Origin of the sequence: Rhizobium sp. GR12 (assembly GCF_036596185.1) — a bacterium.
Taxonomy (GTDB): Bacteria; Pseudomonadota; Alphaproteobacteria; order Rhizobiales; family Rhizobiaceae; genus Agrobacterium; species Agrobacterium nepotum.
This window is the reverse complement of record NZ_JASXTH010000001.1, coordinates 171418-227717: the sequence shown is the minus strand read 5'-3', so window position 1 is coordinate 227717 and position 56300 is coordinate 171418. Positions and strand designations below refer to the sequence as shown.

Annotated in this window: 52 protein-coding genes, 2 tRNA genes and 1 riboswitch (2 of these 55 only partly in view); of the genes, 34 read left to right on the top strand and 20 right to left on the bottom strand. The window is 60.0% G+C overall.

What is annotated here, in order from left to right; translation table 11 throughout:
* From QSK43_RS01090 to QSK43_RS01080, 3 genes are all read left to right on the top strand, one after another.
* Window positions 1-530: the 3' portion of an aspartate aminotransferase family protein gene (locus QSK43_RS01090; protein WP_332301987.1), read on the top strand. It extends 670 nt beyond the left edge of the window; the window shows 530 of its 1200 coding nt (coding positions 671-1200); its start codon lies off the left edge, out of view; the stop codon is at window positions 528-530.
* A 54-nt stretch (window positions 531-584) separates the two neighbouring features.
* Entirely contained in the window at window positions 585-1502 is a 918-nt protein-coding gene (argF, locus tag QSK43_RS01085; RefSeq protein WP_332301986.1) for an ornithine carbamoyltransferase, read from the top strand.
* A gap of 243 nt (window positions 1503-1745) precedes the next feature.
* Window positions 1746-2735 (top strand): Hsp33 family molecular chaperone, encoded by a 990-nt coding sequence (locus QSK43_RS01080; RefSeq protein ID WP_332301985.1) that lies wholly within the window; start codon window positions 1746-1748, stop codon window positions 2733-2735.
* Between the two features lie 61 nt (window positions 2736-2796).
* Here QSK43_RS01080 and apaG read toward each other — a convergent pair whose 3' ends face one another.
* Both apaG and QSK43_RS01070 read right to left on the bottom strand, forming a co-directional pair.
* The gene (apaG, locus tag QSK43_RS01075; protein ID WP_003514932.1) at window positions 2797-3189 is read right to left on the bottom strand and encodes a Co2+/Mg2+ efflux protein ApaG; all 393 of its coding nucleotides are present in this window, start codon (window positions 3187-3189) and stop codon (window positions 2797-2799) included.
* A gap of 220 nt (window positions 3190-3409) precedes the next feature.
* Entirely contained in the window at window positions 3410-4594 is a 1185-nt protein-coding gene (locus tag QSK43_RS01070; RefSeq protein WP_332301984.1) for an O-succinylhomoserine sulfhydrylase, read from the bottom strand.
* A 43-nt stretch (window positions 4595-4637) separates the two neighbouring features.
* A riboswitch (SAM riboswitch) is annotated at window positions 4638-4716 on the bottom strand.
* A gap of 73 nt (window positions 4717-4789) precedes the next feature.
* Here QSK43_RS01070 and QSK43_RS01065 point away from each other — a divergent pair.
* From QSK43_RS01065 to QSK43_RS01050, 4 genes are all read left to right on the top strand, one after another.
* A complete protein-coding gene (locus QSK43_RS01065) occupies window positions 4790-5887 on the top strand; it encodes a 2'-deoxycytidine 5'-triphosphate deaminase (RefSeq protein WP_045022331.1) in 1098 nt (365 codons plus the stop codon).
* Window positions 5888-5944: 57 nt separating this feature from the next.
* A tRNA-Gly gene (locus QSK43_RS01060) sits at window positions 5945-6018 on the top strand.
* A 152-nt stretch (window positions 6019-6170) separates the two neighbouring features.
* On the top strand, window positions 6171-6896 hold the full coding sequence (gene aqpZ, locus QSK43_RS01055) for an aquaporin Z (protein WP_045022229.1): 726 nt from the start codon (window positions 6171-6173) through the stop codon (window positions 6894-6896).
* Between the two features lie 52 nt (window positions 6897-6948).
* The gene (locus QSK43_RS01050) at window positions 6949-7242 is read left to right on the top strand and encodes a hypothetical protein (protein WP_045022333.1); all 294 of its coding nucleotides are present in this window, start codon (window positions 6949-6951) and stop codon (window positions 7240-7242) included.
* A gap of 216 nt (window positions 7243-7458) precedes the next feature.
* Here the strand turns inward: QSK43_RS01050 and QSK43_RS01045 are convergent, their stop codons facing one another.
* Entirely contained in the window at window positions 7459-9396 is a 1938-nt protein-coding gene (locus QSK43_RS01045) for a glycosyltransferase family 2 protein (protein WP_332301983.1), read from the bottom strand.
* Window positions 9397-9566: 170 nt separating this feature from the next.
* On the opposite strand from QSK43_RS01045, the gene QSK43_RS01040 reads away from it, so the two are divergent.
* Window positions 9567-10328, top strand: a complete 762-nt coding sequence (locus tag QSK43_RS01040; protein ID WP_045022234.1) for a transporter substrate-binding domain-containing protein — start codon at window positions 9567-9569, stop codon at window positions 10326-10328.
* Between the two features lie 38 nt (window positions 10329-10366).
* On the opposite strand, the gene uppX is transcribed toward QSK43_RS01040, so the two are convergent.
* Window positions 10367-11659 carry a Wzx-type polysaccharide biosynthesis protein UppX gene (uppX, locus tag QSK43_RS01035; RefSeq protein ID WP_332302231.1) on the bottom strand — a complete coding sequence of 431 codons (1293 nt, stop codon included), beginning with the start codon at window positions 11657-11659 and terminating at the stop codon, window positions 10367-10369.
* 287 nt (window positions 11660-11946) lie between these two features.
* Between uppX and uppY the strand changes: the two genes are divergently transcribed.
* Entirely contained in the window at window positions 11947-13242 is a 1296-nt protein-coding gene (gene uppY, locus QSK43_RS01030; RefSeq protein WP_332301982.1) for a Wzy-type polysaccharide biosynthesis protein UppY, read from the top strand.
* Between the two features lie 26 nt (window positions 13243-13268).
* Window positions 13269-14018, top strand: coding sequence for a polysaccharide deacetylase family protein (locus QSK43_RS01025; RefSeq protein WP_332301981.1), 750 nt, complete (start codon window positions 13269-13271; stop codon window positions 14016-14018).
* Window positions 14019-14091: 73 nt separating this feature from the next.
* Here QSK43_RS01025 and QSK43_RS01020 read toward each other — a convergent pair whose 3' ends face one another.
* Window positions 14092-14745 carry a S24 family peptidase gene (locus QSK43_RS01020; protein ID WP_045022241.1) on the bottom strand — a complete coding sequence of 218 codons (654 nt, stop codon included), beginning with the start codon at window positions 14743-14745 and terminating at the stop codon, window positions 14092-14094.
* Window positions 14746-14856: 111 nt separating this feature from the next.
* Entirely contained in the window at window positions 14857-15507 is a 651-nt protein-coding gene (locus QSK43_RS01015; RefSeq protein WP_332301980.1) for a response regulator transcription factor, read from the bottom strand.
* A gap of 242 nt (window positions 15508-15749) precedes the next feature.
* On the opposite strand from QSK43_RS01015, the gene QSK43_RS01010 reads away from it, so the two are divergent.
* Together QSK43_RS01010 and QSK43_RS01005 are read left to right on the top strand one after the other, a co-directional pair.
* Complete coding sequence (locus QSK43_RS01010; RefSeq protein ID WP_332301979.1) at window positions 15750-16103, top strand: DUF952 domain-containing protein; 354 nt, start codon at window positions 15750-15752, stop codon at window positions 16101-16103.
* Complete coding sequence (locus QSK43_RS01005) at window positions 16103-17194, top strand: quinone-dependent dihydroorotate dehydrogenase (protein ID WP_332301978.1); 1092 nt, start codon at window positions 16103-16105, stop codon at window positions 17192-17194. Before QSK43_RS01010 ends, QSK43_RS01005 begins: the two co-directional genes overlap by 1 nt.
* Before the next feature lie 5 nt (window positions 17195-17199).
* On the opposite strand, the gene QSK43_RS01000 is transcribed toward QSK43_RS01005, so the two are convergent.
* Entirely contained in the window at window positions 17200-17697 is a 498-nt protein-coding gene (locus tag QSK43_RS01000) for a CAP domain-containing protein (protein ID WP_332301977.1), read from the bottom strand.
* 1 nt (window position 17698) lies between these two features.
* Complete coding sequence (locus QSK43_RS00995) at window positions 17699-17965, bottom strand: DUF6460 domain-containing protein (protein WP_045022252.1); 267 nt, start codon at window positions 17963-17965, stop codon at window positions 17699-17701.
* Window positions 17966-18134: 169 nt separating this feature from the next.
* Here QSK43_RS00995 and QSK43_RS00990 point away from each other — a divergent pair, with 169 nt between their 5' ends.
* The 3 genes from QSK43_RS00990 (at window position 18135) to QSK43_RS00980 (ending at window position 20537) form a co-directional block, all read left to right on the top strand.
* Complete coding sequence (locus QSK43_RS00990; protein ID WP_332301976.1) at window positions 18135-19076, top strand: class I SAM-dependent DNA methyltransferase; 942 nt, start codon at window positions 18135-18137, stop codon at window positions 19074-19076.
* A 134-nt stretch (window positions 19077-19210) separates the two neighbouring features.
* Window positions 19211-19822 carry a YitT family protein gene (locus tag QSK43_RS00985; RefSeq protein WP_332302230.1) on the top strand — a complete coding sequence of 204 codons (612 nt, stop codon included), beginning with the start codon at window positions 19211-19213 and terminating at the stop codon, window positions 19820-19822.
* Between the two features lie 73 nt (window positions 19823-19895).
* Window positions 19896-20537 carry a YitT family protein gene (locus QSK43_RS00980; RefSeq protein WP_332301975.1) on the top strand — a complete coding sequence of 214 codons (642 nt, stop codon included), beginning with the start codon at window positions 19896-19898 and terminating at the stop codon, window positions 20535-20537.
* A 26-nt stretch (window positions 20538-20563) separates the two neighbouring features.
* On the opposite strand, the gene QSK43_RS00975 is transcribed toward QSK43_RS00980, so the two are convergent.
* Both QSK43_RS00975 and QSK43_RS00970 read right to left on the bottom strand, forming a co-directional pair.
* The gene (locus tag QSK43_RS00975) at window positions 20564-21025 is read right to left on the bottom strand and encodes a carboxymuconolactone decarboxylase family protein (protein ID WP_332301974.1); all 462 of its coding nucleotides are present in this window, start codon (window positions 21023-21025) and stop codon (window positions 20564-20566) included.
* Window positions 21026-21122: 97 nt separating this feature from the next.
* Window positions 21123-21626 carry an RrF2 family transcriptional regulator gene (locus tag QSK43_RS00970; protein WP_332301973.1) on the bottom strand — a complete coding sequence of 168 codons (504 nt, stop codon included), beginning with the start codon at window positions 21624-21626 and terminating at the stop codon, window positions 21123-21125.
* A gap of 50 nt (window positions 21627-21676) precedes the next feature.
* Between QSK43_RS00970 and QSK43_RS00965 the strand changes: the two genes are divergently transcribed.
* Complete coding sequence (locus QSK43_RS00965) at window positions 21677-24268, top strand: ligase-associated DNA damage response DEXH box helicase (RefSeq protein ID WP_332301972.1); 2592 nt, start codon at window positions 21677-21679, stop codon at window positions 24266-24268.
* Window positions 24269-24302: 34 nt separating this feature from the next.
* Window positions 24303-25031, top strand: coding sequence for a ligase-associated DNA damage response endonuclease PdeM (gene pdeM / locus QSK43_RS00960; RefSeq protein ID WP_332301971.1), 729 nt, complete (start codon window positions 24303-24305; stop codon window positions 25029-25031).
* 55 nt (window positions 25032-25086) lie between these two features.
* Here the strand turns inward: pdeM and QSK43_RS00955 are convergent, their stop codons facing one another.
* The 3 genes from QSK43_RS00955 to podJ form a co-directional block, all read right to left on the bottom strand.
* Complete coding sequence (locus QSK43_RS00955; RefSeq protein ID WP_332301970.1) at window positions 25087-25914, bottom strand: TIGR02186 family protein; 828 nt, start codon at window positions 25912-25914, stop codon at window positions 25087-25089.
* Window positions 25911-26837 (bottom strand): sulfite exporter TauE/SafE family protein, encoded by a 927-nt coding sequence (locus QSK43_RS00950; RefSeq protein ID WP_045022339.1) that lies wholly within the window; start codon window positions 26835-26837, stop codon window positions 25911-25913. Before QSK43_RS00950 ends, QSK43_RS00955 begins: the two co-directional genes overlap by 4 nt.
* A gap of 263 nt (window positions 26838-27100) precedes the next feature.
* Window positions 27101-30892: a cell division protein PodJ gene (gene podJ / locus QSK43_RS00945; RefSeq protein ID WP_332301969.1), complete on the bottom strand. Its 3792-nt coding sequence runs from the start codon at window positions 30890-30892 to the stop codon at window positions 27101-27103.
* Window positions 30893-31270: 378 nt separating this feature from the next.
* Here podJ and QSK43_RS00940 point away from each other — a divergent pair, with 378 nt between their 5' ends.
* The 5 genes from QSK43_RS00940 (at window position 31271) to QSK43_RS00920 (ending at window position 37620) form a co-directional block, all read left to right on the top strand.
* Window positions 31271-33067 (top strand): acyl-CoA dehydrogenase C-terminal domain-containing protein, encoded by a 1797-nt coding sequence (locus tag QSK43_RS00940; RefSeq protein ID WP_332301968.1) that lies wholly within the window; start codon window positions 31271-31273, stop codon window positions 33065-33067.
* Between the two features lie 32 nt (window positions 33068-33099).
* The gene (locus QSK43_RS00935; RefSeq protein WP_045022266.1) at window positions 33100-34308 is read left to right on the top strand and encodes an acetyl-CoA C-acetyltransferase; all 1209 of its coding nucleotides are present in this window, start codon (window positions 33100-33102) and stop codon (window positions 34306-34308) included.
* A 148-nt stretch (window positions 34309-34456) separates the two neighbouring features.
* On the top strand, window positions 34457-36673 hold the full coding sequence (locus QSK43_RS00930) for a 3-hydroxyacyl-CoA dehydrogenase NAD-binding domain-containing protein (RefSeq protein WP_332301967.1): 2217 nt from the start codon (window positions 34457-34459) through the stop codon (window positions 36671-36673).
* Window positions 36674-36823: 150 nt separating this feature from the next.
* Complete coding sequence (locus tag QSK43_RS00925; RefSeq protein ID WP_045022270.1) at window positions 36824-37246, top strand: hypothetical protein; 423 nt, start codon at window positions 36824-36826, stop codon at window positions 37244-37246.
* A gap of 298 nt (window positions 37247-37544) precedes the next feature.
* A tRNA-Phe gene (locus QSK43_RS00920) sits at window positions 37545-37620 on the top strand.
* Window positions 37621-37927: 307 nt separating this feature from the next.
* Here the strand turns inward: QSK43_RS00920 and mnhG are convergent.
* The 7 genes from mnhG to QSK43_RS00885 form a co-directional block, all read right to left on the bottom strand.
* The gene (gene mnhG, locus QSK43_RS00915; RefSeq protein WP_045022272.1) at window positions 37928-38272 is read right to left on the bottom strand and encodes a monovalent cation/H(+) antiporter subunit G; all 345 of its coding nucleotides are present in this window, start codon (window positions 38270-38272) and stop codon (window positions 37928-37930) included.
* Window positions 38269-38550, bottom strand: coding sequence for a K+/H+ antiporter subunit F (locus QSK43_RS00910; protein ID WP_003514989.1), 282 nt, complete (start codon window positions 38548-38550; stop codon window positions 38269-38271). The genes mnhG and QSK43_RS00910 overlap by 4 nt, the downstream gene beginning before the upstream one ends.
* On the bottom strand, window positions 38547-39035 hold the full coding sequence (locus tag QSK43_RS00905) for a Na+/H+ antiporter subunit E (protein WP_045022274.1): 489 nt from the start codon (window positions 39033-39035) through the stop codon (window positions 38547-38549). Before QSK43_RS00905 ends, QSK43_RS00910 begins: the two co-directional genes overlap by 4 nt.
* On the bottom strand, window positions 39032-40678 hold the full coding sequence (locus QSK43_RS00900; protein WP_332301966.1) for a monovalent cation/H+ antiporter subunit D: 1647 nt from the start codon (window positions 40676-40678) through the stop codon (window positions 39032-39034). Before QSK43_RS00900 ends, QSK43_RS00905 begins: the two co-directional genes overlap by 4 nt.
* A complete protein-coding gene (locus QSK43_RS00895) occupies window positions 40675-41010 on the bottom strand; it encodes a Na+/H+ antiporter subunit C (protein WP_332301965.1) in 336 nt (111 codons plus the stop codon). Before QSK43_RS00895 ends, QSK43_RS00900 begins: the two co-directional genes overlap by 4 nt.
* Complete coding sequence (locus QSK43_RS00890) at window positions 41010-43928, bottom strand: monovalent cation/H+ antiporter subunit A (RefSeq protein WP_332301964.1); 2919 nt, start codon at window positions 43926-43928, stop codon at window positions 41010-41012. Before QSK43_RS00890 ends, QSK43_RS00895 begins: the two co-directional genes overlap by 1 nt.
* 106 nt (window positions 43929-44034) lie before the next feature.
* Window positions 44035-44412 carry a hypothetical protein gene (locus QSK43_RS00885; RefSeq protein ID WP_332302229.1) on the bottom strand — a complete coding sequence of 126 codons (378 nt, stop codon included), beginning with the start codon at window positions 44410-44412 and terminating at the stop codon, window positions 44035-44037.
* Between the two features lie 503 nt (window positions 44413-44915).
* On the opposite strand from QSK43_RS00885, the gene QSK43_RS00880 reads away from it, so the two are divergent.
* The 12 genes from QSK43_RS00880 to visR all read left to right on the top strand — a co-directional run.
* Window positions 44916-46511, top strand: a complete 1596-nt coding sequence (locus QSK43_RS00880; RefSeq protein WP_442967762.1) for a globin-coupled sensor protein — start codon at window positions 44916-44918, stop codon at window positions 46509-46511.
* Window positions 46511-46810, top strand: a complete 300-nt coding sequence (locus tag QSK43_RS00875) for an STAS domain-containing protein (RefSeq protein ID WP_045022284.1) — start codon at window positions 46511-46513, stop codon at window positions 46808-46810. The genes QSK43_RS00880 and QSK43_RS00875 overlap by 1 nt, the downstream gene beginning before the upstream one ends.
* Window positions 46807-47172: a chemotaxis response regulator CheY1 gene (gene cheY1, locus QSK43_RS00870; protein ID WP_003493773.1), complete on the top strand. Its 366-nt coding sequence runs from the start codon at window positions 46807-46809 to the stop codon at window positions 47170-47172. The genes QSK43_RS00875 and cheY1 overlap by 4 nt, the downstream gene beginning before the upstream one ends.
* 16 nt (window positions 47173-47188) lie before the next feature.
* Complete coding sequence (locus QSK43_RS00865; protein ID WP_332301962.1) at window positions 47189-49444, top strand: chemotaxis protein CheA; 2256 nt, start codon at window positions 47189-47191, stop codon at window positions 49442-49444.
* Between the two features lie 12 nt (window positions 49445-49456).
* The gene (gene cheR, locus QSK43_RS00860) at window positions 49457-50365 is read left to right on the top strand and encodes a protein-glutamate O-methyltransferase CheR (protein ID WP_332301961.1); all 909 of its coding nucleotides are present in this window, start codon (window positions 49457-49459) and stop codon (window positions 50363-50365) included.
* Entirely contained in the window at window positions 50362-51417 is a 1056-nt protein-coding gene (gene cheB / locus QSK43_RS00855; RefSeq protein ID WP_045022290.1) for a protein-glutamate O-methylesterase CheB, read from the top strand. The genes cheR and cheB overlap by 4 nt, the downstream gene beginning before the upstream one ends.
* Window positions 51417-51806, top strand: coding sequence for a chemotaxis response regulator CheY2 (gene cheY2 / locus QSK43_RS00850; protein ID WP_003493781.1), 390 nt, complete (start codon window positions 51417-51419; stop codon window positions 51804-51806). Before cheB ends, cheY2 begins: the two co-directional genes overlap by 1 nt.
* Window positions 51803-52348, top strand: a complete 546-nt coding sequence (gene cheD / locus QSK43_RS00845) for a chemoreceptor glutamine deamidase CheD (RefSeq protein WP_045022292.1) — start codon at window positions 51803-51805, stop codon at window positions 52346-52348. The genes cheY2 and cheD overlap by 4 nt, the downstream gene beginning before the upstream one ends.
* A 14-nt stretch (window positions 52349-52362) precedes the next feature.
* Entirely contained in the window at window positions 52363-52746 is a 384-nt protein-coding gene (gene cheT, locus QSK43_RS00840) for a chemotaxis protein CheT (RefSeq protein ID WP_045022295.1), read from the top strand.
* A 143-nt stretch (window positions 52747-52889) separates the two neighbouring features.
* Complete coding sequence (fliF, locus tag QSK43_RS00835) at window positions 52890-54572, top strand: flagellar basal-body MS-ring/collar protein FliF (RefSeq protein WP_045022297.1); 1683 nt, start codon at window positions 52890-52892, stop codon at window positions 54570-54572.
* A gap of 369 nt (window positions 54573-54941) precedes the next feature.
* Complete coding sequence (gene visN, locus QSK43_RS00830; protein WP_052679704.1) at window positions 54942-55673, top strand: transcriptional regulator VisN; 732 nt, start codon at window positions 54942-54944, stop codon at window positions 55671-55673.
* A gap of 58 nt (window positions 55674-55731) precedes the next feature.
* A protein-coding gene (gene visR, locus QSK43_RS00825; protein ID WP_045022300.1) for a transcriptional regulator VisR crosses the window boundary here: on the top strand, window positions 55732-56300 show its 5' portion. Its footprint extends 133 nt past the window's final position; the window shows 569 of its 702 coding nt (coding positions 1-569); its start codon is at window positions 55732-55734; its stop codon lies beyond the right edge, outside the window.

Below are 56300 nucleotides of genomic sequence, written 5' to 3'. Positions count from 1 at the left end.
GCCGCACGGGCAAGCTGTTTGCCTATGAACATACCGGCGTTGCGCCCGATATCATGGCGGTCGCCAAGGGGATCGGCGGTGGTTTCCCGCTCGGCGCATGCCTTGCGACCGCAGATGCCGCTTCCGGCATGACAGCGGGTGTGCACGGCACCACCTATGGCGGCAATCCGCTGGCCATGGCCGTGGGCAATGCCGTGCTGGATGTCGTTCTGGCCGACGGTTTTCTGGAAAAGGTTCGTGATGTCGCGCTGGTCTTCCGCCAGGGACTTGCCTCGCTTAAGGATCGTTATCCTGATGTGATCGAGGAAATCCGCGGCGAAGGTCTGCTGATGGGCATCAAGGCGAGGGTTCCTTCGGGTGAGTTGCTACAGGCCATGCGCGCGGAGCATCTGCTTGGCGTGCCTGCGGGCGACAACGTCATCCGTCTTCTGCCGCCGCTCATCACCACGGCGGAAGAGGCCCGCGAGGGCCTGGCGCGTGTCGACGCGGCTGCCGCCTCCCTGACAGCGAAACAGGCGAAAATCGCCTGAAAAAATCAAGGGCGGGCCTCTCTTCAGGGGTTCGCAAGCATGGGACAGATTAGAATGGTTTCACCAAAACATTTTCTGGACCTCTCGGCCGTCGGGTCGGAGGATCTGCGGACAATTCTTGATGATGCGCGCACACGCAAGATTGCCACCAAAACCGGCACGGCGGAAAAGCCGCTGGCCGGCAAGATGCTGGCGATGATCTTCGAAAAGCCGTCCACCCGCACCCGCGTCTCCTTCGATGTCGGCATGCGCCAGCTCGGCGGCGAGACCCTTTTCCTGTCGGGCACGGAAATGCAGCTCGGCCGCGCCGAAACGATTGGCGATACGGCCAAGGTTCTGTCGCGTTATGTTGACGCCATCATGATCCGTACGACGGATCATTCGCGCTTGCTCGAGCTTGCCGAACACGCGACGGTGCCTGTTATCAACGGCCTGACGGACGACACGCATCCCTGCCAGATCATGGCGGATATATTGACATTCGAGGAACATCGCGGCCCGGTCAAAGGCAAGACCATCGCCTGGACGGGCGACGGCAACAACGTGCTGCATTCCTTCGTGGAAGGCTCCGCCCGTTTTGGCTACCAGATGGCGATGGCGGTGCCGATGGGTTCGGAACCGCACGACAAGTTCCTGAACTGGGCGCGCAACAATGGCGGCGACGTCAGGCTGTATCATGATGCCGACAAGGCGGTGGCGGGAGCGGATTGCGTCGTTACCGATACCTGGGTGTCCATGAACCAGGAACACAAGGCGCGCGGCCACAATATCTTCCAGCCCTATCAGGTCAATGAAGCGCTGATGGCGAAGGCCAACAAGGAGGCGCTGTTCATGCATTGCCTGCCGGCGCATCGCGGTGAGGAAGTGACGGACGCTGTGATCGACGGGCCGCAATCGGTGGTCTTCGACGAGGCGGAAAACCGGCTCCATGCGCAGAAGTCCATCATCGCATGGTGCCTGGGCGTCATCTGACGGCTCTCAACCCTTCCTTGCCAGTGGTCAGGAAGGTGCTTGAACTTGGCCGGACACATTACCATCTGTGGGACTTCGAAAAGGCTCGTTGGGTTTTGCTGGCGGGCCACAATCACGATTGCACGATTTTCCCCGGAGGCTGTTTCGCTTCCCGGATCTCTGTGCGACAAGCGGAAAAAGTACATTTTAAAAGCCGGACTTTTGGACGGTTGCGGCGCGACGGCTGCGCCAAGGAGTTATGATATGGCAGATGTAACGGTTGAACTGGACAATCTCGATTTAGCTGGTGACGACAAGGTTGTGCCCTTTCAGGTCGAAGGTCTGGACGTGCGCGGCCGCGCGGTACAGGTCGGACCGTTGTTGAATGCCATCCTCGATCGGCATGATTATCCCGATGTAGTCGCCCGGCTGCTGGCGGAAGCGACGGTTCTGACGGCGCTGATCGGTACGTCCCTGAAGTTTTCCGGCAAGCTGACCGTTCAGACCAAGGGCGACGGCCCGGTCGATCTTCTGGTGGCGGATTTTACTGCGCCGGAAAGCATGCGCGCCTATGCCCGTTTCGATGAGGAGCGGCTGGCGGAGGCGGTTAAGGCGGGGGAGACCTCGCCCGAACAATTGCTCGGCACCGGCATTCTGGCCTTCACGATCGATCAGGGTATCGGCATGCAGCCCTATCAGGGCATCGTGCCGCTGGACGGCTCATCGCTGGAAGAAATCGCCGGGGTTTATTTCCGCCAGTCGGAACAGCTTCCCACCCGCGTGCGCCTCGGCGTCGCCCAGTTCTTCGACCGTGATGACGAAGGCAAGCCGCGCCATGGCTGGCGTGCGGGCGGAGTGATCGCGCAATTTCTGCCGCAGGCGCCCGAGCGTCTGCGCATGCGCGACCTTCACGGTGGTGATGGTGATGAGGGCGATTATGAAGTCGGGGAAGACGATGCCTGGACCGAAGCGGTAACGCTGCTGAACACGGTGGATACCGACGAACTGACCGATCCGCAGGTGCCGGTGGAGCGTCTCCTCTACAGGCTTTTCCATGAGAGCGGCGTGCGCATCTACGATCCGCAGATCATTTTCGACCGCTGCAGCTGCTCGCGGGAGAAAATCAAGGATGTTCTCTCCGGTTTCACCGCCGAAGAGATCAAGGCAAGCGAGGAAGACGGTGCGATTGCCGTGACCTGTGAGTTTTGCTCGACGACCTATCGTTACGATATCAGCGAGTTTGACAACGTCTGAAACGCTGTGACTGGCGAGGCCGCGCTTTTGAACAGCGCGGCTCCGCATCGGTGCGTCTGCATCAATTCAGGACCCGCAACAGGCCGGGCGAATCCAGAGAGAAGGCGGGTATGGTGACGTTGAACACCTCGCCTTTGTCCGTTTCCATTTCATAATGGCCGAACATCAGGCCCGACGGTGTATCCAGCGGGCAGCCGGATGAATATTCGTAACTGTCACCGGGGTTCAGGTGCGGTTTCTCGCCGACGACGCCCGGTCCGTAGACCTCGTCCACCTGTCCGTTCTGGTCGGTAATATGCCAATAGCGATTGACGAGCGTTATCGGAACATCGGAATTGTTCGAGATCACGACTTTATAGCCCCAGACGTAACGGTCGTCATCCGGGTCGGATTGTTCTTCGAGATAATACGGATCGACCGTTACCTCGATATCCCTTGTCAGAGCACGATACATACGCGCCACACCTCGATATTATGCCTGCCGCCATTATCCTACACTACAGGTTCTGGCTATCGTCAAGAAAATGAACGACTTAACGGGCAGGAGGCATCTTCTGTTGCGCCGTTTTCCACCGTTAGGGATAACGGTAAAGGTAAATATTGGTTGCCTGACACCAGGGGCTTTGCCACGGCCCGACGTGAAGAGGGGCCGTAGCGATGTGTCGATTGAATTCTCAGGCGGAAACGGCCGCCAGAGCCTTCGCCATATCCTCCAGCAGATCGTCCGTATCCTCGATGCCGCAGGAAAGGCGCAAGGTGCCGCCGGAAATGCCGAGTTCGGCGCGTGCCTCGTCGGTCAGGTTCTTGTGCGTCGTGGTGCCGGGGTGGGTAATGAGGCTCTTTGCGTCACCCAGATTGTTGGAGATCTTCACGATGTCCAGCGCGTTCTGCAACGCGAAGGCCGCATCCTTGCCGCCCTTCAATTCGAAAGCGACGAGCGTCGAACCGCCGGTCATCTGCCGCGCGATGATGTCTGCCTGCGGGTGATCGGCGCGGCCGGGATAGATGACCTTGCCGACCTTGCCGCTGTCGGCGAGGAAATCGGCGATCTTTGCGGCATTGGCCGTCTGCTGCTTCACGCGCAGCGGCAGGGTCTCGATGCCTTTCAGAAGCGTCCAGGCGTTGAACGGCGACATGGCCGGGCCGGTGTGGCGGAAATAATCCTGCAACTCTTCCTCGATCCACTTCTTGTCGGAAAGGATCACGCCGCCAAGGCAACGGCCCTGACCGTCAATATGCTTCGTTGCCGAATAAACGACGATATGGGCGCCGAGTTCGAGCGGCTTCTGGAACAGCGGTGTCGCGAAAACATTGTCGACCACCAGCTTCGCGCCGATCTGGTCGGCGAGCTTCGCCACGCCGGCAATGTCCACCACTTCCAGCGTCGGGTTGGTCGGGCTTTCGAGGAAAAACAGCTTAGTGTTCGGCTGGATCGCCTTTTCCCAGTTTTCGAGATCGCGCCCGTCAATCAGCGTGCATTCGATGCCATATTTAGGTGCGAGCGTCTCGACCACCCAGCGGCAGGAGCCGAAGAGGGCGCGTGCAGCGACGATATGGTCGCCCGCGCGCAGTTGGCACATGATGGCGGCGGTGACGGCGGCCATGCCGGAGGCAAGCGCCCGGGCGTCTTCCGCACCTTCCAGCAGGCACATGCGCTTTTCAAACATGTCATTGGTCGGGCTGGCATAGCGTGCATAGATGAAGCCATCCGTTTCGCCCTTGAAGCGCGCTTCGGCGGCTTCGGAGTTTTCGTAGACGAAACCCTGGGTCAGATAGATTGCTTCCGACGTTTCACCATAGGGTGAGCGTAGCGTACCGCCGTGAACGAGCTGGGTTGCCGGGCGCCATTTATTGCTCATGTGATCACCTTCAAAACAAAAAAACCGGCCGCAAAAGCAGACCGGTTCCTAGCACCCGGTCTTTTTAGCCACTTGTTTAACGTGGCTGCAAGCCGACCGGCCAAATCACCACGGGATAAGCTTGCCATACTGCCGTTACCGGCTTGCGTCAATGCTTTCCTTTTGGTTTTGTCGCCGTAAAAAGGAATGATGACCATGACCAGAACCACGGGCATTTTGGCGGACGGCGCTATCAGGGCGCTGTTTGCGGGCGGCAAGCTGAAAAGCGAGGCCGATCTCGATGCTGATCAGGTGCAGCCAGCCAGCCTCGATCTGCGGCTGGGCTCGAAGGCCTATCGCGTTCGCGCCAGCTTCATGCCCGGTCCCGGAACCCGCGTCATCGACAAGCTCAACCGCTTCAGCCTGCACGAGGTGGATCTGAGTGAGGGCGCGGTGCTGGAAACCGGTTGCGTCTACATCGTGCCCCTGATGGAAAGCCTGGAATTGCCGGCCGAAATGTCGGCCTCGGCCAATCCGAAAAGCTCGACGGGGCGGCTTGATATCTTCACCCGCGTCATGACCGACAATGCGCAGGAATTCGACAAGATACCGGCGGGTTATGCTGGCCCGCTCTATCTGGAAATCAGCCCGCGCACCTTCCCCGTCGTCGTGCGTCGCGGCTCGCGCCTGTCGCAGATCCGCTTTCGCATCGGCCATTCGCTGCTCAACGAAAGCGAGCTTCTGAAATTGCACGAGAGGGAAACGCTGGTCGCCAGCGAAACCCCGAATGTGACCGGCGGCGGCATCGCGCTTTCCATCGACCTCAAGGGTTTCGGCGAGAACGGGCTGATCGGCTATCGCGGTAAACACCACACGGCGGTAGTGGATGTCGACAAGAAGGCCCAGCACGACGTTCTCGATTTCTGGGAGCCGCTCCATGCGCGCGGCCGCGCCGAACTGATCCTCGATCCGGATGAGTTCTACATCCTTGTCTCACGCGAGGCCGTACACGTGCCCCCGTCTTATGCGGCGGAAATGACCCCTTTCGACCCGCTGGTGGGCGAGTTCCGTGTGCATTATGCCGGCTTTTTCGATCCCGGTTTTGGCCACGCACAGGCGGGCGGCACCGGCAGCCGCGCCGTGCTTGAAGTGCGCAGCCACGAAGTGCCCTTCATCCTCGAACATGGCCAGATCGTTGGCCGGCTGGTTTACGAACACATGCTGCAAAAGCCGGAAGGCCTCTACGGCAGCGGCCTCGGCTCCAATTATCAGGCGCAGGGGCTGAAGCTGTCCAAGCATTTTCGACCCGCATAATGACCTTGTCGGATGCTTGACACCCGCCGCAAACTGTCGGATGTCTTAGCTTCAGGCGCGGGTGTAGCTCAATGGTAGAGCAGCAGCTTCCCAAGCTGAATACGAGGGTTCGATTCCCTTCACCCGCTCCAGTTTTCAAGACAGCCGAAAGCCTTCCTGATTAGCAAGAAAGCATGGCCGCAGCCGCCTGTATATGGGTGTCCGGGCGCCTACACGATTTATCTTGACTACGATTTAATTGCACGTAATAGTTGATGCAGTCGTAGCATTTGGGGATGGTGTTATGAGTCGCAAGCTTCTTTCGGAATTTCTTGGTACGTTCTGGCTCGTGTTCGGAGGTTGCGGCAGTGCGGTTTTCGCCGCCGCTTTTCCAGAACTCGGCATTGGCTTTCTCGGTGTCGCTTTCGCCTTCGGTCTCACGGTTCTGACCATGGCCTATGCGGTCGGGGGCATTTCGGGCGGTCATTTCAATCCGGCCGTTTCCGTCGGTCTGTCCGTTGCCGGCAAATTCCCGGCATCGAACCTCGTTCCTTATATAGTGGCGCAGGTTCTGGGGGCTGCCGTCGCGGCGGGCGCGCTTTATGTCATCGTCACCGGTAAGGCGGGGGCCGAAATTGGCGGTTTCGCCGCCAATGGTTACGGCGAACATTCGCCGGGCGGATACTCCCTCGTCTCGGCGCTGCTGATCGAGGTCATCTTGACGGCATTTTTCCTGATCATCATTCTGGGGTCGACACATGGCAGGGTTCCAGCCGGCTTTGCGCCGATTGCCATCGGCCTTGCCCTTACCCTTATTCATCTGATCTCCATTCCGGTCACCAACACTTCCGTCAATCCAGCCCGCTCGACGGGACAGGCATTGTTCGTTGGTGGATGGGCGCTGCAACAGCTCTGGCTGTTCTGGCTTGCTCCAATCCTCGGCGGTGCTATCGGCGCCGTGGTCTGGAAAGTTTTTGGCGAGGAAGAGAAAGTCGGCCACGCCGGTTCTGTCCAGCCCGCTCAGACATAAATGGGAAGCTTTGTTTCCCCGAATGGTCGGGGAAACCAGTGAGGAGGATGACATGGATCTTACTTCGATATTGACCCAAATTGTCGGTGGTGCGATTGGCGGTACGGCCGGCGGAAAAATACTGAAGGATTCCGATCTCGGCTCGCTCGGCAACCTGATTGCGGGCGCCGTTGGCGGCATCGGCGGAGGAAGCGTGCTCGGATCGCTGCTGGGGGCAGGTGGAACTGCGGCAGCCGGCGGCATGGATATCGGCGCTCTTGCCGGCCAGCTCGTTGGCGGTGGCATCGGTGGCCTGATCGTCCAGGTCGTCGTCGGCCTGATCAAGAACAAGCTCGTCGCCAAATAAAGTTGTTCAGTCGCTGTTGTGATGAAGCGATAGACCTTGCCGGAGGAGGAACCTCGTTCGGCAGGGTGTTTTGGTTTATGCTGCATCTATAGGCGAGCCCCGCCGTAACCCGAAACCGTTTGCAAAAAGCAACAGCGCAAGCTGAAAACGGTGAGGCGCGTCCTGTGTCGCGAAAAGAAGCGCTGGGAACGCGCCTCTTTAATTGCCTATGTCTTCTCAGGTCGTGTTTCTGACGACCGGCATATGGGGTGTCTTGTTCCAGACGAAGGGCCTGGTTTTCAACTCCGCCACAGCGCGCCACGCCGCGACTGACAACATCAGCCAGTAAAGCGGGATCGCCAACCAGCGCTGTCCGATCTGTTGTTTCTCGTAAGGTATCATCCTGTTTCGGCCCATCAGCACGAAGATGGCGTAGCTTCCGAAAATATTCAGCGTATCGATGAAAAACAGAAGGCCCTGCCAGGAAAGCAGCATACCCGCGCCATTTTCGCTGATCGTCATGACCATGAAGGTGAAGGAAACGAACAGCAAGGGATGGGCCAGCGACGACAGAAGCATGCCGCCGATCAGCAGCTGGAAGACGAGATAGGCGACCCAGCCCATGTGGCGCGCGGTTGTAAAGGGCGCGCGGGTCATCACCAGCCAGCTCTGCAGCCAGCCCTTGTACCAGCGTGCGCGCTGGTTCAGCCAGACAGGAAGCGAGGTTGGCGCGTCCTCCAGTGTCTGTCGCCGGATGACGCCGCAGCGATAACCGAGCCTGTGCAGCCTGAGGCCTATATCGGCGTCTTCCGTGACATTGTAAGGGTCCCAGGCACCGGCCCGGCGCAATACGGCGGTTCGGAAATGATTGGAGGTGCCGCCAAGCGGCAGCGGCAGCCGGTGTGCGGCGAGAACGGGCAGCATGCAGCGGAAGAGGCCGGAATATTCCAGTGCGAAACAGGCGCTGAGCCAGGAGGAGCGAGCATTGCTGATGATAAGCGGAGCCTGCAGGCAGGCCACGTCGTCCGGTTGATCATGGAAGGTGGCGTAGGCTTCGCGTAGTTGTTGTGGATGGGGGCGGTCTTCGGCGTCGTAAACGGCAACGAACGCACCACGCGCGCCGGAGAGCGCGTAGGTCAGGGCCTTCGGTTTGGTGCGGGGCAGGGACGGCGGCACCCTGACGATTTCGATATGCGGACCGGGGTTTGTCCGCAGGATAGCCTCGATCGTCGCTTCGTCATCGGCCTCGCAGACGAGCTTGATGTCGAGCCGAGATTTGGGCCAGTCCAGCCGCTCCAGCGCATTGACAAGTTGCGCGACGATGGCCTCTTCGCGATAAAGCGCCACGAGAACGGTGTAGACAGGCAGCTCCCCGTCCTGCTGGAGCGGAGCGATGGTTTTTACATCGTTTTCTCTGGGCGAGTGGACGAGTGCAAACAACCTGAAAAGCAGGGTTGAGAGATAAAGCATCGTCAGGGTGACATGAATATAAGCCAGAGCCGCCTGCGTATAAAACAGCAGCGACAGAACGAGCAGGGTAACGAGAACGCCGCTCACAAAACCCTGCTCACCGTGCAGCGTGATCCTGGCGGAATGCTGCGGCGTGGTGTTGAAAAGCTGCTGGCGCGTTTCCCGGCAGCGGCGTGTCTCACCCGCCTTCCAGATGGCGTTGCGCATGGCCTGCGGTGTGGTCACGGCAAGTTCGTCGAAAAGATGCGGATGTTGATCGAGCATGCTCTTCAGCAATTCCATCCGCCCCAGTTCCGGCACGATCAGAAGTGCTGGTTTGTTGTTTGATGGTATCAGCCGAAGGATCCGTGGTTCGGCAAGCTGCGTATCCAGATGGTTTATGTCCGCCACCCGTTCCGGATTGATTTCCGGGAGAAACGGCAATCGCAGAAATCTGGCAAAAGCACCGAAATATGCATCCGTCTCGACAAGGCCGCTTGCCAGCAACTCCTCTTCCACCGTCGAGCCGTTTTCGAGGGCCTGTTCTTCGAATGTGCTGATATAGGGCTTGCCGAATCCGAGCGACGAAAGAAAGCGCGCCGCTCCTGTTTCGTCCCCTTCGGGAAAGCTCCAGGGCGGATTGTCGTCCCTCAGCGAAAACGGAATTTTTCGTTTCGCCGGCGTCGTGCGAAACGATTCTCGTGTATAATGGCTAAAATAATCCATGCATCGCCGCCGTCGTCATGGTAACGCCCAACTTCCTGCTGTGGACAGTATAGATGAGAATGACGAATGTAACGCGAAATATAAGTCTTGCATTTACTTTAGCTATCGCTTTACAATTTGTTGGTATTTTTGGAAAACTTCATGCGGAAGGCCTGTCGGACGGAGGCCGCATGCCGGTGCTGTTCGACGCGCAGGAGCGGTTTCCGGGCGGTGATCTTTCTTCCGTCCCCCGGGTCAGGTTTCTGATGTCGGTCGATTTTCCGCCATTCAATTTTACCGATCAGGAAGGCCGGCTTGCGGGTTTCCATGTCGATCTGGTGCGTGAAATCTGCTCCCAGCTGAAGATAGAAAGCAAATGTCAGGTGCAGGCGCTGCCGTTTGACGAGCTGGAGGCGGCCCTGGAAATGGGAGAGGGCGAAGCGGTGATTTCTGGCCTCGCCACCACGGCCGATCTGCGCAAGAGTTTCACCTTCTCGCGTCCCTATTTGTTGTTACCCGCCCGTCTTGCCGTCAACAAGGCGGCGAAATTCACCGGCTCCGGTGCCGACGCCCTGTCGGGAAAGAAGGTGGGCGCGGTCACAGGCTCACGGCACGAACAGATGCTCAAGGCGTTTTTTCCGAAAGCGACGACTGAAGGTTTTAATGGGTATGAACCCATGTATGAAGCGCTGAAGACAGGCAAGGTAGACGCCATTTTCGCCGATGGCCTGCGCCTGCCTTTCTGGGTTTCAGGAAGCACGTCCGAAGGCTGCTGCGCAATTTTCGGCGGCCCTTACATGTCCGACAGATTTCTGGGCGAAGGCCTTTCCATTATGGCTGTGGATCCGGATAACGTGCTTGTGCCGGCCTTCGATCAGGCCTTGGCAGCACTTTCCCGCAACGGCCGGCTGGAGGAAATCTACCGGCGTTATTTCCCCTACGGGCTCTATTAGAGAAACCCAGCTCCTATCCGGATCGTCTCCGGCGTCGGCTATTTGGCTGGCGCAAAGGCCGGGTCGCTGCGCCGCAACCGCAAAAGCGCGATCCATACGGCGGCGGCGATGGCGGATTCCACCAGGAAGTAGCTGCCGATCGTTCCCGAAATGCTGAAGGACCAGGTGAAGAAGGCGACAACGACGGAGCCGATGAGGTTGCCGCTGTTCCATATCTTGGCGCGAATATCCTGTCGCCCGGATGCGCCAAGCGCCTCAAGTGCGGTCGCCGCAACCGCCATTGGCAGCACGACCCAGCAAAGGACGCGGGTAATCATGGGCAGCGAGACGTATTCGTCGCCGAACAACAGCGGCAGGAAGGGTGCGATGATGAAGATCACCAAAGCGCTACCGGCTGCGATGACAAGCGCCGCCTTCAGCACATTATAGGCGCGTTCTATGGTTTTGCTGATGCCCTGAAGGGCGGCTGAGGCCGAACCCGGATAGATCAGCCGGTTGAGAGCCTCCACCGAGAGATAGGAGCTGTCGAGAATTCGCCGGGCGATGGAATAGCTGCCCAGAACCTCGGCGCTGGCAACTGTACCGAGAACGAGAATATCGGCATTGCCGCGCACGGCCTTGAACAGGAACTGCGTCGAAAACAGGACGCCAATGCGGATTTCCTCGCGAACGATCCGGAAGACGGGCCTGCCGAGCCTGCCGATCGCCTTGACCGAAATTACCGCTGCGGCGGTGTGGGCGGCCAGATTCCACAGGGCCCAGGCCTCCACAGTTTCCACCTTGAAGACCAGGCAGGCGACCACGGCGGCAATCGTGCGGGCGACGGCGAACATCACTTCCAGCTTGTTGGCGGAGGCGAAGTTGGAATGGGCGATGAAGCTTTGCGTGGAAAGCGAAATAACCTTCAGAAAAACGAGGTTCGTCACCAGGATCAGGAAGGTGGTGATGAGTGTATGCAGCAATGTTTCCGATGTCGGGAAAAACACGGGGATCGTTACCATGCCGATGATGGTCAGCACCACGCCGGTCGCGGCGCTCAACAGGTAACTGTGGCCGAGCATGACGGGAAACATGCTGCGATCCTGCGCCACGCGGCGGATGAGCGATTCCTGCGAACCGATACCGCAGATCTGGACACCGAGATTGGTGACGGCCGTGATCGAGGCGTAAAGCGCGAATTGTTCGACGCCGAGATGGCGGGCAAGCAGGGCGAAGGTCAAAAGCTGGGCGGCGCTGGACATCAGAAGCGCCCCGCCGGATGCCATATAGGTCAATCCCAGTCTGACAAGATGGCCGAACCGCGGCGTATTCAACGACACCTCATTCTCCATGTTTTCCGGCATTGCCGGGCGAATTCAAAAGATAACTGCCCTATTTTTAAATTTGGTGAACTGAAAAAGCCGGAAACCGGGCGACAATCCAAAGGGCGGTAACCTGAATGAATGGCAGTTTCTCCTGTCTTAGCCTCCTTGAGGTAAGAGAGGGTTAAAGCAATTGCACAATAATGATGATAATGACTGTTTCTGGTTATTTGGACATGGCCCGGTTTCAAATGGGTTTCGTTGTTCGTCACAAGGCAGGCCAATGATCCGATTATCCGTTCCCGATGCAGGCGACCATGCCGCGTTTCGCTGACACGCAGTCCATGTCTGCGCAAAGCGATGCCGTGTCCCTTTCGGGCAGTCGTCGCGACGCGATTTTTTTCGTCGTCACGATGCTCTATATCTGGATATCCGTCGCGCCTTTTGAAAATCTCGCGGCTCCGCCCGTGCCGCACGCCGCCGCGAACCAGCTGACCGGGCTTGTGATTGCGCTGATTTTGGGCGTTTTTGCCCTGCGCCACCGGTTGACGGGGCTTTTGTTGCGGCCGCGTCTGCCCATTCTGCTGCTGTTCTCCTGGCTTGTGATTTGTTCGGTGATTGGCACCGAGCCCGGCACCTCGCTGCAGCGCCTGCTCTTTACGGCCCTCCTGTGCTTCATCACCAGCGTCCTCGTCGTCATGCCGAGGGACCGGCGGCAGTTCGACCGGATGATAGCCGTCTTCGCCGTCATTCTGCTTGCGCTCTGCTATTTCGGGGTGATCTTTCTTCGCTCGCGTGCGATCCACCAGTCTTACGATCTTGATGAAAAAGCGCTTGCGGGCGATTGGCGCGGCATCTTCAATCACAAGAATGCCGCGGCTCCGGCCATGATCATTCTTTTCATGATCGGCCTTTACCTGCGCAATGCCTGGTCGACGGTCGGCGGCATCGCAATCACGCTGCTGGCGGGTTTCTTCCTCTGGAAGACCAACGGGAAAACCGCAGCCATGCTGTTGCCCGTCACCATCGCGCTGGTCTGGATCATGGAAAGGCATGCCGGCCGGACATTGCTGATGATCGGCGGTCTTCTCGCTTTCCTCAACATCCTCGCGGTCGGCTCCACCTATTTTCCAAGCATACGGGATCTGGTCGAAAGTCTGGGGATCGATTCCACCTTCACCGGCCGAACGGACATATGGCGACTGTCCTTCGACACCTTCGCGCAATCGCCGATTTTCGGGCAGGGCTTTCAGGCGTTCTGGACGAGCGACCGGCTTCTGGCGCAGGCCGATATTGCCGGCACTTGGGCTGTTTCCGCCTTCCATGCCCATAACGGCTATGTGGAAAGCCTGCTGAATGGCGGTCTGCCAGCCTTTATCCTCATCGTCATATGGCTCGTCATCATACCCGCAAACGACTTCCGGACTGCGGTGGAGAGGGGCACGGATTCGGGATTGACACGGCTTTTCGCACGAATTTGGGTGTATGCGCTGCTTTCTTCGTGTCTTGAGAGTAATTTCTTTACCGGAACCGGGCCTATCTGGTCTTCGTTGCTGATCGCAATCTATTGTTTGAGACATCAGGCATACGACATACTTGAACAGGGACAGTAAATTGCAGACAGGCCGGGGGGCTATGCATGGCGCAGAAAATCGGGACCTTTGCAGACCGGATCAATAACCGGTTCGTGCGGTACTTTCCGGGACCGGCGGTGCGGATCGAAACATCCGAACCGATCGTCTCCTTCACATTCGACGATGTACCGGCGACTGCCTGGACGGAGGGCGCGCGCATCCTGGAAAACGAGGGTGTTTGCGGGACGTTTTACATTGCGGGCGTTTTCATCGACAAGCACGATAAACAGGAGATGATTTCCACGAAAGGCTGCTCGGAACTGGCTGCGGCCGGCCATGAGCTTGCCTGCCATACCTTTTCCCATCGCAAACTCTCGAGTTTTTCACGGCGCGGGCTTGAGGAGGATCTCGATCGTAACGACAGCGTGCTGGGATCGTTCGATGAGAGCGGGCACATGCGGAATTTCTCCGTTCCTTTCGGCATGGCATCACCGGTCATGCAGCCCCTGCTGCGGCGCAGGTTCAGGACCGCTCGCGGCATTATGCCCGGCATCAACCGGGGCAACGTCGATCCGCATAATCTTGCCGCGGTCGAATTGCGCGCCGATCAAAACTATCTCGATGCCGCCGATCACTGGCTCGACGACGTTTTGCAAAAGGGCGGCTGGCTCGTCATTTTCACCCACGATGTTTCGCAGACGCCGAGCTTTTACGGTTGCCCGGGAGACAGACTTCAGGGTCTCGTCCGCAAGGCGGCGTCCGGCGGTGCGAAGATCATGACGGTCGATGCTGCCGCAAGTACACTCGGCCTGTAAAGGAAGTATGTTGGCGCGCGCGCCGAGACCTACCGGCTGGAAGCGTGAAGCCTGTGTCCGCAATAGCCGGGATTTATTGGCTGGCCCAGATGATGCGGGCGATCCATTCCACATCGGCCATGTCGAAGCTGCGGTTCGGATGTTCGGGATTGAGCGAAAGAAGCTCGATATTCTTGGGGCTTTGCCGGGCCAGCACCTTGGCCATTACTTCGCCCTCGCGGCTTTTCAACACCACACGGTCGCCGCGCCGCACCTGCGCGCCGGGCTCCACGATGAGGATGTCGCCGTCGCGGTAAAGCGGCATCATGCTTTCGCCCTGCACTTCCAGCGCATAAACGCCCTGCTTGCGCTCGGGAGAAGAGGGGAACTCCACCACATCCCAGCCCTGACCGGCCGGAAAACCGCCATCGTCGAAAAAGCCGCCGGAACCCGCCTGCGCAAAACCGAGCAGGGGAATGGCATTGTCCGGACCGGAAGGTTGCATCGTCTGGGCGGCCTTGCTGAAAGCATAGCCGAAAAACTGGTCGACGCTTGCCCCCGTCGCCTCCAGCACCTTGGATACGGATTCCGTCGAAGGCCAGCGTTTGCGGCCGTCCGGGCCGAAGCGCTTCGATTTGTTGAACGATGTGGGATCGAGACCGGCACGCTTCGCCAGAGCCGAAGGTGTCAGCTCATGACGCTTGGCAAGCGTATCGATGGCGCTCCAGATCGTCTCGTGTGAAAGCATGATAGAAAGCCCGCAGGTGGAGCAGGTGGCGGAAAAGCTCCTGTCTTTTACGCCCGGAATTTAGACCATATCCGGTCAGGAGTAAAGAAAAGAAAGGAATAAAATCCTTGGTTACGCCACCATGGCCGATGTGTTGATCTTGGAAAGCTGGATCACAGCCTGCGTGCGGCTGTCGACCTTGAGTTTCAGCAGAATCGCGGAGACATGAGCCTTGATGGTGGCTTCCGAAACATTCAGCTCATAGGCGATCTGCTTGTTCAGCAAGCCTTCGGCCAGCATACCCAGAACCCGGCTTTGTTGCGGCGTCAGCGTTCTGAGCCGGCCGATGAGGTCGGTCACATCAGGGTCGTGTTCCTTGTCGCCCTGGCAGCTCTCCGGTATCCAGACATCGCCTTCCAGAACCGTGCGAATGCCATCGCGAATATCGTCGATGCCCGAGGATTTGGAAATGAAACCGGAAGCGCCGAGTTCGATGGACCGGCGAACGGTGGTCGCGTCGTCCGTTGCCGAAACGATGACGATCGGCAGGCTGGAGAATTCCGCTCTCAGCGCCATCAGGCCTGAAAATCCGCTTACCCCCGGCATGGCGAGGTCGAGAAGCATCAGATCGGCGTCGCTGCACGCTGTCGCAGCACTTCGGGCGGCCTCGAAATCCCCGGCTTCCATGATGGTCTGCTGCCCGTCGAGGCCGGATACGGCCTGTTTGAGGGCGCCGCGAAAAAGCGGGTGGTCGTCCGCTATGATAATGACAAGTTCCGACATTCTGGCCCCCTCCCAAGGGCGTTATGCGGTTCTTCAGAAGGTCTGGTGCACTCCCGTTTCCGGCAGCCTGAACGCTTCCGGTTTCTCCGCTCAAAGGTTGCTCCAATCGGTTCCGCATTACAAGAAAAAGCTTGTGGGCAGCCGCCACGGTAATAAAAATGCCGTGGAAACTGTGGACAATCGACCCGCTTTGCGGCAAACCGCCCAGACTAAAAAGCCTTGGAAAGCCTTCGGAGAGCCCCATGCAGGAAACGCCCGCGATCATTTATAAAATCGTGCCGGAGACGTTGTGGAATGCAGCCAGGGCAAAAGGTGTCTTCGAAGGCGCCGCCATCGATCTGACGGATGGCTTCATTCATTTTTCGACGGCGAAACAGGCCGCCGAGACCGCAGCCAGGCATTTTGCGGGTCAGACCGAACTGCTTCTGATCGCGGTCGACGGAGCGGCGCTCGGCGACAAGCTGGTCTATGAGCCCTCCAGAGGCGGCGATCTTTTCCCCCACCTCTATGCTCCTCTTCCCCTCACCGCCGTGCTTTGGGAAACGCCGCTTTCGCTCGGTGACGATGGCCACCACCAATTTCCGGAGATTTTGTGATGAGCGGATTATTTTCCTATATCGGCCGCAAGGGCCTGTTTCTGGTCGATCCGGAAAAGGCGCACGGGCTGTCCGTGGCGGCATTGAAAAGCGGCTTTTTGCCCACCTGCATGGTGCCGCACGATCCGCGTCTGCAGCAGACCGTGGCTGGCCTCGTTTTTCCCAATCCGCTCGGCATGGCGGCGGGTTACGACAAGAATGCCGAGGTGCCCGGACCGCTTTTGCGGCTCGGCTTCGGTTTCACCGAAATCGGCACCGTCACGCCGCATGCGCAATCCGGCAACCCCAAGCCGCGCATCTTCCGTCTGGTCGAGGATGAAGGCGTCATCAACCGCCTCGGTTTCAACAATGAAGGCCATGCGGCCGCGCTGGAGCGTCTGAAGCAGGCACAGCTGCGTGGCATCGTCGGCGTCAATATCGGCGCCAACAAGGATAGCGAAGACCGCATTGCCGATTATGTGCAGGGCATAGAGGCCTTTTATTCCGTCGCATCCTATTTCACCGTCAATATTTCCTCGCCCAACACGCCGGGCCTGCGCGACTTGCAGGCGCGCGAAAGCCTTGCCGCACTTCTTGAAGCGGTGCTGGAACGCCGGAAAGTGGAAGCCGAACGCTTTGGCAAGAGCATTCCGGTCTTCCTCAAGATCGCGCCCGATCTGACCGAGGAGGGACTGGACGACGTCGCGGAAGAAACGCTGGCCCATGATCTCGATGGCCTGATCGTGTCGAACACCACGCTCTCACGGGAAGGCCTGCGGCCTGGCCCGCACAAGAGCGAGGCCGGCGGATTGTCCGGCAAGCCGCTATTCGAGCTTTCCACCACGGTTCTCGCCAAGATGCGCCGGCGCGTCGGCGGCAATCTGCCCATTATCGGCGTCGGTGGCGTTTCGTCGCCGGAAACGGCACTGGAAAAAGTGAGGGCAGGGGCCGATCTGGTGCAGCTCTATTCCTGCATGGTCTATGAAGGCCCCGGCCTGCCGTCGTCCATCGTCAAGGGCCTGTCGAAACTGGTCGCCCGCGAAGGCGTGCAGTCCATTCGCGACCTGCGCGACAGCACGGTCGACCGCTGGGCCGACCGCAAGCTAGGCTAAGCGTCTCACGCGCAGAGCACCATCGCCCAATAGGGCCGGTTGCGGCTGGCGGCATCATAGGCAACCGCAACGCCGAGGCCGTTATACGGGCCCAGCATGTTTTCGAGATGGTGCCTGGAGCCGATCCAGGCCTTGACCACCCGCTCGACGCTGTCCTGCCCGGCTGCCACGTTTTCCGCCGCAGGTAGCGGCACGTTGCCGTCCTTCATGCGGATGAGGAAGCTGTCGGTCAGGCCGATCAGATGCGCCATCTTCTGCGCCTTGACCATGCGGCCGGCCTGATAAGCGGCAGCCCCACTTGCCGAGCCATTGATGGAGAGCGGCGAAAGCCCCTTCGAGCGGCGCAACTCATTGACCATTGGAAGCGCCGCCGCCGTCTCGTCGCGGGTGCCTGATGGCATGCCCTTGTTGGTGGGCATGGAAACGCAGGCGGAAAGAACGGAACCGGCGGAAAGCAGCACGAAACCGCGCCGTGAAAGCGTTTGAAGCGATGTATCGGTCATGTCAGCGGCGGTAGCTCAGCAGGCGCAGGATGATGAAAATGGGAATAACGATCGTCGCCCCGAGGATCAGATAGTCGCCGATCGCGCCGAGCGCATGGAAACCGCTGCGCCACAGATCGACCACGAAGTCGCGTGCACTGTATATGATGTTCCATGGCGTCAATCCGAAGATTGCCATGAGAAAGCCGACGAGCAGTGAAACCACCAGCAGCTTCACCACGGTGCGGGCCACCGTATCACCCAGCATTTTGTTGACCTCACCGGCCATCAGCAAGTCTCCTGTTTTGTCCTGACATATGAAGCGAACCGCTTCGATACAAGTTTCGGTGCACTATATCGCGTCATATCCGCTAATTCCACGGACGGGCCATGAAATAGGACTTGAGTTTTTTTATGGCTTGATAAATGACAGCCAACATCTTCTCAGGAAATCATGAATGGCCGCAAACCAGTTTTCTTCCGGTGACGTCACTGCCGACCGCCGGATGGACTATGCCCGCATGTTGGCGGAAAGCGGCGATTACGCCGCCGCCGCCGAACTCGTCGAACAGGCGCTGGAACTTGCGCCGGGGTGGACTGCGGGCTGGTTTCGGCTCGGGGAATATCTTGAAAAGGCGGGCGCGACGGACAAAGCCGTGGCCGCTTACGTAAAAGTGGCCGAGCTGGATGCGGAAGGGCTGTTTGCAGCCGAGCTGAAACTCGCGGTCCTCGGGGCTGTGGAAACACCGGAACAACCGCCCAGCCGTTATGTGGAGGGGCTTTTCGACGACTATGCGGATCGTTTCGAAACCTCGCTCGTGACCAAGCTGGATTACAGCGTGCCGCAGAAACTGGCGGAGCTGATCGGCAAGGCGGCGGATGGCGGCGTTTTTGACGCCATCGTCGATATCGGTTGCGGTACGGGTCTCCTCGGTGTCGAAATCCGCCCGCTTGCAAAGCGGCTGGAAGGTTTCGACCTATCCCAGAACATGCTCGCCAAGGCGGAAGAAAAAGGTCTTTACGACTATCTCGGCCAGGCCGATCTTTCGCTGGATGCCGGCACCTCGGGTCTGTTCACCCCGGCCATGACGCAGCACCGCGCCGGTCTCGTCGCCGCTGCCGATGTGATGATGTATCTCGGCAGTCTTGAGACCGTCATGCCGCTCGTTTCGGCCCTGCTTGCGCCCTCTGGTTTCTTTGCCTTTTCGGTGGAGGATGCGGGAGACGATGAAGGTTTCGTGCTGCGGGAAACGCTGCGTTACGCGCATTCGAAAGCCTATGTGACCGGTCTTCTCGAGCGGGCGGGCTTTTCCCTCATCGATATCCGCGAGACCACCATTCGCAAGGATGCCGGCAAACCGCTTGCCGGCATTCTCTTTCTTGCCCAAGCAAATGGCTGAACATCCCGTTTCTTGCCTTTTTCACGATAGGTCAGTCGTCCTTACGTATCCATCTTGATCCCAAGTTTGTTGCAGTGCAAAATGCGCGGGAACCTGAGGGAAAAAGCGTGAGCAGAACGAGAAGCGTTTACAGCATGTGGAGTTCGGATCCGGCCAAACATGCGCCGGTGGAAGACGTGCAGGGCATCGTCACCGGAGCCATCGTGTCGGCGCTCGGCTTTTATCTTCTGAACAAGGTCGGCCTTTTGACCGGCGGCACCGCCGGCGTCGCCTTTCTCATTCATTATGCCTTCGGCATCAGCTTCGGCCTCCTGTTCTTCCTCGTCAATCTGCCGTTCTATTACCTGTCCTTCCGCCGTCTCGGTCTGGCCTTTTCCGTCAAGACCTTCATCGCCATCGGGCTCGTTTCTGTCCTGACGGAAGTGGAAGCGCGCTGGATGGTCATCGACAGCATCAATCCGCTCTGGGCGGCGCTGCTCGGCGGGCTGCTTCTGGGTTACGGATTGCTGGCGCTTTATCGCCACCGCGCCAGCCTCGGCGGCATCGGCATTCTGGCGATCTACATCCAGGACCGTTTCGGCATCCGCGCGGGTCTGATCCAGCTTGCCTTCGACGCCTTTGTGATGCTCTGCGCCTTCCTCGTCATCGACCCTGCGACTGTTGCCTATTCGATTGTCGGCGCCTTCGTCCTCAACATGTTCCTCGCCATCAATCATCGTTCGGACAGGTATATCGTCGTACGCTGAACGAGGCATGCTTGAAATCCACCGCGCTTGGGCGCAATAGCTCGGCAACGGCCGGAAAATCAGGGGAACAGGCATGGACGAGACGAGCGCGCGCAGGCGCCTGAACCTTTGGGCCTCCGCGCCGGATCGTCATTCGCTGCTGGAGGACGCGCAGGGTATTCTGGCGGGCAGCATGCTGGTTTCACTCGGCGTGACGTTGTTTTCCGCAGCAGGCCTTCTCACCGGCGGCGTGGTGGGTCTTGCCTTTCTGGCGCATTATTCCACCGGTTTCAGCTTCGGCGCGGTGTTCTTCCTCGCCAATCTGCCGTTTTATTATCTCGCCTTTCGCCGTCTCGGCCTTGCCTTCACGGTCAAGACCTTCTGCGCCATCGCCATGACGGCGCTGCTTACGGAATATATGCCGGGCTTTTTCGCCTTTCAGAGCATCAATCCGGTTGCCGCAGCCCTTTTCGGCGGATTGACGGTTGCGGCCGGCATGCTGGCGCTGTTTCGTCATCGCACCAGCCTCGGTGGTTTCGGCATATTGGCGCTTTATCTTCAGGATCGTTTCGGCTGGCGCGCGGGCCTCGTCCAGCTTGCCTTCGATGGCATGGTGCTGGCCTGCTCGTTCTTCGTCGCGACGCCCTTCGTCATCACCTGCTCTATCCTCGGCGCGCTGGTCATGAACCTCACGCTCGCCATCAATCACCGAAACGACCGCTACATCGCGATGTAGCGGTCGTTTGCGGCGGTCAAGGTGGCTCAGGCAGCCCTGGCCGCGGCGTCTACCGGGTGCTGCGAGCGGAAGCCGACGGCGATGCGGTTCCATGTGTTGATGGCGCCGATGCCAACCGTGATCTTCACGATATCCTCATCGGAGAAATGCACCTTCAGAGCCTCGAAGGCGTCATCCGGAGCGCCGGTTTCGGCAATCTTCGTCACCGCATCCACCCAGCCGAGCAACGCTCGCTCCTGTTCGGTGTAGACGGGGGATTCCCGCCATACGCTCATCAGATTGATCCATTGTTCGGAAAGCCCGTCATGGCGGCTTTCCTTCACATGCATATCCACGCAGAAGGCGCAGCCGTTGATGATCGAGGCGCGCAATTTGATGAGGTGAACGAAGCGGCGCTCAAGGCCGCTGCTCTGGACGTAGTTTTCCAGCGCCATTACGGCCTTGAAGGCTTCGGGGGATGCTTTGGCATAATTCAAACGGGTTTTCATGGGTCTCTCTCCATTGGTTGGGTCTGTTTAAGGGCATGCGTCATCATTCCGGAAAGCGGTGACGCTTCCGGTATTTCGGTGATCCTGTCTTTGGGTCTCAGCGCGTTGCCGTCTTGCGCTCGTTCAGCTCCAGAAAGGCGCAGCCGCGTGCTGCAATACCGCCATCGTCAGTGGCGGCAAGGTCGCCCGCAATGTCGGCAATGGTGGTTTTTGCAAGTTCGGCTCGGTAGACCTTCTCCGCCTTCAGCATCGCGGCATTGATGCCGCAGGGCTTGGTGAAATAACGTCCCGGCAAGGGGTTCGGCCCACGCTGGCGGATTTCCGCGCAACGAAAGGCAGGCTGCGGTCCCTCCACGGCAAGAACAATATCGAGCAGCGTGATCCTGTCGGTCGTCCGGGCGAGACGATAACCGCCCTTCGGCCCCGGCACGGTGGTGACGATCCCAGCGCCGGAAAGCGATTGCAGATGCTTCAGGAGATAGCTCGTGGAAACGCCGTGAAACTCGGCCAGCGCCGCCGCCGAAAGCACGCCGCCTTCGGAAAGTCCCGCCAGCATGCTCACGCTGTGAATAGCCTGTTCAACGCCGTCGCCGAGTTTCATCCGACTTGCTCTTTTGTGGTTTGCTTCTGTATCATGGATATTATTTATCCATGATTATGCTTTCCTGTCAAGCGGGCGTGTTGCGCTCTTCTTTTTTGCAGGTTTTTCACTACCTTGAAGGCGTGAAACACGCAGAGTCTCCCATTTCCGGCACGCAGGTCGGCACCTTGCCTCTTCCATTCCAGAAATGGTTTGCCGAAAAGGGGTGGTCTCCGCGCGCCCATCAATTGGAGCTTATGGCGCGGGTGCGGGGCGGCGAGAACATGCTGCTGATTGCGCCGACGGGCGCCGGCAAGACGCTGGGCGGCTTCATGGCTTCGCTTACCGATCTCGCGGAACGCGGCAAGGTTCCGCCCGGTTCCGCCTTTGTCGGCGTGCATACGCTCTATATCTCGCCGCTGAAGGCGCTTGCGGTGGATATCGAACGCAATCTCACCAAGCCCGTTTCCGAAATGGGCCTGCCGATTTCCATCGAGACGCGCACCGGCGATACGCCGCAGGCAAAACGCCAGCGCCAGAAGATCAGGCCGCCCGATATTCTCCTAACGACGCCGGAGCAGGTATCGCTGCTGCTCGCCAACAAGGAGGCCGAGCGCTTTTTCCGCGACCTTAAATATGTGGTGCTGGACGAATTACATTCACTCGTCACTTCCAAACGCGGCCATCTGCTGTCGCTGGCGCTCGCCCGGGTGCGCCGGCACGCCCCGAATGTGCGCTTCATCGGTCTTTCGGCCACGGTGGCGGAACCGATGGACTTGCGCCGTTATCTTGCGCCGCAGGGACAGGGAGAACCGCCCGCTGGCCTCATCACCGTCGAAGGCGGCGCAAAACCGGATATTTCCATCCTGCATACGGAAGAACGTATTCCATGGTCTGGCCATTCGGCGCGCTACGCCATGAGGGATTTATACGCGGCGCTGAAGGAGCATCAGACGACGCTGGTCTTCGTCAACACCCGTTCGCAGGCGGAGCTGATCTTTCAGGAGCTCTGGACCATCAATGACGATAATTTGCCGATAGCTTTGCACCACGGCTCGCTGGACACGGCCCAGCGTCGCCGGGTGGAGGCCGCCATGGCCGAAAACCGGCTGCGCGCCGTCGTCGCCACCTCCACGCTCGATCTCGGCATAGACTGGGGCGATGTCGACCTTGTCGTGCATGTGGGTGCGCCCAAGGGCGCAAGCCGCCTTGCCCAGCGCATCGGCCGCGCCAACCACCGCATGGATGAGCCGTCAAAGGCGATCCTCGTTCCCGCCAACCGTTTCGAGGTGATGGAGTGCCGTGCAGCACTCGATGCGAATTATATCGGCGCGCAGGATACGCCCCCCATCGCCGAAGGCGCGCTCGATGTTCTGGCCCAGCATGTACTCGGCATGGCCTGCGCCGAACCCTTTGATGCGGATGATCTCTATCGTGAAGTGACGAGCGCTTCCCCTTACGCCGCTCTGCCACGCGAAACCTTTGACCGCATTGTGGATTTCACCGCCACCGGCGGTTACGCGTTGCGCACCTATGAGCGCTATGCCCGCATCCGCCAGATGAAGGATGGCCGCTGGCGCGTCTCCAATCCGGCCGTCGCGCAGCAATATCGCCTCAACCTCGGCACCATCGTCGAGGCGGCGGAACTCAATGTCCGCATGGTCAAGCGCAATGCCAGGGGTTCGGTCGGGCGAGGCGGCATGTCGCTTGGCAAGGTCGAGGAATATTTCCTCGAACAGCTGGTGCAGGGCGATACCTTCCTGTTTGCCGGTAAGGTTCTGCGGTTCGAGGGTATTCGGGAGAGCGAATGTCTGGTGTCGCAGGCCTTTTCCATGGACCCGAAAATACCATCCTATGCGGGTGGAAAATTCCCGCTTTCCACCTACCTCGCGGATCAAGTGCGCTCGATGCTCGCCGATCCCGCCCGCTGGCAGGCGCTGCCGGATCAGGTGCGCGACTGGCTGGCGATCCAGAAGGAGAAATCGATCATTCCCCGGCGCGACGAGCTGCTGGTCGAGACCTTTCCCTTCCGCAAGCGTTTCTTCATGGTGATGTATCCCTTCGAGGGGCGGCTGGCGCACCAGACGCTGGGAATGCTTCTGACGCGGCGGCTGGAACGGGCGGGCGCAAAACCGATGGGTTTCGTCGCCACAGATTATTCGCTCGCCATCTGGGCCATGGACGATATCGGCAGCCGGCTGAAATCCCGCCGCCTGTCGCTTGGCGAACTTCTCGATGAGGACATGCTGGGCGACGATCTGGAGGCGTGGCTGGACGAATCCTTCATGCTGAAGCGTACTTTCCGCAACTGCGCCGTCATTTCCGGCCTTATCGAACGCCGTCATCCGGGCAAGGAGAAGACCGGCCGTCAGGTCACCGTCTCCGCCGATCTTATTTATGACGTTCTTCGCAGCCATGAGCCGGATCATATTCTGCTGGAGGCGACGCGACGCGATGCGGCGGCGGGACTTTTGGATATTGGCCGTCTTGGCGATATGCTGAAGCGAATCAAGGGGCACACCACCCACCGCGCGCTGGAGCACGTCTCGCCGCTTGCCGTTCCTGTGATGCTGGAAATCGGCCGCGAGACGGTGGCGGGCGAAGCGATGGATCAGGTGCTGGCCGAGGCGGCAGACGAGCTGATCGCCGAGGCGATGTCCTGAAACATCGGATTGGAATAAAGGAACCAAGGTAAACGTGCTGAGCCGGCTGACATTGAGCGACAGGTTTTCCAACGGCTTCGAATGCCTCGGCAGCGAAACCGCCGTGAACGGGGTCGCTGCATGGTGCGATCCGCTGGGCGGGCTTTACCTGCCGGACCTGTCGCTGCTCGTCGTCTCCGATCTGCATCTGGAAAAGGGTGCAGCCTTTGCCCGGCGCGGGCGGATGCTGCCGCCCTACGACACCATCGCCACGCTTAAAATCCTGTCTTCCCTTGTCAGCCGCTATGATCCGAAAATCGTCGTCAGCCTCGGCGACAATTTCCACGACCGCGTTGGGTCGCAGCATCTGCCGCTGATGCTGCGCGACCTCATCCGTGAGATGGCCCGTGGCCGCGAGTGGATATGGATCAACGGCAATCACGATCCTGATGGTACGGTCGATCTGCCGGGGTCTTCGGTGGACGAGATGTTCTACGCTAATCTCGTCTTCCGCCACGAGCCGAAAATAGGGGAGGTCGCCGGCGAAATCGCCGGCCACCTGCATCCATCGGCCACGGTTCGCCGTCGCGAAAAGACGGTGCGGCGACCCTGTTTCGCTACCGATGGTTCCCGGCTTTTGATGCCGGCCTTCGGTGTCATGAGCGGCGGGCTGGATCTGCGGCACAAGGCCATGCGCGGCCTCTTCGATCACGCTGCACTCGTCGCGCATCTGATGGGGCGTGACCGCATCTATTCGGTGAGGTTTTCAAATCTGCTCGGCTGAGCGTGTCGGTTTGCCCTGCGCGGGCGGCAGACACTCTTTTTTGCCGGATGAAAACTCAGTCCTTGCGGAAAATAATGCTCGCACCCCAGCCGGTGACGACGGCCAGCAGAACGCACAGCGCGCCATAGGCAAGCGGCGTCTGATGCGCCGCGTCGGTGATCGCCTGTTCCATGCCTGTCTTGACGACACGCAGTTTCAGCTCGCGCTGGGCGATGAAGTTACCGCTCTTGAAGAGATAGGCGCGGGCGGTGTGCACGCCGTTCGGCACGTTGGCGGGCAGGCGCAATGTTGCCCAGAACAGGCCGGTGCGTTCCAGCCTCACCCCGGTCGTGTCGTTGCGATAAATGCCGCTTGAAAGCTTGAGCCGCCGGTAGGCTTCCTGGAAATCGAAGACATTGTCGGGCACGCCGGAGAATACGGCACTTTTGAGCGACAGGTGTTCGACACCCAGCCCCATTGCCCGCAAGGCGCCGGGCGAAGCGATGGCGCTGATATCGCGGGTGCTGGCCATGGAATAGGATTCCGGCAGCGGCGTGAAGGTGATGGCGCTGGTATTGATCCAGATGCCGGCCACACGCTCCTTCTTGCGCACGGTCATGTAATCGCTGGGACCTTCGAGGGTCACGACGATATCATATTGCCCGATTGCCAGCAGCAGCTGGTCGGTATTGTTGAGAGCACCGAAGAGCGTGAAATCCGCCCCGCGAAAATCCGAGGCGATGGGAATTTCCGTCGTCGATGCGCCGATCTCGATATTTTCCTGCAAGGATCGCTGCTGCGTTCCGGGCGGCAGGGCAAGCGGCGGCGTCTGCGCCGAAGCCGTTTCCCAAAAGACAAGACATGGCGAGAGAAGAAGTGCGGCGATCAGCAGGCGGCGGGTCAATAGCCTAACCCTCCGACAGCGACCGAAAACAGGTCTTCCGGGCGCACCACCAGTGCCACGGCAAGGCGAAGGGCGACCGCGAGCACCAGCAGCGCCAGCAGCGCGCGCAATTGTTCGCCGCGCAACTTCTGCCCCACGCGCACGCCATATTGCGCACCGATGACACCGGCCACCATCAGGATGAAGGCCAGCACCACATCGACGGAATAGTTCGTTGCGGCCTGAACGATGGTCGTATAGGCGGTCACGAAAATGATCTGGAACAGCGAGGTGCCGACGACGACGCTGGTTGGAATGCGCAGAAGATAGATCATGGCCGGAACCATGATGAAGCCGCCGCCGACGCCCATGATCGAGGTCAGGATGCCGATGCCGAACCCCAGCGTGACGATCGGGATGATGCTGAGATAGATCTTCGATTTCTTGAACCGCATTTTAAGCGGCAGGCGGTGAACCCAGTTGTGATGGCCGGGACGGCGCAAGGTTACGGTTTCGTTGCGGGCGGCACGGCGAAGCGCGGAAATGCTCTCCTTCAGCATCAACGTGCCGACGGTGCCGAGCAGGACGACGTAGAGCAGCGAAACGATGAGATCGAGTTGGCCGATGCTGCGCAGATAGGAGAATATCCACACGCCGACCGTGGCGCCCAGAAGACCGCCCACAAGCAGTACACTGCCCAGCTTCACATCCAGTGTTCCGCGCCGGAAATGCGTGATGGAGCCGGAGACGGAGGAGGCCACCACCTGGTTCGCACCAGTCGCCACGGCCACCACGGGCGGAATATTGTAGAAAATCAACAGCGGGGTGATGAGAAAACCGCCGCCCACGCCGAACATGCCGGAAAGAAAACCGACGGCCGCGCCCATGCCGAGAATGATGAAAATATTCACCGACAGTTCTGCGATCGGCAGATAGACAGTCACGGCTCGGACCTCGGGCAAATGGTTCCGGGCGACAGGGCCTGTCCGGGTGGGAGGCCGCGCCGCGATTTACATTTTCTGTCTGAAAAGACCGGGCATGCCCCGCCTTCATTCGTCATGCCCGCGAGGGTCTGACGTGTCAACATTCAACGGTAAATACGTTGATAATTTGGAAAGATAGAGGTCAGGCGTGGGGGCTGCGCCACATTCCGACGCCAAACTGTGGGAAAGCGGCCCATGCGGCCGCTCCAACCGTTGCCGAACGGTTACTTGTTGCGGGCGAGCAGGGCGGTCACCAGCTCGTTGGTGATGCGCCCGTCAGGCGTCTGGCCAACGGATTTCTGGAAGTCCTTGATGGCCGTAACCGTGTTCTTGCCAAGCTTGCCATCGGGCTGCCCGGCGTCGAAACCGTTCTTGTTCAGGATCGCCTGAATGTTGCGGATCGCTTTTTCCATGTCCACGGAAGCGGTCTTCACGCCCTCTTTGCCGGCCCATTCATCGGGTGGATTGACGTTGTTGGCGTCTTCCGAAAGCGGCTTGACCTTCCATGCGTCGGCTTTCGTACGGGCGCTCTGAAGCTGTTGCGGCTCCATCGCTCCGGCAACCTCGTCGCGCTTCTGGGCGGCATCCGTGTCGCCATCCTTGGCTGCGATGGAAAACCACTTGTAGGACTCTTCGATATCCTGCTTCACGCCGCTTCCGCGTGCATAGAGAATGGCAAGGTTGAACTGGCTGTCGCGGACGCCGAGTTCGGAAGCCTTGATGAACCATTGCGCAGCGGCCGCGAAATCCGGCTGGCCGGCCGCGTCGGAGGCGAGCAGGACGGCGAGATTGTGCATTGCGCCTGCATTGCCCTGTTCTGCCGCCAGCGTGTAGTAGCGCTTCGCTTCGGAAAGGTTGCGCTCAACGCCATTCGCCTTCTCGTAAAGATTGGCAAGGCGATATTGCGCAGGAGCAAGACCGCGATCCGCAGCCAGCTTGTACCATTTTGCAGCTTCCGTGCGATCGGCGGCTAGGCCACGACCTTCGGTGTAGCGGGCTGCGATCTCGTAGAGCGCCTGTGTATCGCCCTTTGCTGCCGCTTCCGTCAGCGATGCCGGTTCGATCCCTGCGGGAACCGCAATCGCGTTCTGGGCGGGGGTGGCGGGGGCAACGACTTGCGCCGGTGCCTGCTGCTGGTTCTGCGCAACGGTGCCGGAGGTCGCCGCATCCACCGTCGGAGCGCCGGCGCTCGGCGGTTCGTTGGCCAGCGGTGCGCCGCCGATGGTACGCGGATCGATGATGTTTTCCGGTGATGCCGTATTTTCGATGCTGTCGGCGGATGCCGCCTGCTGCGGGTCGATGGCGAGATCGGAAGGGATGGTCACGGCCTTGTCGCCGGTCTCGGGAAGTGCGGAGACCGGAGCATTGTCCATTTTCTGTTCGATGACCGGTGCCGGTGCCTCAATCGGGGCTTCCGCGCCGCCGATCATCGACTTGACGAGCGGCATGGCCATCATGGCGAGAAGAATGGCGCCGATGCCGAGCAGCAGCGGACGGCGATAGCGCGAGAGCGCCGAAGTGTCGGCTTTGCGGCTCTTCTTGCCGGTTTCAAGCTTCTCCGGTGATGTCTCCATGGCGGCGGCCTGCGCTGCACGACGGGCGGCGGCTATGAAATCCGTCCGCCCTTCGGCGTCCGCAGCCTTGCCGTTGGCGGCGACCTGGCTGGCGCGCACCCGCTCCAGTATCTTCTTGATGTCAGGCGCGCCCGAACCGGGCTCCAGAAGTTCGTTCTCCTGACCTGCGGGCAGAACGTCGATCGGATCAAGCGAGGGAGCGGGTTCCACCTGCGTGCGCGTGGTGGTGGTTACCGATGCGGGTTCCGCTGCCGATTGGGCGGTCTTCGCCGTGCCGGTTTTAAAACGCTTCGTCAGGCCGGCAAGCAGGCTTGTTTTTTCTGCTTTTGCGGGATTTGCAGCGGCGGGCGGCACGATCGCCACCACATCCGCATCGTTTTCGTAGGCGTTCCGCTCATTGTCGAGAATGGCCTGTTCTTCGGCGATATAACCGTCCTGCGGGAAGATGGCGGCCGGCATGGCCACATCTTCGCGAGTGGAAGCGACCATATGCTGCGCGACGTTGCGCGGTGCTGCCTCTCCGCGATAGGCGGGAGCGGCATCGCGATTGTCGAGGCTGTCGAGCCGGCCGGCGATCTGCACCAGCGTCTCGTGCAGCGCCTCGAAGGTGCGGTGCGTGCGTTCTTCGGTGTTGCGGCTCAGTGCCTCGAGACTGCGCAGATCGGTGGCGAGATCGGTCAGCATCGTCATGTCGGCGAGGTTTGTGCCGGCGGAGATATTGTTGCGCGTAAAGGCGTCCAGAACGGCCTCAGCCGCCTGCCGCGCCGCTTCGATGATATATTCGTCGTTGGAGGACATATAGTCCTCGATCGCCGACATGCGGGCATCGAGTTCAGGCGACATGCCTGCCGGCTGGTGGTGACCCGGCTGGCTGATCAGCGAGGAGAGGTGGGATATCTGGTTTTCGAGGCTCGCCAGCGCGCCGCTGTCGGCCGGTGCGGCATGGGTGGATTCGTCCAGACGGGCCGCAATATTGCCAAGCCGCTCTTCCAGACGCGAAAAGGTGCTTTCGTTGAAACCGGCGACCGGCTGCGGCTGGCTGTAGCGATAGTCGAGATCCTCGATCCGCCGCGAAAGCGTGTCGAGCCGTTCCGCCAGACCGTCATTGACGGTGCCGTGATCCAGCGCGTCGATCTTGCGGGAAATATCACTGAGGAAAGATGTCAGTTCCGCCTGCTGCGACGGGCGCTGCGACCGCTCCAGAAGCAGGGAGAGTTGATCCAGCCGCTCATGCAGCTGTGCGGCGTCGCGCGCGGTGCTCAATTCGTCGATCTTGGCCGCCAGCGTTTCAAGACGGGCGGTGAGATCCAGAGCCGGTTCAGGCTTGACGGCGGCGAGGCGGTTGATATCGCCGAGTTGTTCGGAAAGGCCGTTGAGGCGGGTTTCCAATCGCTGGGCGAGCGCATTGTCCGTGGCCTGCGCATTCGAGCGGGCGCCGGTCGCGGCAATCGCACGGCTGATTTCGTCCAGCCGCTGATCCAGACCGGAAAACTGTTCGCTAAAGGCCGCCTCGTTGGGCTGCATATGCTTGCCGAGTTGCTCCACGGCGCTCGCAATCGTGATCAGCTTTTCCTCGAGCACGCGCACGGCCGGATTGTTGTTCATGCCGCCGAGCTGGGTCTTGATGTCGTCGAGACGATAGGCGAGCGAGACGATTTCATCCTGCAGCGAGGCCGCATCGAAACCGCGCAACGTGTCTTCCACCGTATTCCAGCGGCTTTCGATCCGGTGCACGCTGTCTTCGCGCGCAAGCTGGTCGATGGTGAGACGCAGGTCTTCGAATTCATTGCGCAGCCCGTAGGCGTCAGGAGATGCGAGGTTACCGAGCTGGTCGATGCTGCCGGCAAGCCGTGCAATATCGTCGCGCAGATCGCCGATGAACTGCTGGTCTTCCGCGATTGCGCGAATATTGCGGATTTCGGCACGCAGCCCCTGCGCTTCTCGCGCCACGCCTTCGGAAATATCGTTCTTCAGCTCGTGCCGCAGGTTGACGAGTGCCTGCGCGATCTCCTGCAACGCCACGTCATTGCGCTGCTGCTCCTGATAGGGCGGGATCGAGCGTGCGCGCGGTGCGGGATTGGTTGCCGCGCTCTGTACGTCGTTCGGCCGGTATTCCGGCGCAAGCGGTCTGGTAATGGTCCGTTCCGGACGCGCAACGGGCTCCTGCGGGCGCTGGAAGCTCGCCTCGAGAAGGCGCTGGCGCTGGCGGATTTCGTTGACGGGGTCGAGCTGCGGCGGGGTGACGCTGGCGCGCGGCTCGCGCGGCGCGGCATAAGCCTCGTTTTTCGGTTCCTGCACAGGGCTCGCGGCCCGAGGATCGCGTGGAAACTTCTGGCTCATCAGCCCTTCGATACGGGCTTCAAGGCCTTCAATGGTGCGATTGAGAGCATCAAGAGACGACCTGTCGCTTGGCTGTTGGTTTTTCGATCGCAATCCGTTCATCTTCTCGCTCGCTTCGCTTCCGTCCGGCGTGCCCGGTTGTTTGTCGCGACGGTTGCCTGTCTGGTCATGCCGTCGCCGCACATTCAGCAATTCTAGAGCCGATATTTGCCCCCTTGGAGGAAAATGCGCCGATTGACGAAGCAGTTACCTCTTGTCGGAGAATTCACGAAACGTGGTAAAGAAGTGGTTAACTAAGGTTGGAATTTTTTAACTTTTGTGGCGCACGGCGATTTCGCATGGGGAAGAGGCATGCATTCGGCGGAAAAAGGGAGGTGACATTCCGCCGGAATTTATTTGACGTTTACGCGCACGTCAAATATTGTCATCCCATATTGGCCGGATCGGCTCCGGTTTTCACGATGCGGAGGAACATCGGTAATGCCTGTTTACAAGGCCCCAGTCAAAGACACGCTTTTTATTCTGAACGACGTTCTTGGCCTCGAGCGGTATAACAACCTGCCCGGCTTCGAGGATGCAACCCCCGACATGATCGAGGCGATCACCGGCGAGGCGGCAAAGCTTGCCGAAGAGCGGCTTTTCCCGCTCAATCTTTCCGGCGACCAACAGGGCTGCAAGCGTGCCGACGACGGTTCGGTTTCCGTGCCTGATGGTTTCAGGCAAGCCTACGACGCCTATTGTGAAGGCGGCTGGATCGGTCTTGCCGTTCCGCCGGAATTCGGCGGGCAGGGGCTACCCTATACGCTGCATGCCGCGATCGGCGAATATATGTCGTCCGCGAACCTATCCTTGATGATGTATCCCGGCCTGACGCAGGGCGCCATCGCCGCCGTCCTCGTACACGGCACGCAGGAGCAGAAAGAAACCTATCTGCCGAAGATGGTCGAAGGCACGTGGTCCGGCACCATGAACCTGACCGAACCCCATTGCGGCACCGATCTCGGCCTCTTGCGCACCAAGGCGGTTCCGCAGGGCGACGGCAGCTACAGGATTTCCGGCCAGAAGATCTTCATTTCGGCCGGCGAACATTCCATGACGGACAATATCGTTCATCTGGTGATTGCCCGCATCGAAGGCGCGCCGGAAGGCACCAAGGGCATTTCGCTGTTCATCGTGCCGAAGTTCCTCGTGAAGGAAGATGGTTCGCTCGGCGAGCGCAACGGCGTCACCTGCGGTGCGATCGAACACAAGATGGGCATTCACGGCAACGCCACCTGCGTCATGAACTACGACGATGCAACGGGTTACCTGCTGGGCGCGGAGAACAAGGGTCTCTCCGCCATGTTCGTGATGATGAATGAGGCCCGCCTCGGCGTCGGCCTGCAGGGGCTTTCGGTTGGCGAGATCGCCTATCAGAACGCTGTCGAATACGCCCGCGATCGCATTCAGGGCCGCTCGCTTTCGGGTGCGAAATTCCCCGAAAAGAAGGCCGATCCGATTATCGTGCATCCCGATATCCGCCGCACGCTGATGACCATCAAGGCCTATAACGAAGCCGGTCGCGCCTTCCTTCTATGGACCGCGCTGCAATCCGATATCGCCCACCGCTCGACCGATGAGAAAGAGCGTCAGGCGGCGGATGATCTGCTCAGCCTCGTGACGCCGATCCTGAAGGGCGTGTTGACCGACAAGGGCTTCGACCATGCCGTCATGGCGCAGCAGGTCTTCGGTGGTCATGGTTACATCGAAGAACACGGCATGAGCCAATATGTTCGCGATGCCCGTATCACCATGATCTATGAGGGCGCCAACGGCATTCAGGCGCTCGATCTGGTGGGCCGCAAGCTCGGCATGAATGGCGGCCGCGCCGTCATGGCGCTGTTCAAGGAAATCGGCGATTTCTGCGAGGAAAATCGCGCCGACGAAAAGCTTGCCCTTTACACCAAGGGTCTGAAGAAGGGCTTGAACGACCTTCAGGCCGCAACCATGTGGTTCATGCAGAATGCCATGGCCAAGCCCGACAATGCCGGTGCCGGTTCGACCGACTATATGCACCTCTTCGGCATCGTGGTGCTGGGTTACATGCAGGCCCGCATGGCGAAGGCGGCGAGTGAAGCCCTTGCGGCAGGTAGCACTTCGGACGAGGATTACCTCAAGACCAAGCTTGTCACGGCGAAGTTTTACATGGAGCGCATCATGCCGGAAACGGCGCTGCGCAAGGCCCGCATCGAAACCGGCGCGGACACCACGATGGAACTGGCTGCGGAAGCATTCTGACAGGGCGTTTCAAGCGCCGAGGGAGAGAGTTAATGACCGACGTTTATATCTACGACCATGTCCGCACCCCGCGCGGACGCGGTAAGAAGGATGGCAGCCTGCACGAGGTGCCCTCCGTTCGTCTTGCCGCCAAGACGCTGGAAGCCATCCGCGACCGCAACGGGCTGGATACATCTGCTGTCGATGACATCATCATGGGCTGCGTCGATCCTGTCATGGATGCCGGTGCGGTGATCCCGAAAGCCGCCGCCTTCGAGGCCGGTTATTCCAACAAGGCGCCGGGCATGCAGATCTCGCGCTTCTGCGCCTCGGGTCTGGACGCCATCAATTTCGCGGCCGGTAAGGTCAAGGCGGGGTCTGACGATATCGTCATCGCCGGTGGCGTGGAAAGCATGTCCCGCGTCGGCATGGGCATGTCGGGCGGCGCCTGGTACATGGACCCCTCGGTCAACTTCCCCGCCTTCTTCATGCCGCAGGGCGTGTCGGCCGATCTCATCGCCACCAAATACGGTTTTTCCCGTGACGACGTCGATGCCTATGCTGTCGAAAGCCAGAAGCGCGCCGCACATGCCTGGGAAAAGGGCTATTTCAACAAGTCCGTGATCCCGGTGAAGGACCGCAACGGCCTGACGATCCTCGATCGCGACGAGCATATGCGTCCCGGTACGGACATGCAGGCGCTGGCCTCCCTCAACCCCTCCTTCCAGATGCCGGGTGAAATGGGCGGCTTCGAAGCCGTCGGCATCATGGCCCACCCGGAAGTGGAGCGGATCAACTACGTGCATCATGCCGGCAATTCGTCCGGTATCGTTGATGGCGCTGCTGCCGTGCTGGTTGGTTCGAAGGCGGGCGGCGAGGCGATGGGCGTGAAACCGCGTGCCCGCATCAGGGCTTTCGCCAATATCGGTTCCGATCCGGCGCTGATGCTGACCGGCCCGGTGGATGTGACCGAGAAGCTTCTTAAAAAGACCGGTATGAAGATTGCGGATATCGATCTTTTCGAACTCAACGAAGCCTTCGCCGCCGTCGTGCTGCGTTACATGCAGGCTTTCGATATCAGCCACGACAAGATGAACGTCAATGGCGGCGCAATCGCCATGGGCCATCCGTTGGGCGCAACGGGCGCGATGATCCTCGGCACGGTGCTGGACGAGCTGGAGCGGCGCGATCTCAACGTGGCGCTCGTCACGCTCTGCATCGGCGCGGGCATGGGCACGGCGACCGTGATCGAGCGGGTTTAAGAGGCTTCGGCTGATACCGCAACGGCTCCTCCGTCATCCTCGGGCTTGACCCGAGGATCTATCCCCGGTGCTTAGATCCTCGGGTCAAGCCCGAGGATGACGGAGAAAGCGAAGCGGCCATTAAGATTCAGGGAAGAGGAATCCCAAAATGAGCACTTATACCAATTTCACCATCGAGACAGACGCAGACGGCATCGCCCTTGTCACCTGGGACATGCCGGAAAAGTCCATGAATGTCTTCACTTCCGAGGTGATGGACGAACTGAACGCCATCGTTGACGCAACTGTCGCCGACGCTGCCGTCAAGGGTGTTGTCTTCACCTCCGGCAAGAGCACGTTTTCCGGCGGTGCCGATCTTTCGATGATCAAGTCGATGTTCTCCTTCTACAATGACGAGAAGGCGAAGGACCCGGATCAGGCAGCCGCCAAGCTGTTCGAACTGGTCGGCCGCATGACTGGCCTGTTCCGCAAGATCGAAACCAACGGCAAGCCGTGGGTTTCGGCCATCAACGGCACCTGCATGGGCGGCGCTTTCGAGCTGTCGCTCGCCTGCCACGGCCGTGTCGCGTCGAGTGCCAAGAGCCTCAAGATCGCCCTGCCGGAAGTCAAGGTCGGCATCTTCCCCGGTGCCGGTGGCACCCAGCGCGTGCCGCGCCTCACCGATGCGCAATCGGCGTTGCAGATGATGACCACGGGCCAGTCGCTGACCGGCGCACGGGCCAAGGCCATGGGGCTGGTGCATCAGGTGGTGGAGCCGGATCAGCTTATTTCCGCTGCCAAGCAGATGATCAAGGACGGCCTGAAGCCGGTTGCCCCCTGGGATGAAAAGGGCTTCAAGGCGCCCGGCGGCGGCATCTGGACGCCGGCCGCCGCTCAGCTCTGGCCGGCCGCTCCGGCGATCCTGCGCCGTGAAAGCGCCGGCAACTATCCGGCGGCACTTGCCATCCTGAAATGCGTCTATGAGGGCCTGCAATTGCCCTTCGATACGGCGCTGAAGGTAGAGCAGCGTTATTTCACCGAAATCCTTCGCTCGAAGGAAGCCTTCGGCATGATCCGCTCGCTGTTCGTTTCCATGCAGGAACTGGGCAAGGGCGCACGCCGCCCGGCAGGCCAGCCGAAGACGGAGTTCAGGAAGGTGGGCGTCGTCGGCGCGGGCTTCATGGGCGCGGCCGTCGCTTATGTCACCGCCGCAGCCGGCATCCCCGTTGTGCTGGTCGATCGCGACCAGGAAGCGGCCGACAAGGGCAAGGGCCATTGCGAAGAAAGCGTCAAGGCTGCCATCGGCAAGGGCCGGCTGACGCAGGACGAAGGCAAGGCTTTGCTCGACCTCGTCACCCCCACGGCGGATTATACTGCATTGTCTGACGCCGATCTCGTCATCGAGGCCGTCTTCGAAGACCGCGACGTGAAAAAAGCCGTCATCGAGGCCGTGGAAGCCGTGTTGCCGCAGGGCGCAATCTTCGCCTCCAACACTTCCACCCTGCCGATATCAGGGCTTGCGAAAAACTCGAAGCGCCCGGCGGATTTCATCGGCATCCATTTCTTCTCGCCGGTCGAGAAGATGATGCTGACGGAAGTGATCCTCGGCAAGGAAACGGGTGACAAGGCGCTCGCCGTCGCGCTGGACTACGTGGCAAAGATCAAGAAGACGCCGATCGTCGTCAACGACACGCGCGGCTTCTTCGTCAATCGCTGCGTGCTGCGCTACATGGCGGAAAGCTATGACATGCTGATCGAGGGTGTGCCGCCGGCCATGATCGAGAATGCCGCCAAGTTCGCCGGCATGCCGGTTGGCCCGCTGGCGCTGAACGATGAGGTGGCGATCGATCTTTCCTACAAGATCCTGAAAGCCACGGTTGCCGATCTCGGTGAAAAGGCCGTCGATCCGCGCCATATGGAGCTGGTGAAGAAGCTTGTGGAAGGCGAGGGCCGTTTTGGCCGCAAGAACGCCAAGGGCTTTTACGATTACCCGCCAAAGCCCGCCAAGAAGTCCCTCTGGCCCGGCCTGAAGGATCTCTATCCCCAACAGAAGCCTGAAGATATCGATATGGAGGTGCTGAAACAGCGCTTCCTGGTCACGGTGGCGTTGGAAGCCGCCCGCACGGTGGAAGAAGGCATCGTCACCGACCCGCGTGAAGCCGATGTCGGCTCCATCCTCGGTTTCGGCTTTGCGCCCTACACCGGCGGCGCGCTCTCCTATATCGACGGCATGGGCGTGAAGAATTTCGTGGCGCTCGCCGAGAAGCTGAGCGAGAGCTATGGCCAGCACTTCAGGCCGACGCCGCTGCTGGAGGACATGGCTGCCAAGGGCGAGACATTCTACGGACGTTTCGATCCCTATGCCAGCACCGCGAAAGCGGCATAAGCCTTCAAGGCGAACAAGTGAACAGGCCCTTCGGGGCCTGTTTTTTTATGTCGCTTTATGTGCATCCTTTGCCCGGCTGAGGCGTTGAAAAGGCGAGATCGGGCGAGGAACGCCCGGCTAACCCAATCAAAAACGCCTCAGGAGACAGCGATGAAAGCACCACTGCGATCTCATGGTTTCGACAAGCCGACCGACCTTGAAGACCATCTGGCTGAGCTGGACGAAGAGGCTGCGGAGAAGAAGGTCGAAAAACCCGCTGCCCGACAGGCGCGTGCTTCCGCCACGACGGAACCATCGATACGCGCAGAATTGGACGATCTCCGCAAACAGCTGGAAAAAATTCGCCGCGATGTGAAAAAGCTGGAGGCCGCCTCCCATCCGGTCCGCCATAAACCCGCAGATATCAGGCACGACAAGGACCGCGAGAATTCGCGCCTGATGACGGTGGTGCGCTCCGTTGCCGTCACCTCGCTCGCCAGCCGCATCTTCGCTTCCTCCCCCGTCGTGGCGGCGCTGGTGGCCATCGTGCCTTTCGCCCTCGGCCTTGCCGCACGCCACAGGGAAGGAGCTTGAGCAGCCAGCCCTTCCGCTGCCACCGCAAAGGCGACGCGGCTCGTTGTGGAAAGCGTCGGCTGGGACGGGCCAAGAGGTGGTGCTGGCTTTAGCGGAGGATGAATGCAGTGCTGTCGACGCATGATTTGTCCTCTACCGAGCCTGTATTCCAGCCATCCACAGGCGCCGTGAAAAAACTGTCAAAAAACTTCGCCATGGCGCTTGCCATGTCCGAACAAGATGTTATAACCCCGCTCACTTTCGGGGCACCAAAACGGCCCCGCCCGCCAAAAGCGGAGGTTCTTCAAGGACCTGAAGTGCCCGGATAGCTCAGTTGGTAGAGCAGCGGATTGAAAATCCGCGTGTCGGTGGTTCAAATCCGCCTCCGGGCACCATTCTTCTCAATTATATTGTTTATGAGTTGACTGCGTGCCGGGTTTTCCCGTTTGCGATGTGTAGCCAAGGATTTCGATCAGTGGCTGTCTATCATGTGGTTTTGCACGGACCGGCCATGTGTGGCGTTGTGCTTGCCCCTCGCTCAGGCATCTTGCTTGGAGATGCTGGCCGTTACGACTGGACACATGAAATTCCGGCGCGCAAATCGGATATCGTGAATGGCGTAAGGACAGCCCGCAGCAGGAGAGTTTCCCTGACCTTCAGGAAAGCGATTCACGCAAAAACTCCCTGAGTCGGGGGAGGGGGCTAAAGATGCTCCCGATTATCCGAATTCTGCTCCGCCCGATCCCGATAAAGTGCTGCGCGCCCTAGCAGCATCAGGGAAACCGGCGTCGTCACCGTCACGAAGATGCCGATGAATATCTCGTGGAAGGCGAAGCGGTCGCCGGAGACGGAGAAATAGATGATCGAGGCCATCACGATGCCGCCGGTGCCCCAGCTGGTGCCGAGCGTGGGCGCATGCAGGCGCTCGTAGAAGCTGTTGAGCTTGGCAAAGCCGATCGTGCCGATCAGCGTCAGCGAGGCGCCCAGGAGGACGAAGAATGCCACGAGGATGGCGGCCCAGAGCGGGAATTCTGCAGCACTGTTCATTCGATCACCTCGCCGCGCATCATGAATTTGGAAAGGGCAACGGTGGAGACGAAGCCGAGGATCGCGATCAGCAGCGAGGCCTCGAAATAGATGTCGTTGCCGGTGCGCAGGCCGAATGTCAGCAGGAGCAGCATGGCGTTGACATAGAGCGTATCCACGCCCAGCACCCGGTCCTGGGCGCGCGGCCCGATCGCGATGCGATAGACGGAAATCGTCATGGCGATGGCCAGCATCAGCTGCGCGAGCGAAAATGACCAGAAAAGGATAATCGAACTCATTCGAATATCTCCATCAGCAGTTTTTCATATCGGTTCTTGATAAGGCTAATCCAGGCCGCCTCATCCACATCGTCGAGAACATGCAGAAGAAGCGTGCCCTGGCTGGAATTATATTCGAGCCATGCGCTTCCGGGTGTCGAGGTCAGGATCGTCGCCAGGACGGCCAGCCCCATCGGATCGCGAATATCGAGCGGCACCGCCAGGAAGCCGGATTTGCGGTCTCTTTCGCGCTGGAACAGAATGATCTTCACGACCGAAATATTGGACCTGACGATGTCGTAAAGCACGATCACGATCAGCTTGACGAGCTTGTGCCAGTTGCGGATACGCGGCTTGGCCGGCCGCAGCGACGCCATCGCCCAGGAGGCAATGAGGGCGACGCCGGTGCCGAGCAGCAGATGCCCCGCTGAAAAACTGTTGATCGTCATCCAGAAGAAGATCAGCGAAACCGTCAGCAGGGGGTAGGGCAGGACACGGCTCATCATGGCTGCGCCTCCGGGTTCGTTCCCGCTCTCGGGGCGGAAATGACGCCCTGAATGTAGCTCGCCGGCAGATCGAGAATACGGGCTGTCTCCTGCATATAGCGCATCACCGGCCCGGCCTGCACTGTCATGGCAAGTGTCAGTCCAAGCAGCAGCATGATGGGCGCGATTTCGATGACGAGAACACGCGGCACGGTTCCTTCGATGGAGGCCCAGAAGGTGCGGATGCCGGCGCGGGTCATCGAGATCAACGAGGCGAAACCGGCAAAGATGATCAGGAAGACGAGCCACCAGGAAAGCGTGGAAACGCTGTCATTGGCGCCGAGCCCCGAAGGATTGAGAATGGCGGTCAGCATCGAGAATTTTGCGATGAAGCCGGAAAGCGGCGGCAGGCCGGCCAGCAAAATGCCACAGGCCGCAAAACACGCACCGAGCACCGCGATCGTACCGGGCATGGTCACGCCGACTTCTTCTTCCTCGTCTTCTTCTTCGCCCTCGCCATAGGCTTCCATGGTCACGGCAAGAACGTTCGCGCCCGCATCCTGCCCGCGCTCCACCAGTTCGATCAGCATGAAAAAGGCGCTGATGGTCAGTGTGGAGCTGACGAGATAATAGAGCGCGCCGGCGGCAATCGTCGGGTTGCCGGTGCCCATGGCGGCGAGAAGCGTTCCCGAAGACACCAGAACCGAAAACCCGGCCAGCCGGCCAAGCGCCTGCGACGCCAGAACGCCGATGGCCCCGAAGATGATGGTGGCGATGCCGCCGACGAGCAGGGCATCATGGCCGAAACCGGCGGATTCCCCCGCCGTCTGTCCGAAAAGCAGGAAGGACAGGCGGGCGATGACGTAGATGCCGACCTTGCTCATGATCGCAAACAGCCCGCCGACAGGCGCGGAAGCGGTGCCATAGGCGGAAGGCAGCCAGAAATTGAGCGGCCACATGCCGGCCTTGACCAGAAATGCGATACCGAGAACCGCAGCGCCGGTTTCAAGTAGCATGCGCTGGTCCGGGTTGAGGCCTTCGATGCGGTGGGCAAGGTCGCCCATGTTCAGCGTGCCGGTGACGCCATAGATGAGGCTGACGCCGATCAGGAAGAACAGCGCCGCGACGAGGTTGATGGCGATGTAATGCAACCCCGCCTTGACGCGCTGCTGGCCGGAACCATGCAGCAAAAGGCCGTAGGAGGCCGCCAGCATGACCTCGAAGAAAACGAAGAGGTTGAAGAGGTCGCCGGTCAGAAACGCGCCGTTGACGCCCATCAGCATCATCTGGAACAGCGAATGGAAATGCGCGCCCGCCTTGTGCCATTTCGCCAGCGAATAGATCAGCGACGGAATGGCAAGCAGCGCCGTCAAAAGCACCATCAGCCCGGACAGGCGGTCAGCGACGAGCACGATGCCGAAGGGTGCCGGCCAGTTGCCGAGCAGATAGACGCCGCTCGAAACCACCGCCGCGATCTCTGTATTGACCGTCGAGTTTACCTCGCGGAACAGCAGGATGGTGACAACCAGCAACAGGACGGTCGAGGTGAGACTGATGGCGGCTTTTGCCACGCGCTGGCGCTCGTCGAAGAACAACAGGAGTGCAGCGGTGATCAGCGGCACCAGAATGGGCGCGATGACGATGTGGAAGGGGAATGACATCATTTCGTCTCCCTCCCGTCCACATGGTCGGTGCCGGTCAGGCCGCGGGCGGCAAGCAGCACGACGAGGAAAAGCGCGGTCGTCGCAAAGCCGATTACGATCGCCGTCAAGACCAGCGCCTGCGGCACGGGGTCGGCGAGCGTGGAACTGTCGACACCGTTGACCAGCACCGGCGGCGCATTGGTCTTGATGCCGCCGACGCCGAAGATGAACAGGTTGACGGCGTAAGACAGCAGCGAAAGCCCGACGATGACCTGATAGGTGCGCGGGCGCAGAACCAGCCAGACACCCGAGCCGGTCATGACGCCGATGCCGATTGCAAGAATGAGTTCCATTACACGTCCTCCGCTTTTGCGGCTTCAGGCGTGCGAACGCGGTAGTTACGCAACGATTGGTGTGCCAGTGCTATAAGAATAAGAACGGTGGAGCCGACGACCAGCGAGAACACGCCAAGATCGAACAGCAGGGCGGATGCCGTCGGCATTTTCCCGATATAGGGTATCTCCGTATACTGGAAGTACGAGGTCAGGAACGGGTAGCCGAAGAACCACGATCCGATCCCGGTTGATGCCGCCATCAGCAGGCCGAAGCCCATCCAGCGCAACGGCAGGATGCGAATGCGGTCCTCCGCCCAGCGTGCGCCGCCGGCCAGATATTGCAGCAGGAAGGCAATCGCCATGGTGATGCCGGCCGCAAAGCCGCCGCCGGGCAAATCATGTCCGCGGATGAACAGGAAGATCGAGAAGGTCACGATGACCGGGAACATCCACTGCATCACGATGGATGGGACATAGAGATAGTCGCGGACGGTGTCGCCCTTGCTGCGGTCCGGCTGTTCGGCATCGAAGGCGTTCTGCATCTGCTGCTGTTCCGGCACCCCGATGCTTTCATGCGCGGGGCGGAAACGGCGAAGCAGCGCAAAGACGGTCAGCGCCACGATCGCCAGCACCGCGATTTCGCCAAACGTGTCGAAACCGCGGAAATCGACGAGGATGACATTGACGACATTGGTGCCGCCGCCTTCCAAATAGGCGCGCTCCAGGAAATAGGTCGCAATCGCATTCGGCACGGGCAGGGTCATCACGGCATAGGCGATGACGGACATGCCGATACCGCTTGCGGCGGCCAGCAGGAAGTCACGGGCGCGGCGAAGCTGTGCTGGCAGCTCGTCGCTGCTGTCGACCTTCTCGAAACGTTTCGGCAGCCATCTGAGACCGAGCAGGATGAGAACCGTGGTGACGATTTCCACCAGCAGCTGGGTAATTGCGAGATCCGGCGCGGAAAGCCAGACAAAGGTAAGGCAGGTGACGAGGCCGGAGACGCCGAGCATGACGAGGGCGGCGAGGCGGTGATATTTCGCCTGCCAGGCCGCACCCATCGCGGCGATCATGCCGATCAGCCACAGGATGGCGAAGATCGGATCGAAGGAGGTCACGCGCGGCAGCGACAGTGAAAATTCCGAAAGGAAAAGCGGTGAGAAACCGGCAAGAAGCGCCACGAGGATCAGAAGCCTCAGCTGCGGCTGCAGACGCCGGGTGCCGAGCGTGCTTTCCAGCCACCGCGCCCACTTCCAGGACACGGTGACAAGAATGCGCTCGAAGATGCGCTGGCCCCGCAAATGCCGGAAGACCGGCGGACCGTCGTCGCAGCGTGAGAAATAGCCGCCGAGCAGGGCGTAGATCGTAACGCCGCCGACGAGTGCAGCGATACTCATGATGAGCGGCAGGTTGAAACCGTGCCAGATCGACAGACTGTAGACGGGCGTCTGCGGGCCGAGTACCGAGAGCACGGCCGAATGCAGGAACGGGCCGATCGACAGGCTCGGAACGATGCCGACGATCAGGCAGGCGAAGACCAGGAACTCGATCGGGAAGCGCATCCAGCGCGGCGGCTCGTGCGGATTGGGGTTCGGCAGGTCGACGGGCTTGGGACCAAAAAAAACCGTGTGGATGAAGCGCAGCGAATAGGCGACGGCAAACGCGCCCGAAAGCGTTGCGACATAGGGCAGCGCCCGGTCCAGCAGCGAGTCGGCATGGGTTTCGACGGACTCGGCAAAGAACATTTCCTTGGAGAGGAAGCCGTTGAACAGGGGTACACCGGCCATTGCCGCACTTGCCGCCATGGCGAGCGTCGCGGTTGCTGGCATATAGGTGTAAAGCCCGCTTAGTCGCCGCATGTCGCGGGTGCCGGTTTCATGGTCGATGATGCCGGCCGCCATGAAAAGCGAGGCCTTGAAGGTGGCGTGGTTGACCATGTGGAAGATGGCCGCAACCGCCGCAAGCGGGCTGCCGAGGCTGAGAAGCGTGGTGATGAGGCCAAGATGGCTGATGGTCGAATAGGCCAGAAGCCCTTTCAGGTCCTGCTGGAACATGGCGAAATAAGCGCCGAGCAGCAGCGTGATGACGCCGGCCACGCCCACCAGCCAGAACCATTCCGGTGTGCCTGCCAGCACCGGCCAGAACCGCGCCAGCAGGAAAACCCCTGCTTTCACCATGGTCGCCGAATGCAGATAGGCCGAAACGGGCGTGGGCGCAGCCATGGCGTTGGGTAGCCAGAAATGAAACGGAAACTGTGCGCTCTTCGTCAGTGCGCCGCCCAGAATGAGGATAAGCGCGGGCAGATAAAGCGAATGGGCGCGGATTGCGGCGCCGGCCTCGATAATCCTGTCGAGATCGTAGCTTCCCGCCATGTGGCCGAGGATAAGCAGTCCGGCAAGCAGGCTGAAACCGCCGATGCCGGTCACGGTCAGCGCCATGCGTGCGCCGTCACGCGCACCGGCGTTCTGGTGCCAGTAGCCGATCAGCAGGAACGAGAAGATGCTGGTCATCTCCCAGAAGATCGACAGCAGGATGACATTGCCGGACAGGACGATGCCGAGCATCGAGCCCATGAAGGCGAGCAGAAACGCGAAGAAACGCGGGATCGGATCTTCGGCCGACATGTAATATCGGGCGTAGAGGACCACGAGCAGACCGATGCCGGTAATAAGGATCGCGAAAATCCAGGCAAATCCGTCCAGCCGCAGGGTGAAATTGAGCCCCAGCTGCGGCAGCCATTCCACGTCGTATTTCAGCGCGCCGCCGTCACTGACGGTCGAATAAAGAAACATGCTGGCGACAAGGCCGAAGAGGGCGACGGCGCCTGCGACGGAGGCCGGACCGGCGGCCGCACCGTCGCGCGGCATGAAAGCCGTGAGGATAGCGCCGACGAACGGCAATGCGACGATAAATGGAAGAATGGTTGCAAGTGTCATATGCGGCGGCGGGTTTCTCTCTGGAATTGGAGCCTACGGCGGGTTTCCGACGACTCCGATCCCTCAAGGCTCACAAGAAACCGAATGATGAGGACCGCCGGAATGGCTAAGAGATAATATGCGGGGGCGCTCTTGGAACCACGCTCGCAAAGTCTCGGAAAGATTGTAGCGTAACGGCAACAGGTGTGACCGCCGGTTTGGCCTCACTGGTGAGCCGCAGGGCGTCTGAAGGAAAAGCACCGGGGCGAAGCCCTGAGCCGGTTTCGCCGGCCTTGCAGCCGTAATCGCCGCCGCTGTTGCACTCTCTATCGCGAAGTGACGGGGAGTGGCCGAGATCGACGGTCTGCAATCGCTCCAGACGGCTGGTCTTGGAAACGGTCTTCATGCCGGAAGGGGCCTGAAAGCCGATGATGACGAGCAGGCTTGCGACCACGAGGCCGATCAACACTTGCGGATGGCGCCTTGAACAGCGGCATTTCTCCATCCATAACAAGTTGGCATCTCCTTGATCGTAAAGGTCTCTTTAAAGCATCACCGCTGAGCGAATATCCCGTTGATTTGTTTTAGGGGAAGCCGGACATGCTTGTCCAGCGCACAGGCCGGAAAAACCGTGCGAGGCTTCGATTCCTTTTCGTTTTTGCCTGTTTGCGGCAAAGTAAGGGCGGCAATGGCTAAAAGCTTTTACAAATTTTACCGTTTGACGTCGGTACCCATGTTTCTTAACTTTCAAGCAAGGAATTAACCATAAAGATTGATGGTATTTCCACGGCGGAATGGGGTTTCTCCCCTTCCAGGCATGACGCCGCACTGCCGTACCGGGCCCGATCCGGTATTTTCGTTTCTTGGTTCAAGAAGGTCAGGCAAGCGTCGATGCCACATCGTCCGCGATGGGTGTGTTCGTTCAAAAATCCCCCTTAGGGTGCTGGCGTTCTGAACCTTGGCCAATTGGCCGGGTTTTTACCGGCCGTCATTTATTGGGGACGTCGGTTGGGGCAGGATTTGCCATCAGATCAAGCGCGGAGATCGGCAGGCGCCAGCCTGGCGGGACGGCTGCGTTTTGCCGGTCTGGATGAGACGCAATCCGATTTCCTGCGCAATTATCGCAGCATGCTGGAGCCTTACGTCAAGGCGGGCCTGCGCGACGTGATGAACCGTTTCCAGTCCATGCCGGACTGTTCTCCGTCTTTCGAAAGCGACAACCAGCTCGACCGCCTGCACGATCTGCAATCCTCGCACTGGAGCGTGCTCACCGATGCGCGTTTCGATGCGCTCTATGCCGAACGGGTGAAGGTTCTTTCCGACAATGCCGGCCGCATGGGCCTCGATCCGCGCTGGCAGATCGCCAGCCACGCAATCGTTCTGGAACATCTGCTCGGCGGACTGGTGGCTGAACACGCGCCGCGCTCGATCCTGCCCGGCAGCCGCAAGAAAAACCGCGAGCTGGCGGAAGCCGTGAAAAATGTCGTCCGTCTGGTGATGGTCGACACCGAGATCGCCGTATCGCTGCGCTTTAACGAATTGCGCCTGCGCCACGGTCGGGAACTGGCGGAACAGCGCGACAACGACCGCTCGGAAGCGGCAAAATTGCTGGGCGAGGCGCTGACATCCTTTGCCGCAGGCGATTTGCAGGCCCGCATCGGCGGCGATGTGCCCGAAGCTTATCTGGACGTTGCAGCTTCCTTCAACACGGCGCTGGAGACGATCGGCGCGTCGCTGATATCCGCCCAAAACGGTATCGGCGAGGCCGAGGCGTTGAGCGCGCGGTTTGCCGATATCGGCCGTTCCATGGCGGAGCGCTCCCGGCAACAGGCCGCAGCCCTTGCCGAAACCTCCCGTGCGATCCAGACGATGATCGGGGATGTTGCCGAAAACGGCGTCCGCATTTCGGCGGCGGAGACTGCGGTTTCCCGTGCCCGCGAGGCGGCGGTCGAAAGCGGCAAGGCAATCGGCGAGGCGATAAACGCCATGTCGGATATCGAGCAATCCGCCGAGCAGATCGGCCGGATCATCGGCACGATCGACGAGATCGCTTTTCAGACGAACCTGCTGGCCCTCAATGCCGGCATCGAGGCGGCGCGCGCAGGTGATAGCGGACGCGGTTTCGCCGTCGTCGCGCAGGAAGTCCGGGCATTGGCCCAGCGTTCCGCCGACGCCGCAAGAGAAATCAAAAGCCTCGTCGGCTCCACGAAAAAGCAGGTCGAGGGCGGCGTGCACATGGTCAACCGCACGCAGGAGGCAATCGGCGGGGTCGTCCGGCAGGTGTCCGGCATCAACGACATGATCACTGAGGTCTCCCGGCACACCGCCGAGCACGCCGGCGAATTGCAATCGGTCGCCGCCGATATCGACGATCAGCAACGGCAGGCCGGCCGGAACGCCGCCGATATGGGCGAGGGCGCATCCGAGGCCGACGCGCTTCATACCGTCATTCTGGAACTCGGCCGCACCATCCGCGAATTCCGCATCGCCCGTCAGGAACAGGCGAAAGCGGTCGCGGCTGCGGATCGGCAGAACACATCATTTATGGCCCGTGGGGACAACCGCACGGAACACCAACAATTCAGACGCCAAGGAGTCATGTAATGGCAGCCAGAAAAGCAGCTGAGGCGACACTGAAACTGTCACCGGTGCTGGATCTCAACGAGGCATCGGCGCTGCACGGCAAGCTGATGACGCTGAGGGGAGCTCCGTTGTCGGTCGATGCGTCCGAGGTCGAGCGTATCGGCGCACTTTGCGCCCAGGTCCTCATGGCCGGCGCGAAATCCTGGGAGGAGGACGGCAAGCGGTTCGGTTTTGCCAAAGTGTCCGATGCATTCGACAAGACCATGAAACTGATAGGCGTCGAAATCGATCATTTGCTCCTGAAGGAGATAAAGCAGTGAAGAAAAAAGTTCTTACCGTGGACGATTCCAGAACGATCAGGAACATGCTCCTGGTCACGCTCAACAATGCCGGTTTCGAGACCATTCAGGCCGAAGACGGCATCGAGGGCCTCGAAGTGCTCGAACAGAGCAACCCCGATGTCATCGTGACTGATATCAACATGCCCCGTCTCGACGGTTTCGGCTTTATCGAGGGTGTGCGGCGCAACGAAAAGTACCGCGCCATACCGATCCTCGTTCTGACGACCGAAAGTGATGCAGAGAAGAAGAACCGCGCCCGTCAGGCCGGTGCGACCGGCTGGATCGTCAAGCCGTTCGACCCTGCGAAACTCATCGATGCCATTGAACGCGTAACTGCCTGACACGGGAAATTTCACGATGGATATGAACGAAATCAAGGAAATCTTTTTCCAGGAATGCGAGGAACAGCTCGCTGAACTGGAAACAGGACTTCTTAAATTGAATGACGGCGACCGTGACCCGGAAACCGTCAACGCCGTTTTCCGTGCCGTTCATTCCATCAAGGGCGGCGCGGGTGCCTTCGGTCTCGATGATCTCGTGGCCTTCGCCCACGTTTTTGAAACGACCCTCGACTGCGTTCGCTCCAACAAGCTGGAGCCGTCGCAGGACGTCCTGAAAATCATGCTGCGTTCCGCCGACGTCCTGGCGGACCTGACCAATGCGGCAAGAGACGGCGGCAGCGTCGACGAAAGCCGTACCCGTGGCCTCGTTAAGGAGCTGGAAGCGCTGGCAAACGGCGAAACCGTGCAGGCCTCCGCGCCGGTCGCCGTCAAGATGCCGGAACCCGTCGCGGCCAAGCCGACGGACGATAGCGGCTTTGAGCCGGTCCCGTTCTCCTTCTCGGACTTTGCCGACGAAACCACGCCGTTGATGGAAGCGCCGTCCTTCCAGATCACCTTCAAGCCGCATGCCTCGCTTTATTCGAAAGGCAACGAAGCAGCACTTCTCCTGCGCGATCTTTCGCGCATCGGCGAGATGAGCGTCAATTGCGACCTGTCGGAACTGCCCGCGCTCGACAAGCTCGATCCTGAAGCGTCCTATCTCTCCTGGACGGTTTCGATCACGACCGACAAGGGTGAAGAGGGTATCCGCAGCGTCTTCGAATTCGCCGAATGGGATTGCGATCTCGAAATCGTGCCGGTTGTTTCGGATGCCGCAGGTGACGAGGAAGAGCTTCCGATGATCCCGGTTCCGTTCGACCTGTCGGCTCTCGACAGTGACGCGGAAGAGGAACCCGCCGTCGCGACCCCCGTGGTGGAAGAGTCTTACGTTGCCGCAACAGTCGAGGCTGCCGTTGCGACGACGCAGATCGCCCGGAGCGTCAATGCCGCCATCGAAAAGCGCGAGGCGGCGGCTGCGCCCGTCGCAGCCCAGGCAAACGCAAATGCGGCGGCCAATGCAAGCGCCGGCCAGACCATCCGCGTCGATCTCGACCGTGTCGATCGCCTTATCAACCTTGTTGGCGAACTCGTCATCAACCAGGCGATGTTGTCGCAGAGCGTCATCGAAAACGATGCGAGCGGCACCTCCGCCGTCAATATGGGGCTGGACGAACTCCAGCAATTGACGCGCGAAATCCAGGACAGCGTCATGGCTATCCGTGCGCAGCCGGTCAAGCCGGTGTTCCAGCGCATGTCCCGTATCGTCCGCGAAGTTGCGGACATGATCGGCAAGCAGATCCGCCTCGTTACCGAAGGCGAGAACACGGAAGTCGACAAGACGGTCATCGACAAGCTGGCCGAACCTTTGACCCACATGATCCGCAATGCCGTCGACCACGGCATCGAAACACCTGAGAAACGCGAAGCGGCGGGCAAAAACCCCGAAGGCACCATCAAGCTTTCCGCCAAGCACCGGTCGGGCCGTATCCTGATCGAGCTTCAGGACGATGGCGCGGGCATCAACCGCGAACGCGTTCGCCAGAAGGCGATCGACAACGATCTCATTGCCGCCGATGCGAACCTGACCGATGAGGAAATCGACAATCTGATCTTCGCTCCGGGCTTTTCCACGGCGGACAAGATTTCCGACATTTCCGGCCGTGGTGTCGGCATGGATGTGGTCAAGCGTTCCATTCAGGCGCTTGGCGGCCGCATCAATATCTCCTCGCGCCCCGGTATTGGCTCGACCTTCACCATGAGCCTGCCGCTGACGCTTGCCGTTCTCGACGGCATGGTGGTGACGGTGGCCGGACAGACGCTGGTCGTTCCGTTGACCGCAATCGTGGAAACCCTGCAGCCGGAAGTGAAGAACATCCACTCTTTCGGCGCCAATCAGCGGCTGATCTCCATCCGCAACTCCTTCTGCCCGCTGGTCGACGTCGGACGCGTTCTGAACTTCCGTCCGACCCAGGCCGATCCGGTCGAAGGCGTGGCGCTTCTGGTGGAATCAGAAGGCGGCGGCCAGCGCGCCTTGATGGTCGATGCGATCCAGGGCCAGCGCCAGGTCGTCATCAAGTCGTTGGAAGCCAACTATACCCATGTTCCGGGCATTGCCGCCGCCACCATTCTGGGTGACGGACGTGTCGCTCTCATCCTGGATGTCGACGCCATCGTCAGCGCGTCGCGCGGACAGCCGCTGAAGCAGGAAATGTCACTCGCGGCGACGGGTTGAGGGCGAACATCCATGGCAGCACTTAACCTCAGCGATCAGCGCCAGTCCCCCGACGATGTTCTCGCCAGCGGTGAATACCCGCTGACGAGACGCGATCTGGCGGAGATTGCGGCGATGATCTACGCCGATGCGGGCATCTATCTCAACGACACCAAGGCGTCGCTGGTCTATTCACGCCTGTCGAAGCACATTCGCAATCTCGGACTTTCCGGCTTTCGCGAATATTGCGCATTGGTGTCCTCGCCGGATGGCGCGCACGCACGGCGCGAAATGCTGTCGCATCTGACGACGAATTTCACCCGCTTCTTCCGCGAGAACCATCATTTCGAACATCTGCGCGACGAAGTCCTGCCGGGCCTTATCGCAAGGGCGAAGACCGGCGGGCGTGTCCGCATCTGGTCGGCCGCCTGTTCCGACGGGCAGGAACCCTATTCGATTGCGCTCACCGTTCTCGCCATGTTTCCGAATGCGGCGGATTACGATTTCAAGATCCTCGCGACGGATATCGATCCGAAGATATTGGCGCAGGCCCGCGCCGGCGTCTACGACGACAACGCGCTCGAAACCGTATCTCCGGCCATGCGCAAGCAATGGTTCACCGAGGTCGATGCCGGCGGTCGCCGCAAGTTCCGCATCGACGACAAGGTCAAGCGTCTCATCACTTTCAACGAATTGAACCTGATGACGCAATGGCCCTTCAAGGGCAATTTCGACGTCATCTTCTGCCGCAACGTCGTCATCTATTTCGATGAGCCGACGCAGATGCGCATCTGGTCGCGTTTCGCAGGCCTGCTGCCGGAGGGCGGTCATCTTTATATCGGGCATTCCGAAAGAGTGTCCGGCGACGCCAAGAACCTGTTCGACAATACGGGCATCACCACCTACCGCTACATTGGTCATACGTCGGGGAGGAAGGCATGAGCGCGCTCGCACGGGTACTCGTCGTCGATGACTCTCCAACGATGCGCGGCCTGATTTCCGCCGTCCTCAAGGCCGATCCGGAGGTCGAGGTGGTGGGGCAGGCCGGCAACGCCATGGAGGCGCGCGCCGCCATCAAGCAGCTCAATCCGGATGTCGTGACGCTCGATATCGAGATGCCGGAAATGAACGGCCTCGAATTTCTCGAAAAGATCATGCGCCTGCGGCCGATGCCGGTCATCATGGTCTCGTCCCTGACACACCGCGGCGCGGATGCCTCACTTGCCGCGCTTGAAATCGGTGCTTTCGACTGTGTCGGCAAGCCGGCTCCCGGCGATGCGCGCCCCTTCGGCGACCTGGCCGACAAGGTGAAGGCGGCCGCGCGGTCGCAACACGCCGCCTACCGCGCGACGCGCCCGGAAAACGTTGCGGCGCCGCAGCCGATGCCCGTCAGCGACTATCGGGCCGGCCGCAAAGTCGTGGCCATCGGCTCATCGACGGGTGGTGTCGAAGCCCTGATCGCCGTGCTCCAGAAATTTCCGGCCAATTGTCCGCCGACCGTTATCACCCAGCATATGCCGCCGACATTCACCAAGAGCTTCGCGGAAAGACTGAACCGCATCTGCGCGCCCGTCGTGGAAGAAGCGACGGATGGCGCACGCCTGCAAACCGGCAAGATCTATCTCGCGCCGGGCGGCGAACGCCACTTGCAGATATCCAATCGGAATGCCCCCTGCTGCCGGCTCATCGAGCGCGACCCGGTCAACGGCCATCGCCCCTCCGTCGATGTCCTGTTCGATTCGGTGGCCGAGCTTGCCGGGCGTAACGCCGTCGGCGTCATTCTCACCGGCATGGGCCGGGATGGTGCGGCCGGGCTGCTGAAAATGCGGCATGCCGGTGCGCGCACCGTCGGCCAGAACGAAAAAACATGTGTCGTCTACGGCATGCCCAGAGTGGCCTTTGAGCTTGGCGCCGTCGAACAGCAATTGCCGTTGGCTTCAATCGGCGAAGAAATCCTGAAACTAACCACTGCCCGCAAAGAAGGTGCTGACTAATGTCTCTCGCAGAAAAGATCAAAGTTCTGATCGTCGACGATCAGGTGACCAGCCGGCTGCTGCTCAGCGATGCGCTGACACAGCTCGGCTTCAAGCAGATCACTGCCGCTGGCGATGGCGAGCAGGGATTGAAGATCATGGAGCAGCAGCCCCATCATCTCGTCATCTCCGATTTCAACATGCCGAAGATGGACGGTCTGGGTTTCCTGCACGCCGTGCGGGCCAACCCCACCACCAAGAAGGCGGCCTTCATCATCCTCACGGCGCAGGGTGACCGCGCGCTGGTGCAGAAGGCGGCGCAGCTCGGCGCAAACAACGTGTTGGCCAAGCCCTTCACCATCGACAAGATGCGTGCAGCCATCGAAGCGGTTTTCGGATCGTTGAAATGATCGAAGCTGCGGCCAAGCGCGTACATATCATTCAGGGCGAGTATAAGGTTGTCAGTGATCCCGACGTGGTCATGACGACGATACTCGGTTCGTGCGTGGCCGCCTGTCTGAGAGATCCCGTTGCCGGCATCGGGGGGATGAACCACTTCCTGCTGCCGGGAACGGGCAGTGTGACCGGCGGAGATGCGACGCGTTACGGCGTGCATCTCATGGAACTTCTGATCAACGGCCTTCTCAAGCAGGGCGCCCGCCGCGACCGGCTGGAAGCCAAGGTTTTCGGCGGCGCGAAGACGATTGCCAGCTTTTCCAATGTCGGCGAACAGAACGCCATCTTCGCCATGCAGTTTTTGAAGGATGAAGGCATTCCGGTCATAAGCTCCTCCACGGGTGGAGACCATGGCCGCAAGATCGAGTTCTGGCCGGTCTCGGGGCGTGCGCGGCAGCATCCGCTCAGCGGCGCGGAAACCCAGAAGACGGTCGCCATGGAAACACGTCCGGTGCCGGTGCCCAAGCCCGTCGCCAACGACATCGAATTTTTCTAGTCACGGAGTTTCCAATGCAGATTGCAAACAACACCGCCGCCGCTCCGTTCGAAGAAGCCTTGCCAGAGGTTCTGATGCGTGTGGTATCGGAGCTGCACGATGTCGCCTATCTGATCGAGCGCATCGAGCCGCAATTGCTGGAGGTGACCAGCGGAGAATTGTCCAGTGACGGCGTCAAGCTGCTGCAGGGCATCGACCTCGCCGTTCAGAAAACCCGCGGTCTTGCCGAGTTTATCGATACCGTCACCGGCTCCATTCCCGGTCATTGGATCGTGGATGTCAGCACTGCGCTCAGCCTCGTCAAGCTTGCCGAAATGCAAAAGGCGCTCGGTGCTGCGTTCCGCCATGGCCATTCGCAACCGCTCGACAAAGCCTCCGGCGACTTCGACCTGTTCTAGACGGCATTCCAGCACCATTCATCCTCGCGGCACCTTCCTCTTCTTAGATTGCGGGAAAAGGCAACGCTCGCGCAAGCTTCGCACCCTATTGTCACTACGGGGCCAAAAGGCCTCGGACTCTATGAATGACGGTGCGGAACAGAATGAATCTGTTAAATCAAATCCCTCAGGTCTTGAAGAATGTCGCGGCGCTGGGTCAGACACGGCTGCTGATGCTGGGCGGCGTGGGCGTTTTGTCCATGGCCATTATCCTTGCGGCAGCACTTTACGTGAACCGTCCCGCTTACGAGACCCTCTATGTGGGACTTGAGAAAAGCGACCTCAACAAGATCAGCATTTCACTCGCCGAAGCGGGGCTGGACTTCCAGGTCGGAATTGATGGCACCAGCCTTCAGGTTCCGGTCGGCCTCACCAGCAAGGCACGGCTGCTTCTGGCCGAGCGTGGCCTGCCCGACAGCGCCAATGCCGGTTATGAGCTTTTCGACAATGTCGGCTCTCTCGGCCTGACCTCTTTCATGCAGGAAGTGACGCGGGTGCGCGCCCTTGAAGGCGAGATCAGCCGCTCCATTCAGCAGATCGACGGCATTGCGGCCGCACGCGTCCATATCGTCATGCCTGACGTCGGCAATTTCCGCCGTGGCGAGCAGAAGCCCACCGCATCGGTCATGATCCGCGCCAATGCCACCGCCGGGCGCAAGGCCTCCGCCTCCATCCGCCACCTCGTCGCCTCGGCCGTTCCCGGCCTTGAGGTCGATGACGTGACCCTGCTCGATTCGACCGGTCAGCTTCTCGCTTCCGGTGACGACGTCACCAATGCCGCCATGAACCGCTCGCTGACACTGGCGCAGAACGTTCAGCAGGAAATCACGACCAATATCGACAAGGCGCTGGCGCCTTTCCTCGGCATGGACAATTTCCGCTCCAGCGTGACGGCGCAGCTCAATACAGACAGCCGGCAGATTCAGGAAACCGTCTACGATCCGGAATCGCGCGTCGAGCGCTCCGTCCGCACGGTGAAGGAAGACCAGAAGTCCCAGGAAACGCAGCCCGATACGGCAGCGACCGTGGAACAGAACGTACCGCAGGCAGCCCCTCAGGGCGGGGCCGGCGGCCCGCAGTCTTCGGACCAGTCGGCCAAGAAGGAAGAACAGACCAACTACGAGATCAATTCCAAAACGGTCGCCACGGTCAAGAACGGCTATACCGTCGAGAAGATTTCGGTCGCGGTGGTCGTCAACAAGGGTCGCATTGCCAAGATGGTCGGCGAACCTGTCGATCAGGCCAAGATCGACGCCTATCTTGCCGAGATGCAGAAGATCGTAACCTCGGCCGCAGGCATTTCCTCCGATCGCGGCGATATCGTCACGCTGACGGCGATGGACTTCCTGGAAACGCAATTGCTGGACGAGGCCGTAAGTGGGCCGGGCATCATGGAAGTGCTGAGCCGCAATTCCGCCGGCATCATCAACTCGCTCGCCTTCGTCGCCGTCGCTTTCCTCGTCGTCTGGCTCGGTGTACGTCCTCTGGTCCGCACGGTTACCGGCAACGGTTCGGCGGCAGGCCAGATCGGCCAGGAGGCGGCCGGCCTCGAACTGCCGGATTTCTCTCCCGGCATGGATGCGGGTGCAGGCGGTCTCATGGAAGGTTTCGGAGCAGATTTCGGCTTCGACAGCACCGACGATCTACTGGCGGGTGGCGACAGCGAGGGTACCTTCAACCGCCGGGTTCGCGAAGGACCCGAACGCAGGCTCTCCCGCATGGTGGAAATCAGCGAGGAAAGAGCAGCCAAGATCCTTCGCAAATGGGCGGTGGAAAAAGCAGCGTGATTTTGAAAAGGCCGGGTTTACCCGGCCTTTTGCTCATTTTCGGGCTTTCTGGTATCTTTGTCCGGCCAGCGGGTGCATTCTCATTTCGGGACACTGTTTACAAAAAATTCAGCAACGATACAGTTTGCTGGGAATAGGCTGAGAATGCCGTTTATGGATTGGTCAGCTTTTCAGTATGTTTTTTAGGAATAGACGAACAAGGAAATACGTGGAAAGGCTGGTGTCAGGTAATGGCAAATCCCGGTTCGTTCCATAAAATGAAGTGATTCGGTCTCCGGGGGTTTGCCGTCCCATTTTGGTAAACTTCTCGAATGGAATGATTCCATCCCGAGGTATAATCTCCCACTGGGAGCAAGAGGGCGTAGGCGATTGAAAGTCGATGTTGATATCCGCAGGCTGTCTGCCAAGCCTATGGAGGGCATGGGTAAGCCCTTGCCACGCGACCAGCTTGCCAAGAACGTCGCAGCTACGGCCGCCGCCGGTAACGTTGCAGGCGCGCTGGATTTGCTCGTAACCTACGCCGGCGCCTCGCATTATCTGCTGGCGCGGGAAGATCTTCTCGAAGAAACCGGACTGAAATTCATCATCACGTCCGACTGGCCTTTCGATCTGGTGCGCAGGCTTGGCGCGGAACTGGCCAACAGCCAGAACAGATCGAGCGAAATGGAAAAATGCCTTTCGCTTCTTCAGCCGCGATTGCTGATGCTTCCCAATGACGTTTCTGTTCCCTTTGGCATTGACCGGCAATATTCGGCGCTGGCCTTCTGCGTGGGCCGCATCCGTCTTTCGCTTCTGCTGCTGTTTCCGGAACATTCGGTTCCTTCGCCGGAGCGTCTGCGCGAAATCGCGCTTCTGACGGGTTATTGCGTCAGCTTCGGCATTGCCAGCGAAGCAAAGGCCGTGCGGGATATCGATCTCACCGAGCGCGAGCTTGAGTGCCTGTTCTGGATCGCGGAAGGCAAGACAAGCGACGAAATTGCGATGATACTTGGCATTTCGCGCAATACGATCAATAATTACATTACAAGCGTGATGCGGAAAACCGCGACGAAAACCCGGTCGGAGGCAATCGCCTACGCCGTGCGCAACAACCTCGTATAAGTGGTCGGGACCGATGGTACAGACGAAAGATAATGAGGGCACGGGTCAAAGCAGCGGCATGTTTTTCCGCAGCCCTGTCGTGACGAGCCGGTCGGACCTGTTTCCGAAGCTCGTCGCCATGCAGAAGCTGGTCGGCGCACGGAATTTCGTGGTGACGAAAGCTGCCGCTTCCGGCTTCCCCAACAAGAAGAAGCTGACCTGCGAGCTGGAAAACTGGGGCATGAACGCCGCCGAGCAGAGCGCGCAGTTCATCCGCGCCGTTGGCGATATTCTCCTGGATCATATCGAGACGTCGCTGTTGCCGGTCATCTGGCGCAACAAGAATGCCGGCGGTTTTGCCGATCTTCCCGATGTGCCGGCTCTGCTGCGCCGGATCGAGAACGACACATTGCCCTATGCGGGACTGGCCTTGCCGGTGCGGCTGGGCACCATCGGCAACGGTTACATCGTCTTCTGCGGCAGCAACCTCGTTCTCGACAACGAGGTCGTCATCGAACAGCACATCAAATGCTGCGAGATCATGGTCGACATGCTGGCGTTGGACGAGCGCAAGGCGGCACCCTCGGAAGCATTGAGCGAGAGGGAAATCGCCTGCCTGCAATTGGCGGGTGACGGCCGTATCAGTGA

What these genes read in the sequence shown, in the direction of transcription:
- argF (WP_332301986.1), top strand. Translation starts at nt 585, where the DNA reads ATGGTTTCACCAAAACATTTTCTGGACCTCTCGGCCGTCGGGTCGGAG.
- QSK43_RS01080 (WP_332301985.1), top strand. Translation starts at nt 1,746, where the DNA reads ATGGCAGATGTAACGGTTGAACTGGACAATCTCGATTTAGCTGGTGAC.
- apaG (WP_003514932.1), bottom strand. Translation starts at nt 3,189, where the DNA reads ATGTATCGTGCTCTGACAAGGGATATCGAGGTAACGGTCGATCCGTAT.
- QSK43_RS01070 (WP_332301984.1), bottom strand. Translation starts at nt 4,594, where the DNA reads ATGAGCAATAAATGGCGCCCGGCAACCCAGCTCGTTCACGGCGGTACG.
- QSK43_RS01065 (WP_045022331.1), top strand. Translation starts at nt 4,790, where the DNA reads ATGACCAGAACCACGGGCATTTTGGCGGACGGCGCTATCAGGGCGCTG.
- aqpZ (WP_045022229.1), top strand. Translation starts at nt 6,171, where the DNA reads ATGAGTCGCAAGCTTCTTTCGGAATTTCTTGGTACGTTCTGGCTCGTG.
- QSK43_RS01050 (WP_045022333.1), top strand. Translation starts at nt 6,949, where the DNA reads ATGGATCTTACTTCGATATTGACCCAAATTGTCGGTGGTGCGATTGGC.
- QSK43_RS01045 (WP_332301983.1), bottom strand. Translation starts at nt 9,396, where the DNA reads ATGGATTATTTTAGCCATTATACACGAGAATCGTTTCGCACGACGCCG.
- QSK43_RS01040 (WP_045022234.1), top strand. Translation starts at nt 9,567, where the DNA reads ATGCCGGTGCTGTTCGACGCGCAGGAGCGGTTTCCGGGCGGTGATCTT.
- uppX (WP_332302231.1), bottom strand. Translation starts at nt 11,659, where the DNA reads ATGGAGAATGAGGTGTCGTTGAATACGCCGCGGTTCGGCCATCTTGTC.
- uppY (WP_332301982.1), top strand. Translation starts at nt 11,947, where the DNA reads ATGCCGCGTTTCGCTGACACGCAGTCCATGTCTGCGCAAAGCGATGCC.
- QSK43_RS01025 (WP_332301981.1), top strand. Translation starts at nt 13,269, where the DNA reads ATGGCGCAGAAAATCGGGACCTTTGCAGACCGGATCAATAACCGGTTC.
- QSK43_RS01020 (WP_045022241.1), bottom strand. Translation starts at nt 14,745, where the DNA reads ATGCTTTCACACGAGACGATCTGGAGCGCCATCGATACGCTTGCCAAG.
- QSK43_RS01015 (WP_332301980.1), bottom strand. Translation starts at nt 15,507, where the DNA reads ATGTCGGAACTTGTCATTATCATAGCGGACGACCACCCGCTTTTTCGC.
- QSK43_RS01010 (WP_332301979.1), top strand. Translation starts at nt 15,750, where the DNA reads ATGCAGGAAACGCCCGCGATCATTTATAAAATCGTGCCGGAGACGTTG.
- QSK43_RS01005 (WP_332301978.1), top strand. Translation starts at nt 16,103, where the DNA reads ATGAGCGGATTATTTTCCTATATCGGCCGCAAGGGCCTGTTTCTGGTC.
- QSK43_RS01000 (WP_332301977.1), bottom strand. Translation starts at nt 17,697, where the DNA reads ATGACCGATACATCGCTTCAAACGCTTTCACGGCGCGGTTTCGTGCTG.
- QSK43_RS00995 (WP_045022252.1), bottom strand. Translation starts at nt 17,965, where the DNA reads ATGGCCGGTGAGGTCAACAAAATGCTGGGTGATACGGTGGCCCGCACC.
- QSK43_RS00990 (WP_332301976.1), top strand. Translation starts at nt 18,135, where the DNA reads ATGGCCGCAAACCAGTTTTCTTCCGGTGACGTCACTGCCGACCGCCGG.
- QSK43_RS00985 (WP_332302230.1), top strand. Translation starts at nt 19,211, where the DNA reads ATGTGGAGTTCGGATCCGGCCAAACATGCGCCGGTGGAAGACGTGCAG.
- QSK43_RS00980 (WP_332301975.1), top strand. Translation starts at nt 19,896, where the DNA reads ATGGACGAGACGAGCGCGCGCAGGCGCCTGAACCTTTGGGCCTCCGCG.
- QSK43_RS00975 (WP_332301974.1), bottom strand. Translation starts at nt 21,025, where the DNA reads ATGAAAACCCGTTTGAATTATGCCAAAGCATCCCCCGAAGCCTTCAAG.
- QSK43_RS00970 (WP_332301973.1), bottom strand. Translation starts at nt 21,626, where the DNA reads ATGAAACTCGGCGACGGCGTTGAACAGGCTATTCACAGCGTGAGCATG.
- QSK43_RS00965 (WP_332301972.1), top strand. Translation starts at nt 21,677, where the DNA reads ATGATTATGCTTTCCTGTCAAGCGGGCGTGTTGCGCTCTTCTTTTTTG.
- podJ (WP_332301969.1), bottom strand. Translation starts at nt 30,892, where the DNA reads ATGAACGGATTGCGATCGAAAAACCAACAGCCAAGCGACAGGTCGTCT.
- QSK43_RS00940 (WP_332301968.1), top strand. Translation starts at nt 31,271, where the DNA reads ATGCCTGTTTACAAGGCCCCAGTCAAAGACACGCTTTTTATTCTGAAC.
- QSK43_RS00935 (WP_045022266.1), top strand. Translation starts at nt 33,100, where the DNA reads ATGACCGACGTTTATATCTACGACCATGTCCGCACCCCGCGCGGACGC.
- QSK43_RS00930 (WP_332301967.1), top strand. Translation starts at nt 34,457, where the DNA reads ATGAGCACTTATACCAATTTCACCATCGAGACAGACGCAGACGGCATC.
- QSK43_RS00925 (WP_045022270.1), top strand. Translation starts at nt 36,824, where the DNA reads ATGAAAGCACCACTGCGATCTCATGGTTTCGACAAGCCGACCGACCTT.
- mnhG (WP_045022272.1), bottom strand. Translation starts at nt 38,272, where the DNA reads ATGAACAGTGCTGCAGAATTCCCGCTCTGGGCCGCCATCCTCGTGGCA.
- QSK43_RS00910 (WP_003514989.1), bottom strand. Translation starts at nt 38,550, where the DNA reads ATGAGTTCGATTATCCTTTTCTGGTCATTTTCGCTCGCGCAGCTGATG.
- QSK43_RS00905 (WP_045022274.1), bottom strand. Translation starts at nt 39,035, where the DNA reads ATGATGAGCCGTGTCCTGCCCTACCCCCTGCTGACGGTTTCGCTGATC.
- QSK43_RS00900 (WP_332301966.1), bottom strand. Translation starts at nt 40,678, where the DNA reads ATGATGTCATTCCCCTTCCACATCGTCATCGCGCCCATTCTGGTGCCG.
- QSK43_RS00895 (WP_332301965.1), bottom strand. Translation starts at nt 41,010, where the DNA reads ATGGAACTCATTCTTGCAATCGGCATCGGCGTCATGACCGGCTCGGGT.
- QSK43_RS00890 (WP_332301964.1), bottom strand. Translation starts at nt 43,928, where the DNA reads ATGACACTTGCAACCATTCTTCCATTTATCGTCGCATTGCCGTTCGTC.
- QSK43_RS00885 (WP_332302229.1), bottom strand. Translation starts at nt 44,412, where the DNA reads ATGGAGAAATGCCGCTGTTCAAGGCGCCATCCGCAAGTGTTGATCGGC.
- QSK43_RS00875 (WP_045022284.1), top strand. Translation starts at nt 46,511, where the DNA reads ATGGCAGCCAGAAAAGCAGCTGAGGCGACACTGAAACTGTCACCGGTG.
- QSK43_RS00865 (WP_332301962.1), top strand. Translation starts at nt 47,189, where the DNA reads ATGGATATGAACGAAATCAAGGAAATCTTTTTCCAGGAATGCGAGGAA.
- cheR (WP_332301961.1), top strand. Translation starts at nt 49,457, where the DNA reads ATGGCAGCACTTAACCTCAGCGATCAGCGCCAGTCCCCCGACGATGTT.
- cheB (WP_045022290.1), top strand. Translation starts at nt 50,362, where the DNA reads ATGAGCGCGCTCGCACGGGTACTCGTCGTCGATGACTCTCCAACGATG.
- cheY2 (WP_003493781.1), top strand. Translation starts at nt 51,417, where the DNA reads ATGTCTCTCGCAGAAAAGATCAAAGTTCTGATCGTCGACGATCAGGTG.
- cheD (WP_045022292.1), top strand. Translation starts at nt 51,803, where the DNA reads ATGATCGAAGCTGCGGCCAAGCGCGTACATATCATTCAGGGCGAGTAT.
- cheT (WP_045022295.1), top strand. Translation starts at nt 52,363, where the DNA reads ATGCAGATTGCAAACAACACCGCCGCCGCTCCGTTCGAAGAAGCCTTG.
- fliF (WP_045022297.1), top strand. Translation starts at nt 52,890, where the DNA reads ATGAATCTGTTAAATCAAATCCCTCAGGTCTTGAAGAATGTCGCGGCG.